The organism is Ruegeria sp. CDSC054, from assembly GCF_059610645.1.
Genome location: NZ_JBXWOA010000019.1, coordinates 1 through 55,128, shown reverse-complemented (window position 1 = coordinate 55,128; position 55,128 = coordinate 1). Strand labels below are relative to the sequence as shown.

The window sequence follows — 55,128 nt, the reverse complement described above, 5'->3', positions numbered from 1 at the left end:
ACAGGCATCTCCCAACCAGCAAAATCAACCAACTTACCGCCAAGTTCGACGTGCAAGTCATACAAGGGGGTGCGTTTGAGGGCGTCAGACATGGCAGAGACCTTTCCTAAGTCCTTGGCAATATTGCCGCATGAATTGCAACGTTATCTCGGTAGTGCCGCCAATTGACACCAAGGTTCCTAGGACTGTGCAGCGTGTCAACAGGCTTCGACTGCTGGTGGTCTTTTGGTCCCCCGAGGCTGGCGTTGCAGAGGCATGTATACAGCCGCATGCAGCAGCTTTGTATCCTATAGGAAACTTTTTTCCGTTAGGCAACATCGCATGCGACGTGCCATGGGCAAATTTCTACGGCGAGCAAAAGACAACCGAACCATCAAACTGATTTTTAGCCGCTTTCTGCCAAAGGGCTCTGGCACCGACCCTGAACCTGCCCTAAGACTTCGCGCAAGAGGGGACGTAATGGCACATATCACACTGGTTCGTCACGGGCAGGCCAACACCACCGCACGTGACGAAGTAAACTATGACAAGCTCAGCGATCTGGGCCATCAGCAAGCCCGTTGGCTGGGCGCGCATCTACAGAACACACAAGCGTTCTACCCGCGCGTCTATTGCGGAACCCTGTCGCGCCACGTGGAAACCGCCGCCAGCATGGGACTGCCCGAGCCTTCCCGTGATCCACGCCTCAATGAGGTTGAATACTTCACCATCTCGAAATTGTATGAAGAGCAACATGGCATCCCCGTGCCGACCGACCGGGAAGGGTTTGTCGAACATCTGCCCCGCACTTTTGCCGCCTGGGCCAGAGGTGAGATTGAGGAAACGCCCGAAACCTTTGAGGAGTTCGAAACACGCGTCTCGGACGCTTTGCGCGACATCGGCACCGAAGGCGGTCCGGCGATTGTTGTAACCTCGGGTGGGTTGATCTCGATGGTTGTCAGGCAGGCCATGGGACTGGACATACCTGCGATGGCGCGGGTGGCTCTTGCCATCATGAATACCTCCATGCATCGTCTGCACCCGATTGGCGCGCAGCTAAGCCCGGTTCTGTTCAACGCAGTCCCGCACCTGGAAGCGCCAGACAGGCAGTTTGCCCAAACGCATCTGTAACCCAAGCCCGGAGGTCCCCTGATGCAGCTCTATTATGCCCCCCGCACTATTTCGATCGCCGTTGCCATCGCGTTGGAGGAGGCCGGTCTGGACTATGAAGCGGTCCGTCTGGACTTCGCCGTAGGCGACCAGACCAAACCGGCTTACAAACAGATCAATCCAAAAGGCCGTGTGCCTGCATTGGCGGTTGATGGCGGCATCCTGACTGAAACCGGGGCGTTGCTGGAATATGTCGCTACGGCTGCGCCCGACGCAAATCTTGTCCCCGCCGATCCTGTCATGGCGGCCCGTATGCGCGAAGTGATGTATTATCTGGCCTCGACCATGCATGTAAACCACGCACACAAGCTGCGTGGGGCCCGTTGGGCCGACAAGAAATCCAGCTGGAAAGACATGACCGCCAAGGTCGCCCAGACCATGACCACGTCCTGTGAGTACATCGTATCAAACGGATTGCGCGGGCCCTTTGTGTTGGGCGATACGGTCTCGCTGGCGGACGCCTATCTGTACGTGGTGTGCAGCTGGCTGGAAGGCGACGGCGTGGACGTGTCGGCCTTTCCCAAAATCCTCGCTTTCCGCGAGGCGATGGAGGCGCGCGCCTCGGTTCAGGCGGTGCGCGCCGCAGGGATGATTTGAGTAAAGGACGACGCATGACACATCTCTGGGTCCGGGCAGAGCAACGCCAGAATGAAGAACGGGTCGGATTGACCCCAGAAGGCGCGGCGTCCCTGATTGCGGCAGGCATCCGGGTGACCATCGAGGAAAGCCATGTCCGCGCTATTCCGATAGACGGCTACAAAAACGCAGGCTGCGAGATTGCGCCCGAAAATTCCTGGCCCGATGCCCCCCTTGATGCCATCATCTTTGGTTTGAAGGAATTGCCAGAGGACGGCACCCCCCTGCCCCATCGCCACATCATGTTCGGTCACGCCTATAAGGGTCAGCATTCGGGGCGTTCACTGTTGGATCGGTTCAAGACCGGGGGCGGAACGCTTTATGATCTGGAATACCTTGTGGACGAGAACGGCCGCCGCGTCGCAGCTTTTGGCTACTGGGCTGGTTATGCCGGTGCGGCTGTCACCCTCAAGACGTGGGCGGCACAGCAGCGCGGAGAGGAGTGCGCTCCGGTTGGTGTTTACCCAAGCAAAGACGCCCTGAACCAAGAACTTCTTGCCGAACTGGATGCAACGGGTTCTGATCGACCCCGCGCCATCGTCATCGGTGCCTTGGGACGTGTTGGCGCGGGCGCGGTTGATCTGTGTGAGGCAATGGGTGTCACTGTCACTAAATGGGACATGGCCGAAACCGCCAGCGGTGGGCCTTTCCCCGAAATCCTAGATCACGACCTGTTCCTGAACTGCATCTTTGCGCGCCCCGGCACCCCGGTTTTTGTACCACGGGGTGCGTTGACCGCCCCGCGAAACCTGACAGCCATCGGTGATGTCGCTTGCGACCCGGACAGCGATTACAACCCGGTTCCGGTTTACGACCGTGCCACCACGTGGGACGCCCCTGCCTTGCGTGTTGCGAGTGATCCGGTGATGGATGTCATGGCGATCGACAACCTGCCCTCGATGCTGCCGGTCGAAAGCTCTGACGATTATGCAGCGCAATTGTTGCCATCCCTGTTGACCCTGACCGATTTGGACAGCGGCGTTTGGGGTCGGGCAGCGGCGACCTACAAATCTCATATCGAAGGGATCTGAACGATGACCATCCATTGGTGTGGCACCGGCCTGTCGGCCATCCCCGGCCTGCGTCGCCTGATTGAAGGCGGACACAAGGTCACTGTCTGGAACCGGACCGTTGAAAAGGCCAAGGCCGAAGTCGGAGACCTGACCGACGACATTCGTGCCTTTGACATCGACGCACTGGGCGCAGTGCTGAAAAAAGGCGACGTTATCGTCTCGATGCTGCCGGGCGATTGGCACGTACCGCTGGCGGAACTCGCAATTTCCAAAGAGGCCAATTTTGTCTCATCCTCTTACATCGCGCCCGAGATGCGCGCGCTGGACGACAAGGCGCGCGAGGCCGGTGTGGCGCTGGTGAATGAGGTCGGGCTTGATCCGGGTATTGACCATCTGATGGCGCATGCCCTGATCGCCGACTATCGCGCCTCGGACGCGTTTGATGCGAACAACCACCTGAGCTTTATCTCGTATTGCGGCGGCATTCCGAAAAACGCCAACCCGTTCCGGTACAAGTTCAGCTGGTCGCCTTTGGGTGTGCTCAAGGCCCTGCGTTCGCCGTCGAAATCGATCCGTGATTATGCACCGCTGGACGTCGCCCGCCCGTGGGACGCGATCAGCAGCTATATCGCCCCGCTGCCCACACCGGAAAGCTTCGAGGTCTATCCGAACCGCGACTCTCTGCCTTTCATGGAAGAATATCAGTTCGAGGATCACTGGACCGTCAAGGAATTCGTCCGCGGCACCTTGCGCCTGAATGGCTGGGCCGATGCGTGGTCGGACGTATTCAGCGAGATTGAAACCGTGTCCGGACCCGAGGGCGACGCGCGCCTGAAGGAAATGTCGGACCAGTTCTGGGACGAAAACGCCTATGACGAAGGGGAACCGGACCGCGTGGTTCTGTGCGTGGGACTGAAGGCCGAGAAAGACGGCGCACCCGTCTGGCACAAAACTTATGTCATGGACGCGTGGGGCGACGCGCGCGGGACGGCAATGGCGCGACTGGTATCTATCCCGGTCTCGCTGGCAGTTGAAGCGGTCCTAAACCGTGCGATCGCCGTCGGTGTCCATGCAGCACCCAGCGATCCAAAACTGGTGCAGGGCTGGATGGCCGAGATCGACAAGCTGGCGCAGCATTTGCAGGTCGTCGATCACACCGCCTAAATTCACATCAAAAAAGCCACTCCTGTATGTCGGAGTGGCTTTTATCTTCGTCTCTGTCGCCGGTATCAAACCTGGCTATCGCCACAGCTTCAGATGAACCGTTGGATCGTATCGTCAAGATCGCTGCGGTTTATGCCCAGCTCTGACAATTCCTGATCGGAAAAGCTGTTCAAATACTGTGCGGCCCGCACGATATCGGCGCTGATCGCACGTAGTTGCATGGCGCGGTCGAACAATTGCAGGGCACTGGTCGTGGGCGTCAATTGCTTGCTTGGCGGGATGACATCAAACATTGGTACTACCTCATAACTGGTTACGCGGGTGCTATCTCCGGCACCTGATTACTGCCGATAAGGCGCGCCGTGATAAACGCTTTGATAGGCGCGTTGCTTGATTTCAGCCCGAGGGACGCCGATGTCGCTCAATTGGCGATCGTTCAACGCCTCCAGGTCGTGGACTGTGTTGGCGAAAATCCTGCGGCGGAAATGCTCGGTTCGGGCCTCTGCATAATCCGCAAACAGCGTGGAAAAAACGTTGCCGTTCGGGGTTATTGTCTGTGTCGCTTCCATGGTCTTCTCCTCCTGAATTTGGATTGCGGTTGTGGTCACAATTCAAATAAAGGAACCGGTTCTTAAGGAGAGGACACCGAAGCATTAAGCTCTGTTAACAAAGCTTGCCTGGCGTGATCTTTGCTGGAGGTATTCGGCTTGGAGGATTTTGGCCCAAGATGATCAAAGGGCTGTAGGATGCCGGATACGCGGTATTCAGGCATCTCTTGGTAGTTTCGCGAGGCATGGTGCAAAGCACGGGCCGCTACCATCGCAGCGGCCCGTGGAAATTTTAGACTTCGTCCGGGTTTGGAACGATCAGCGTCGGGATTTTTGATCGACGCAAGACACGTTTTGCCACTGTCCCAAGGAAAGTGTGCGAAAAACCGTGGTCATGCGCGCCGAGCACGATCAGATCGCACCCCATCTCGACCGAGCGGCGCAGGATCACCTCGGCCGGGTGCCCGTCGGTGACCTCGATCGAGGACACCTGTTCACGGATCTTCGCGTCATCGCCTTCGAACTGTGCCCAGAACTTGGCTTGCCGTTCGGCCAGCACCTTGCGCACCATTTCATGGCGACGCTGGGCCGCGGTTTTACGCGTCTCTTCGTTCAGGATGAACATGTCCATCGTGATCTTCGCGTCGTCCGACAGGGGCTCGTTCACGTGCAGGACGTGAATTTCCGCCCCTGTTGCCATGGCAATGCTGGCCGCATTGCGCATGGCGTGACCCGAGTTCTCCGACAAGTCGGTCGCGAACAGGATATTTGTCACCATTTGTTTCATAACATTATCCTTTCAGGTCAGTAGCCCAACAGCCTGGGCAGCCATAGCGACAGCTCAGGGAAGAACGCAATGATGAAGATCGCGATGGTATTGGCCGCCGCAAAGGGCAATGCGCGCAACGAGATCTGCTCGATCGTGATATTCGAAATACCCGATGCGATGAACAGGTTCTCACCCAGTGGCGGTGTCTGGAAACCGATACCCAGCGTACAGACCATCACCACACCAAAGTGGATCGGGTCGATGCCAACCGAATAGGCCACCGGCAGCATCACCGGAACCAGGATCAGGATCGTGGCCAGCGTCTCCATGAACATGCCGACGAACAGCAGGAAGAAGATGATCAGCGCCCAAATCACATAGAGGTTGTCGGTAAAACTGAGCATCGAGTCCGCGATGATCGCAGGGATCTGGTTTTCCACCAGAAGGCGGCCGAACACGGTTGCGGTGAACAGGATCAGCAGAACACGCCCCGTCAGCCAGGTTGTGGCTTCAAGCGACTGGAACAGCGACTGCCAAGTAAGTTCACGGTAGATGACGACGCCAACGACCAGGGTATAGAAGATCGCGACAATCGCAGCTTCGGTCGGGGTGAAGAAGCCGGTATAGATACCGCCCAGGATCACCAGTGGGGCCATCAGCGACCAGAACCCACGGTACATTTCGCAAGCCACGTGACGCATCGACCAGCCTTCGGCAACGCCTTTGTAGCCGCGCTTTTTCGACATGAAGTAGTTCAGGATCAGCAAGCTGGTGGCGATCAGGAAGGCCGGAACGAAACCCGCGATGAACAGTTTCGAGATCGAAACCGACTGAAAGGTCCCGAATTTCTCGACCGCTTCAACAGGCGGCGCCATACCGAGCGCGGCAATGCCGAAGATCACCATCGGGATGGAGGGAGGAATAATAATCCCGAGGCCGCCAGAAGAAGCGGTAATAGCAGAGGCATAGCCGCGCTCATAGCCACGGTCGATCATTGCTGGGATCATCAGCATCCCCACGGCCGCGGTTGTTGCCGGGCCCGAGCCCGAAATGGCGCCAAAGAACAGACAGGCCATAACCGTTGCAGCCGAAATACCGCCGGTGAATGGACCAGCCAGACTTTCCGCAACATTGATTAGGCGTTTTGAGATACCGGCGGCCTCCATAAGAGCCCCCGCCAGAATAAATGCAGGCAGCGCCATCAGTGGGAACGCACCCACCGAGGTAAATGCAATCTGCACGAACTTGATTGGGTTTTCGCCCAGGTAAAGGAACGAGAACAGCGATGCCACACCCAGCGCAACCGTGATCGGAGCGCCGATGAGCAGCAGTAGAAGAAACGATCCAAATAGGATTGTGACGATTTCGGATTCCATGGTTTTTCCTCCCTGCCTCAGTCGTGCTTGGCTGCTTCGGTGGCAGCTTTGATTTCATCAAGGTCGATCTGGTCAGGATCATGGATGTCTTCACCTTTGATCAGGCGGCGATAGTTCACCTGAATGATGCGCACGGTCATCAACGCAAAGGCCAGAGGCAGAACCATGTAGACATACTTCATCTCGATACCCAGGGTCTGGGATTTCCAGAACTTGTTCATCTTGTTGAAGACAAAGTCCGTCGCCAGATACAGGAAGTAGACGTTGAAAAAGAGCCAGAAGAGATCGGCAAAAGCCTCAATATACTTGATGTAGCGTTCGGGCAGGAACTTGAACTGGAAGGTCACCCGGTTATGCGCGCCTTTCAATGCCGCATAGCTGGCGCCAAAGTAGACAAACCAGACGAACATGTAGACTGACAGTTCTTCGATCCAACTGACCGAAAAGCCGAAGACTTCACGCGCTATGATCTGTGCAAACAGCAGACAGACGAAGCCGGATAACAGGATCCGGCAGATGATACTTTCGATATTGTCCAGAAATTTCCAGAACATTTCGGAATTCCCTCCTCCCTGAGATGAAAAGAGCGCCGAAGCGCTCTTTTCCTTTTCGCTCTTTGGCGATTATTGCTGGACGGGCTCGCGACCGATGGCCTCAAGGACCGTGTTCAGTTTTTCGACACCACCGATGGATTCGTAGAACTGCGGCCATACGGCACCGGTTGCCAGTTCGATGAACTCGGCTTCATCGTTCTCAGGATCGATGATTGCCATGCCTTTTTCGGTCAGCTCTTCTTTGATCGCAGCTTCAGAGTCACGCAGGAACTGCGCGGAAATCTGAGTTGCTTCCTGACCGGCTTCCAGAATGATCTTCTGATCTTCTTCGCTCAGACCCTGGAAAACAGATTCCGAAACGATCAGCGGTTCGATCGAGAAGATGTAACGCAGGTTGGTCACGTGGTTCTGGACCTCGTAGAACTTCATTGCGTTGATCGTCAGGTAAGGGTTGTCCTGACCGTCGACGACTTTGGTTTGCAGACCGGTGAAGGTCTCGGACCATGCCATCGGAGTCGGGTTGATGCCCCAGGACTTGTACGTTTCGATCATGATCTCGTTCTTGGGAACGCGGATGATCAGGTCCTGCAGGTCAGCAACCGAGCTGACGGGCTTTTTCGAGTTGGTCAGGCGGCGGAAACCTGTGTAGGTCCAGCCGATGATGCGCACACCTGCGTCACGAATGGTGTTTTCCACCAGTTCCTGACCGATCGGGCCTTGGGTCAGCTTTTCAGCATCTTCCAGGGACAGGATCACATAAGGCAGAGTGAACACACCAACCGAAGGCGAGAACGGCGTGATGTTGTTGATCGCCAGCAGCGACATGTCCAGCGTGCCGATTGCGGCCTCGTTGACGGTGTCCTGCTCGGAACCCAGCTGACCGTTCAGAAACAGTGTAGCTGTGTGTTCGCCACCCGATTTTTCTTCGAGTGCCTTAACGAAAGCCAATCCGAGGGCTTCTTGTGCGCTGCCCGCACTATCGCCAACAGCGATCTTAAAGTTTTTCGCGTCGGCTGCGCCCGCTACCATCAGGGCTGCGACCGAAACGGCAGCAGTCATGGTGCCAAGCTTTTTGATGAATGACATAGATGTCCTCCCAGTTTTATCATGTTTCGAGGTGCGCGCTGACCTGGGGAGAGATGGCCAGTCCGATTCTGCCTCGGCTTTTTCAGAGTAGCTTGTGAAATGTGTTTCTATGTTGCCTTTCTTTGCGCGATAGGTTTCATATATATCAAACCTTACGAATTGGGAGCAAAATGGTTGCCTCACGCATCGGCGACAGCGACATCCGATTGCTGCGCGTTTTCAAGACGGTTGTGGAAAGTGGTGGACTGTCTGCAGCCGAAGTTGAGCTGAATATCGGCAAATCGACGATTTCCAAACATATTACCGACCTGGAACTGCGATTGGGCTTAAAACTGTGCACACGCGGGCCTGCGGGGTTTGCCTTAACAGAAGACGGCGCAAAAGTGCTGCAGGCAGCAGATCACCTGCTTGTGTCCGTGTCGCAATTTCGAAACGAGGTCAGCGAGATCAAGGAACAGTTGGGGGGAACGATCCGCATTTCGCTGTTTGATCAATGTGCATCAAACCCGGATTCCCGGCTTGCCCGCGCCATTCATCGGTTCAACGAAGCCGCCCCCTCGGTTCAGATCGAATTGTCTCTTGAGCCGCCAAACGTGATCGAAACCATGGTTATCAGCGGTCAGCTCGACATCGGAATTATTGCGCTGCATCGCCCTTCGACAAGTCTGAACTATGCGCCGTTATATGGCGAGAACATGTTCCTGTATTGCGGCCGGGAACACCCCCTGTTCGAAATACCGGACCGGGAACTCAGGACCAGTGACCTACTCAGGTACAATTATGTTGGGCTCAGCGTGAACTCTCCGAACCTCATTGTCGGTCAGCAACTGGGCTTTCAACGTTCAGCAAAAGTTCAAAGCGAGCAGGCGCTGGCCATACTTATCCTGTCGGGGCGATACATAGGTTATTTGCCTGATCATCTTGCGCAGGATTTTGTGGACCAGGAAAAAATGCGGATGGTGTTGCCAGGCGAAACGCAATATCGAACCCGGTTTGCTGCAGTGACCAGAAAGCAACCTGAACCGACGCGGGTGACCAAACTGTTTCTGGAAGTATTGCAGAGCGAACATTCGAAACCCTGACAACTTCTCGGTCGACACAATGCATGCCGGTTGTGGTCGAAGCGAAGCTTTTCACTTCCTATCAGCACTGAAACGCAAGGTTGGGGTCGCGTTTTTTGTACCGCCAAATACTTGTGACTTTCCGCCACATCACTAGCGTTCGCCTTCCTCTCACTTACATGTGCGGCATCAAAATGAGGCGGACACATGATAGACGACGACCCCCAACCCGCAGGGTATTATAACACGCACGACATATGGACCTTGGACCCCACGCCTGCGGACCAGTTGGTCTATGACGCCTTTGCCTCGGGCGTTGTCGATCTTTTGCAGGTGTTGGATGACAACAAGACGATGATGTCACGGGACGTTTACGCAAGATTTTTCGCCTCGCTATTGGATCTTTCCCGTACTTTGGGAGAATACGAAGACGGCTGGAAGCCGGACTAAGCGACGTTTTCCCAAAACCCAGTGTTCCAAAGCACCGTATGAGGCGGCGGATCAAGCACCGCCTCGTGCCTGAAGACCAATTAGCTTGCGGTTGCGTTCCCAAGTGTATTCAGCAGAGTGTTCAGATTGTGCTGGAACATCGCAAGGTAGCTGGTGGCAGGGCTACCCCGTTCCGACAAGGCGTCCGAGAACAGCCGTCCACCAATCACGATTCCGGTTTCATCCGAGATCTGCTGAATCAAAGTGGGGCTTGTGATGTTTTCAACAAACAACGCGGCAGCACCATCCGCCTTCAGTTGGTCAATCAGAACAGCAAGATCCTTGGCTGATGGCTCTGCTTCGGTGTCGATGCCAACCGGCGCAAGGAAAGTCAGGCCGTAGGCGTCTGCCAAATATCCAAATGCGTCATGTGCGGTCACAACCGTGCGGCGATTGGCGGGCAGACCTGCCAGCTTTGCCTTGGTTTCTACATCCAGCGCCTCAAGCTGCGCGATATAGACCGCGGCATTGGCAGCGATTTCTTCGGCGTGCTCGGGCATCGCCTCTGTCATCACGTCGGCGACATTGGTCACGTAAATCATGCCATTCGACAGCGAATTCCAGGCGTGGGGGTCGATTTTGCCCTCGACTGTGACAGGCGTGATGCCGTCGGTGGCAACGTGCACGGTTGCGTCAGTGCCCGATTCAGCGATTAGGGTATCGGACCATGTCTCAAAGCCCAGACCGTTGACAAAGATGATATCCGCCCGGGCAACGGCCTTCGCATCTGCAACCGAAGGCTGATACACATGCGCATCCGCATCCGGGCCCACGATTGTCGTAACCGTGGCCAGATCGCCCACGACCTCTTCGACCATGTCGCCGAGGATCGAAAAGCTAGCGACGATCTTGACGTTGTCTTCTGCCGCAACGGCCGGCAATGCAGCCAAAGCAAACGACACAGAGGCAATGCCGGCGTAGAGTGACTTTACAAGAGTCATTGTGCTCTCTCTTCTTGTTGAATTTGGGCAATGGGGATGTCTTTGGAAACAGACGGTTTGCGCATCCGTCTGCCAAAACCAAGGGGACCGAAAATAGCCGAGAACAGAAAGAACCCACCGGCAACCAAAACGATCGCCGGGCCGGACGGCGTGTCCGGGAACAAGTAGGACAGGGTCAGGCCGATCCAGCAACTGGACAAGGCAAACACAAAGCCCAGGACCAGTTGCCCGGTGATCGTACTGGCCCAATAGCGCGCCGCAGTTGCGGGCAGGATCATCAAGCCAACGGCCATCAACGTTCCCAGTGTTTTGAACGCGGCCAGCAGGTTCAGAACCAACAGCAGCATAAAACCCTGATCTACCAACCACGGTCGGCGCGTCTGCGTTTCGAAGAAAACCGGATCACAGGTGCTGACAATCAGCGGACGAAGCAGAACGGCGAATGCCAACAATGTTACCGTCGCCACCCCTCCGACAAGGATCATCGACGCGTCGTCGATCCCAAGGATTGATCCGAACAGGAAGCTTTTTAATGGGACTGCGGACCCTGCTGCAGACAGAATAAAGATACCCACCGCCAGTGCGATCAGATACAGCGAGGCAAGGCTGGCATCGCTGCGCAGGATCGTCCGGCGTGCGAGAAAGGCGGTCAAAATGGCGACGCCAACACCCGCGATAAGCCCTCCGACCAGCAGTGACATGACTGACAAGCCCGCCGTGACAAAGCCGATGACGATGCCCGGGGTAATCGCGTGGGCCATGGCCTCACCAGCCAGCGATAGGCGACGCAGAACAAGAAATGCCCCCACCGGCGCGACCGAAGCCGACAAAACCGTGGTTGCCACAAAAGCGCGACGCATGAAGGCAAAGCTCCACATTTCGACGATCAGGTCATACATTGGCGTGCTCCGCTGTTGAATGGGTGCCACGGAACATCCAGGACGCCTGACTTTCCGAGAGGTATCCTTGTGCAACCAGCCGGTCTGGTGTCAGAACGTCATTCACCGGTCCATGGGTCGCCTCTTGCCCGCCCAAAAGCAGCGCGTGGCTGCAATAGTCCAGTACCGAGGAAAGATCGTGCACCACCAAAACCACCGCGCGCCCCTCATCGCGCCATCGGCGTATAATCGACAGCAGATGCGCCTCAGTACTTTGGTCGACGGCGGCAAACGGTTCATCCAGCAGGATCAGCGGCGCGTCCTGCATGATAACCCGTGCGAACAGCGCGCGCTGCAGTTGCCCGCCCGATAGCATATGCAGAGGCCGGTCAGCGATATCCAGTACCCCGGCCTCATCCAGCGCGGCGGCCATCCGGTCACGTGCCGCGGCGTCCAGCCCGGTACGATAACCAAACCCGCGCCAAGCACCCATCGCGGCAAGATCCCTCACACGGATGGGAAATCGGCGGTCGAACTCGGTCATCTGCGCCAGGTACCCGATGTCACCAGGACGGCCCTGCGGCCAAGTCAAACTGCCCGAAAGCGGATCCATCAAGCCCAGCAGCATCTTTACAAATGTGCTCTTGCCCGACCCGTTCGCACCAAGAACGGCCAGGGTTGTCCCGGACGCGATATCCATGGAGAGGCGGTGAAACAATGTCAGGTCGCGGTAGCCCAACGTCAGATCTCGGATTTGTAAAACGGCCGACATCAAATCACCGCGTAAATCGCGAGCCACAAGATCGCCGACAGCGCCAGAGCCCCCGTGACCAGCACCGGAACACTAAATTCCGTCAAGCACTTACCCCTTTGGGTGTCAGCTTTTTGCAATGACAACGGCAACGCCTCCTGTGTTCGGACAGGGGCAAAGCGAGCGCAAGTTCGTGCACGGTACGGACCGCTTGAAACATTGTCATCTCCCTCTGGGACACCCCGCCCAGGTTCATAAATTTCGGATGGCAGGTCTCCTGACTTGCGGGTCAAAGCTATCCCGATCCTTCCCAGGCTATTGCCCAGTGGACGATCTCGGGTCGCTCGCCGCCTACAGTTGCGGGGGCAGTCACGGAATTGGTCTTTTCACAGAACCGCACCGTATTCCCTTTTATCCCTGACCGCAGAATACAGTCGGGAACCATCACGTGGACCAAATACGAATTGATTTGATTCGACAAGAGCGCGAACCAATCGGTGATGGCAATTTGTACCAGGCTCCAATCAGCCAAAAAAATTCTACGATAAGGGTGCTAGCAATGGCAGTGACTTCGCGGGGCTCACTCAGAAGTTTTCAGCCTGGGTCTTGCAACGACCGGAACGCATAAACCTGCCAATACTTTGTTCGATTGGCTGCGGCGGCTCAAAGTTCCTCGACACACTCTTGACGACAGATGCGCTTCGAAAGCTCACAGGCCCGAGCACAAAATACAAGAGTGGGTTTTGATTAAATGCTGTAACGGAAAGAAATTGATGGCCTTCGCAGCATTGCAGTTTTACCAGTGGTTCTTTTTCATTCCGGCATAAGCCTGTTCAGTGGAGGTTTTTTAGGCGTAGACGTTTTCTTCGTTATCAGCGGATATCTAATAACCTCTATTATCCTTGATGATCTTGGAAAAAATAGCTTCTTTCTTTTGAAGTTCTACGAGCGTCGGGCCCGACGGATCTTGCCTGCCCTGAGTGTCGTCGTACTGGTGTGTATTCCTATCGCTTGGTTTACCATGCTGCCCGATCCACTGGAAAACTTCGGCCAGAGTGTCGTGGCCACGATGTTCTCTCTGAATAATGTTCTTCTCACGCTAACAAGTGGATACTGGGACCTCGCGTCCGAGTTCAAACCTCTGGTTCACGCATGGAGCCTGGCAGTTGAAGAACAGTTTTACATAGTTTTTCCGCTTTTGCTTATGGCCCTGTACCCGGTACTTAAACACAGAACGGATCTGCTGGTTTGGGCTATCATCGGGTCCAGTTTCCTGGCGAGCGTACTGTTGGTTCAAACCCACCCGGAGAGCACATTTTATCTTCTGCATACACGCGCCTGGGAACTCGGATTCGGTGCATTGGGGGCCTGTTGGGAAAATAGGCGCAAGGTTAGAGCGAGCAACAGTCTTTCGCTACTTGGCCTTATTGCGGTGATTGCATCTATGGTGATCTTTGACGGGACCATGCAACACCCGTCATACCTGACAGCCGTTCCGGTCGTCGGGTCTTTGCTCGTTCTCCTCTATGCAAAGGAAGGCACTTTTGTCGCCAAACTGCCGAGCATCAGAATTCTGGTTGGCATTGGCCTGATCAGCTACAGCCTGTATCTCTGGCACCAACCAATTTTCGCATTTGCGCGCATTGCTAGCTTTGAAGAACCCAGCCCGTATTTTCTTGCCAGCTTGATACCATTTGCATTCCTTTTGCCCTATCTGACCTGGCGTTTTGTCGAACAACCGTTCCGCAACAAAAACGCGATCTCTCTTTCACGCCTTGTTGTTTCGTGCACCGCAGTGACCGCAACGCTGTGTGCTGTTGGGCTTTCGCTGTATCTCGGACAAGGCTTCCCTACACGCGTTTTCGACACGGATCGAGAGGTCGCAGCGGGGATGCACATTGGGTATAATCACCGCATCAGCCAGTACGACGCAGAAAAGTTTGATACGAACAGCGGCATCAACATTTTGATTGTCGGGAACAGTCAGGCCCGTGATTTTGCGAATATTCTCATTGAGATGGGCATAATGAAGGATGCAAATCTAATTTATCGCGACGCACTCAATGTTTGCGAGCCCAGGCTTTGGGACGATGACACAAAATCTTTGATACAAAATGCTGACGCGACTTTCTTGCCAATCGTCAACCTTTCCGGCGCTTGCAAACTCTTTCTTGAAAACGGGCATGCCGCGCAACACAATATCGTCTTCGTCGGCCCCAAACACTTTGGTTATAGTCTCAATGCATTCACCTTACTGCCCAGGTATGGTCGGCCAAACTATACGACTAAGGTATTCGAAGAAATAGTTGAGGCAAACAGGCAGAATGCGTCGGTCATACCGGCTGGTTTGTATGTCGATATCATCAGCTACGCGACCACAAATGGGAATCAGATCCATGTTTTCGATCAAAATGGAGACATTATTTCTGCGGACCGAGTGCATATTACCCAAGCCGGAGCCCAATTCTTTGCTTTATTGATGAAAGACCATCCAGCGTTTGAGATCTTTTTCTAACGCTGGGTCTGCGCATGTTCTGTCCTGATCAAAAGAAACAGATATGTGCGGCTTTAAAGTCTAAAAGGAGAGCGATGGCCTTCTTCCAAATCGAGTTGCCGGGCGGTGCCATTTCCCCAGCCTCCCGACAATAGTCTCGATCCGAGTACCCCCGGCGTTTGCGGTCATCCGAAGTTTAGATCAGGGAAATGCGCACCGGATGTAACAGTACTTCCGTCACGACGGCGGCCCGGCCCCAAAGCAAATGCTGCCCCACCGGAGGCACTTAGGGAGCAAAAGCCCCCACATTCTTCTCCCAAACATCGCCAAACAACCCAGCGGCAGGGCATTGCGTCCTTGAATTTGGCTCTGTGTCCCTAAACGTCACCAGCAAAACCGCCCCTTGACCTGACCGACCGGGTAGCAAGTCAAATCTGGCGATTTGAGATGCGATTGGGCTCTAAGCAACTCCGCAACCGCTTCGAGATGTGAAACTGGCAGGACATGCACGACATCATCGGAGTCGCGTTTACAGACGCGTTGGGCCGCATTCGTTACTTTATACCTACATCCCGCTTTGGGTTTGAGCGGTTCAAGGACAGCCATGCACTGTGAAAAATTCTGGACAATTCGCGTTTCAAATCCCTTTCGGAGGTATACCCACACTCACAACTGTATCCTGTTGCTTCCACAATGCTTCCAGTCAGTTTGGACCTAACGCAAAAAGCCTCGCGTTATGCGAGGCTAAGTATTTGATATCCGACCTTAAAGTTTGGTTGCGGGAGCAGGATACCAACGATGTTTGCAGTCTCTGCTCTTCAGTACCGCATAGGCGCAATTCACATTCTTGCTCAGGTTCTTCTTAGTCGCGTGATATGTGTCGAGACTGTTGCACTTATGCACTATCGTCCGCTTCGCGCTGGCAAACGGACATCCGACAGAAACAGTCAGATGACCGCTTCGAGCCCGAATCGGACGTATTTTCGTGCCTCCAAAAATGTTATTTTGGAACAAAGGGACAAACTGTCTAAGTCACAAGACAGTGTTGATCGAAGTTAAAGCCTAAACTCGACTAAAGGCTTCCTCGATACTCAGGAGTCGCACGGTCAAAAACAAAGCCGCCCACAAAGTGAACGGCCTTGAAGCATTGGCACAGGTCAATTGGTCAGAGAAGCATTGCACTCACGCGCCGCTTCAATCGCCTTCTTGGTACCAGCAAGGCTTATGTCGAAAGCAAAATTGGACTCCGGCATTACAATCATCGTTTCGCGTTCCATCACGTCTGTGACGAAGTCAGGATTGTTAGCAAGGAGATAACCGCCCTTGTACCCGTCTGCCAAGTTGGGTGGAGCTGCTTTCGTATCGCCATAGTACAATTTGTTGTCCATGAGCAGCTCAACTTTATCATCCTTAAATTCGATGTCCGCCTTTGTAAAAACACCCATGTAGCCGAAGTCTTTGTCTGGGGTCAGACCCATTTGAACAACGTTGGTATTCTCATCTACCCGTTCGATCAGGCAAGTATTTCTGCTCTTATCCACAAAAATATTCCAGCCGGATTCCTCGCCGTAGTTTACGAACTCTGCGTTGTCTTTTGGCAGAATGTTTTTGTCCTTGGCGTGTCCTACGGTTGCTCCGCATGCAAGAACAGCAGCGGCAACAAGCATCATGGCTGTCATTTTCATAGGAACACTCCCATTAAAATATCGCATAGTGAAGATATGAGAATAAACCGTTAACGCGAGTCTTCAAACCAAAAAAATGGCTGCGTCTTTTCCAAAGGCTTGAAAAGCGTTTGATAGAGCGACCACCTTATGCAACAGGACCGAACCAGATCTAGAAGGTCCGGTCGGTCGCTCTGCCAACGGAAACTCATTACAACCCAATCCCCAAGAAAACCTGCATCGTTCGGAGGGAAACCGAGTGAACAACGCGGGCAGTAGTTTAGGGGTGTTGTTTTTACGGTACTGACCGAAAGATGGATCAATGTGCCCCGCGTCACCTTTATCTGGGATGATAGGCGACGCGGGGATTTAGTCTGGTCATGGGACTGGCCAGACTATCTCGAATGTGTGGTTCATCGTGGGTCTAAGCTGAGTTGGCATGAACACTAGATCTGTACACTATTGTTCAAATTCGAAACCCTACGATTGCAAGGCGCGACTACAATTCTGACGCGTACCTGTATGCATATATGTACATGCACGTTTAAATCACGCGAGAGCAAACTTCTTGGCGCGCGTAAAATTATTTGAATTGTTGCTTTTTAGATTCAAGTATTCGAATGCGTAGCAAATTTGTATTACCTCTGTTGCTCGCGCATTCGCCAGACTTGTCTGGTTGCCTCCTGGAGACGCAAGTGAGTGGTGTCGCCAGGAGGCCATTATTTTCGGTTTAATGGGTCTAATAGACAAAGCCTTAAATTCGACGTGCACAGCAAATCTATGACCCCTCCACGCAAACTTTAGTTTCGTTCGCAAAACCGTGGTTCCTCCATTTTGAGAGGTTCTCTATATCGACAGCGGCCCAAAGATCTGTGGTGTTCGTCACAGTGAAATATTCAAATATAAACATAATTCTGGATTTGTTGCGTCTGAGTGTGCTCTCTTCGACCGTTAAAGAAGTAGGGGACAGATAGATGAGACGAGCACTGAGAACGTTGACGATCTGGTCATTCATTTGGTTCACGGCATTAGCGAGCGCTTTTCCTGCCGGCGCGCAAGAGACTGAGGCGGACCAAGAGGCTGTGGAAGTCGAGAATGACAATCTTATAAATGCAGTCGTAGATGAGATGATTGTTGCCGACGATCTCGAGATCCTACTTGTTCCCTTAACCGCGGAAGAGCTTTCCCAGATCGCTGGTACTTGGCAGAGTTATGTGCGCTCGCGGCTCGAAGAAGTCGCGCAGGTAAACTTGCAACTTCGGTCGGCGAGCGGAACTCGGGAAGACAGCTTGCGATCTCAGTTGTCCTCCTTGAACGACACTGGATCAGACATTCTCAACAACTATCGCCTGGTGCTCGACGCATGGACCCTGAAAGGCGCAAAGGCGGAAGAACTAGAACCCCATACTGACTATATTCTCGCATTGAAAACAGGAGCCCTAAAAACAACCGATCTTCAAACACTTTTTCAGAACGCTTGGGCGTGGTTGTTCTCGTGGGATGGGGGCGTTGGCCTGCTGATGGCTGGTTTGGGCGTTTTATTGGCAGTTTGGGCCATGATGTTCATTGCTCGAATGGTGCGTCGGGTCACTGAACGGGGTCTGAATAAAATTCCAACTATCTCCAGAATGCTGAAACGCTTCATTGCCACCGCCGTGTACTGGGCCGTTTTCGTCCTTGGTATACTCGTCGTTTTAGCTTTGTTCGGAGTTAACGTTACACCGCTTTTTGCCGTGCTCGGCGGTTTGTCGTTCATCCTAGGTTTTGCATTGCAGGAAACGCTGGGAAACCTCGCAAGCGGTCTGATGATCATGGTTCTCAAGCCATTCGACACTGGCGACTATATCCAAGTAGGCGGCTCTTCTGGGTTTGTGGATGAGATGTCGGTGGTTTCAACCAAGATCAGAACATTCGACAACCAGATTATTATAGTTCCCAACAGCAAGATTTGGGGGGATGTCATTACCAACGTAAGCGCATCCGAAGAACGTCGGGTCGATCTGGTCTTTGGTATCGCCTATTCGGACAACGCTGCCCAAGCAATTGAAGTGCTCAAAGACTTAGTTGCGCGTCACCAGCTTTGTCTGAAGACACCAGAACCAGAAATTTTCGTGGGTGAGTTGGGAGACAACTCCGTCAACATCTTTTGCCGTCCATGGTCCAAGTCAGATGACTATTGGACCGTCTATTGGGACCTAACCGGTCAAGCAAAAGAGAGGTTTGATGAAGAAGGTATATCTATACCATTCCCGCAACGCGATGTGCACATAATCCCCGCAGAAGGAGCAAAATAATGAGGGCTCTTACACTTTGGTTACTGCCACTTCTATTCGTCTGCGGTGTCGCGTTTGCTCAGTCTGAAGAAATCCTCGCACCAACTGAAGAGAGAGATGATCCCGAGTTTATTGCGCCGGTAATAGTGGATGGTGAAGAATTGTTCTTGGTACGCGGGTCGAGTGCGTTGCCCGCAACCGAACGAGCGAGAAAGATTGAGGAGCGGATCGCTCAAGTCGCCGATGCATCCACGAAAGCTTCAGTTCAGCTTGAGATTTCGGACGCCGAATTTGGGAAAATGATACGCGTTGACGGGCAGATGGTTACGATAACCACCCAAGCTGATGCTGAGCACGAACAAATGGCTATTGAAGTTCTGGCTGGGCTTCAAGCTGAGGCGATTGAGCTTGCAATTCTTCAATACCGAGATGCTAGGTCCAATGAAGGCAGAGTAGATAGTGCGATGGCTGCATTTGCTTGGACGGCAGTCTTTGCCCTCGTTTCGTATGCGTTTTTTGCGAAGCGACGGAAGCTATTGGACTACATCAGAAACAACTTGGAAAAGAGAGCTGAAGGCGTCGAGGAAGCCACCAAATCAATCTTGAGAAGCCGGGCAATCGCGTCGATTATAGTCTATTCGATCCACATATTGATGTGGGTCCTGTTTCTGTTCTTTTTCTACTACTACCTTTCATTGGTGCTACTCTCCTTTGCTGAAACACAGGGCATAGCCCAGATCCTCTTGAAGTACGTCAGCGAGCCGCTCGTAACTGTCGTTTTGGCAATTGTTGGATACGTCCCGAACCTGATCATGCTCGCAATCATCGCAGCTGTGACACGGTTGGCAATTCGCGGCCTCGACTTGTTCTTTGAAAACCTTGAAAATGGTGCTTTCGAACTCAAAGACTTTGAAGATCATTGGATCGCTCCAACCAAGATGTTGTTCAGAGCTTTGGTCATCGTCATCGCGCTGGTGTTTGCCTACCCGTATATCCCTGGTTCCAATTCCCGAGCCTTTCAGGGCTTGACGATTTTGGCGGGTATCATGGTTTCGCTCGGTTCGAACACGGTTGTTTCAAACATGATGGCCGGCCTTTTTGTCATCTACAGGCGCAGTACCAACGTCGGTGATCGCATTCAGGTTGGCGACAAGATTGGGGATGTAACCGAGATCAAGTTAATGGAAACACTCATTAAATCGATAAAGAACGAGATGATAAGCATTCCAAATGCACAGCTGCTCAATTCCGAGGTCGTAAATTATTCGCGCAAAGTGGATGGCCGAGGGCTGTTGGTCCACACGACAGTAGGTATCGGATACGAGGAGCCACCAAAGAAGATAAAAGCGATGCTGATAGAGGCAGCTCATCGAACTCGAGGGTTAAGAAAGGCTCCTGAACCTTTTGTGCTTTGGACGCAGCTGGCTGATTATGCAATAAATTATGAGATCAGCGCATACACTTCGCGCGGATCGAGCCTGCCCAAGATTTTGTCCGATTTGCGCGAAAACATTGTCGATGTGTTTAATGAAAACGGAACACAGATCATGACACCGTCTTACATTGCAGACCCGCTGGAACCCAAAGTTTCGACAGAAGAATGGGACGGCAAGCTTGCTCATCACGTTGAATAAACCGCATTCAGCCCTAAGCGGACGTTCGCATGAACGCATTAGCCTACTGTTGCTGCGACAGGAACTGCCGGGCTTTTACCGCAACGACGTCGGATTAGGTATTTTTCAGTTCTCGGGCGTATACCAAATTGGCGAAGTGTACGCGCGTTCCTGCGTTGACGTGGGAACCTCCGCGGGAAGTTCGTCTCCGAACCGAACAGCATCGTAAATTGTCCACCTCGGTGTGGGAATTTCCAAGACTCGGGCATAGAAGAAAGCCCGTACTGAAGGATCGAACTCAGGGTCTGTCCAAACAGTGATCAGCTCTGGAGACCCTATGGAATTGGTAAACGTGCCCGTTGCAACATCCACGGTGTTCCCCACCGCTGGCAGGTTGCCGTCCGCATCGGGTTCTCGGTCTCCCGACCAAGCCACGTCATAGACCCGCTCTACAGTTTCGCCGCTGGAATTTAGCCAACCTTTCACAATCTGAACACGGTCGAGATTGCCGGAGAACGGATCTTTCAGCGCAGCAACCAAGAAGGTTGGGGCGTCCGCGCCTTCTGTCGCGTCTGCGAGGTCCCCACCCATCGGAACGCCTTTTTCATATCCTATTTCTGCGGGCAAACGAGACCTTGCATCAGCTTCCGTAAAGTCCCAACCACCAAAGAAACGGACCGCGATGCGACTACCGGTTGTCCCGTAAACCTCTTTCCGTTCCATGGCGTCGAATATGGCTTCGCGTGTGTTGTCTTCAGCCCAAACTGCTGCGTAGCCAGAGGCCGCCATTTCCCACCCGAGAATCCTCAAGGCATCGAACTCGCCAACGACATGTTGCCAACGGCCGGGTTCTGGTTCGACGCCAGAGTGTTTGCCAAAGAAATTGTCTTCTTCCGCTGTTGCCAAAGCCGTATGGCTGTCGGTAGAGCCCACCACGCCAAATTTATACGGATTAGTACCCAGCTGAGCCTCTAGTTTAAGACCGTTCTTCAAGGCCTCACGGGCATACTCGTATTGGAGCATCCAGTCTTCCTTGGGCGTTGGGCCGAGGTTGGATTTATCCCAAGTTTCATAGTCTGCGAATTCATCGTTTGGGCTTAAAAACGGGTGCGTTTCTCCGTCACCTTTGATTTGGGTGATCTCATACATCGGCTCCCACTTGGCACGCCGCTCTGCGTAATCCGCCGTCAACGGTTCACCCGTTTCAGGGTTTGTCTCAACCGGAAACATCAGGCCGTTGGAAACGTTGCCGTTGTGGGCAAGGGCCAGTACACGACCGCCAGTCTCTTGCTCATATGTTTCCATCCAGTCCCATAGCCGTTCTGGATTGAAGGTTTCCGCGGTTGTGAAGGGCAGCATTTGCCGAGCGCGAATGGCATCATCCCGGTAGATCACGTTACGATGGAGGTTGTTTCCAGCTTCGGTGGACGTCCACTCGTATCCGATGAACGCAGTGAATGTGCCGGGCGCGTTGTGATGATCCGCAGTTTGCGTGAACTCGTCCCACACGGATTGTACAAACCTGCGATCTGAAACAGCCTCGGGAAGTGCCTCGCCGGTGATGCCAGCAAAGGTTTCAATGACTTCCATAGTCGCTCCAAGTGCAACGTCTCCGCCCGCATTAAGCCGTTCGCTCCAGTCTCTGAGCGTTGCATCGCGCATCAGCGTAGAGTTTCCCGCGATGATTTCATTCATTGCACCCATGGCATCAGAATGATCGGATACAACAAGCCAGTCGAGCGGACGCGATAACTTCACACGGAGGCCATGCGATGTGGTGACTTCCTCACCACGTGCAAACCTATAGGCATCGTCGGGGTTCAGAATGACGCCAAATCCGCGCGCATCGAGCGAATTTGACGTGTGCAGGTGAGTGTCACCCCACAGAGGTCGTGTAGGAAAGTCTCGACCTGCATAAGGTGAGAAATCAGCAGGCGCGGGTTCGCGCATATCATCAACCGATATGGTCATCTCTCCGACTTGCCCGCCTTGTGCGGCCTCTTGAGCATTTGAAGAACTTGATATGAATGCTGCAGAAACTATTGCTGTCGATGTCGTCAGAAAAAACTTCATTTGAACCTCCCAGCCGCGCTGAATGCCAGCCTATGCCAACATCTGATCTGACTGTTCGTCAAGGAAAACAACGGTTTTTCTTAGATGAGCTCAGAAGATCTCAGGAGAGGCTCGACTAGCCCGGGGCCGCAGCTTCACCCTTACCTCTGGCGCTCAGCCACGGTGAAAAAGCACCGCAATGAGACGACGTTATTGACGACTGGTGACTTGGTTCGTCAGTCTTGAGCTCGTGATCTTGATTGGAGGCGATATCATGAAGTGGTTATTGCGAACATTCCTACTGTCCTTATCTCTTCTATTTTCCTCAGCTGCTTCAGCACAGGACAAACCCAACATCGTATTCATATTTCTTGATAATTTTGGCTGGGGTGAACCCGGATTCAACGGTGGGGGCATTATCCGCGGTACAGCGACTCCCGAGATGGACGCCCTGGCAGCGGAAGGATTACGACTCACGAACTTCAACGTGGAAAGCCAGTGCACGCCGTCCCGTGCAGCGACCATGACAGGACGGTACGGCGTTCGCAGTGGCAACCATACAGTCCCTCTTGGAGGTGGCGTCTACGGTCTGACTCAGTGGGAAATCACGATGGCCGAGATGCTGAAGGAGGTAGGATACAACACGACCATGTACGGCAAGTGGCATCTTGGATGAACCGAAGGGCGCTATCCAACGAATCAAGGATTCGACGAGTTTTACGGCGTTGAGACCACTGACGTTACAGTCTGGCGCACGCTTCCGGGTTTTGCCGATGCCAACATGGAAGAGCCTGTAGTGATGCAGGGTGTTGCAGGCGAGCCAGCAACCATCGCTCAAGACTACGATCTGGACTATCGCGGCGAAATAGATGGCGACCTGACGAAAAAGGCCATCGAGTTTATCGAAGCGAAGAGTGCCGAAGACGCGCCGTTTTTCATCTATCTTGCTTATACTCAGACCCACTATCCAAACATCGCGTCCGAGGAGTTCGAAGGCGCCACTGGAAACGGCGTCTGGGCCGACATTCTGCTTCAAACAGATAGCTATATCGGACGTATTGTTGATGCGATTGAGGCGGCAGGCGTTTCCGACGACACCGTGGTGATATTTACTGCTGACAACGGCCCCGAAGCTCTTCCGGTTGGGAACGCCAACGTCTCGCCAGTTCCTGCGGTACATGGTACGGCCGGGCCTTGGCGCGGTACTCTGTTCACCAGCCTCGAAGGAAGCATGCGTGTACCCTTTGCAATCAAGTGGCCGGGGAAGATCCCTGCCGGTTCTGAAAGCAACGATGTTGTCCACTCAATGGATCTCTATCCGACACTTGCGACTTTCGCAGGAGGCAAGGTGCCTGATGACAGGGCTTTTGATGGTGTCGACCAGTCAAAGTTCTTTCTTGGTGACCAACCAAACTCAAACCGAGAAGGCGTGATCGTCTACATGGGTAAGCAGATATTCGGCGTAAAATGGAAGGATTGGAAAGTTCTTTTCAAAGAGAATACGACGGCTTTTGGTGCAACGGAGTCTTACGACACACCAAGGATCTACAACCTTTTGAATGACCCACACGAGCGTGAAAGCGTACTCTTCCCGCACACATGGGCGGCCGAAAAGGCGCTGCCGCAGTTGCAGGAGCACATTGCAACCTTCGAGGAATACCCGCCAATCCCACCAGGAACGCCTGATCCGTACGAACCAACCAAAAACTGAACGGCGGCTTTGTCCGCAACTCGGCCGTAGGTCCTGTTCAAACCGATGGCCGGTTCCAGTCGCATTCTGGGCATTCGACAATGGCGCTCTGATGGCCGCGTCGACCCGGCGCGCCTCTGGGTTTGAAATCGGAACTCTGCTAAGTCGCTGAGAGAAGCGCATCGAAGGAGCACATCATGGAGATTCACCGCGCCGGGGACCGGCCCTCTCAATTTCCCGGCAATGAGTATTTCACCGGTACGGTTCGCTTTGATCCCGTTGTGACAGGGAATGATCCCTCGCCGGTCAAGATTCTTACGGTGACTTTTGAACCCGGCGCACGGACAGCTTGGCACACGCACCCTGCCGGTCAAACGCTGCATGTTTTGTCGGGCTTGGGCCTGGCTGGGTCTGAGGGGCAGCCAGTGCAGGTGTTGCGCCCTGGCGATACGGTGTGGTTCGCGCCAGGAGAGCGACATTGGCACGGCGCGTCGCCAGACTGTGCGATGACCCATCTGGCTGTGCAGACGTCTGTCGAGGGCAAGACTGCGGATTGGATGGAGCATGTCTCGGACGAGGATTACAGCACAGCCCGCGCAGAATGAAGCGTTTGAGCCCTACCGAGCAAGTCGCAGCATAGTAACCCTTTCTACGCCCATTCAAAAAGGGGTTAACGAATTTTTTCATCTCGTGACAGGCGCGGCCCTCGTTTCGTCCCTGAGGGGTCCGCACAGCGCGTTTTCACTCTTCTGGATTTCTGGCCCCCTCAGCCACCCATTTACCCTGCAAAATCCCCTCGCTGCAGAACGTCTCTCGCCCGTGCCATTTTCTGCGCGTTGGCCACAACCTCATGCGCTCCGTCGCGCACCGCCTCATCGAACAGAGAAGGCTCCTCGTACCCACATGCATTGCAGGCAGCCTTCTCACCCGTAACCACCGCATCCAGCGATCCGCATTCCGGGCATCGTGCCTGGACGTCATCGTTGAACATATCGCGACCTCTCCTTCCTTTACCTATTGCCAGAACCGGGTCCCCCCGCCATCATCGCTGATTGGCGCATCCGCTTGAACTCGTCTGGGGTGACAGTTCCGCTGCTGACATCGATACCTTTTGGGATCCGCGCTCTCTTGTGTCCGATCGCGCGAACGCTGCCTCTTGTGATCTCCAGACAGGTCGACCCGTAGCATGTCAGCCCGCTTGTGTTGATTTGGATGGCAGTCTGACCGTTCGCGTCAGTGACCAATGGAGCCTGTGTAGGTGGGCTGCACGCTGAAACCAGCAACGCAAACCCAAAATAGATCCATCCGTTCATACGAAATTCCCTTTTTCTCTAAAATAGGCTGGCAGCTGTTCAGTCAAATCTGTCGGGTATCAGCTTCGAGCGCATCGAAGACGCTCTTGAAATATCATCGCATGATCGCATCGAGTCCAAAGCGGACCAGCACCGAAACCCGTAATGTTCTCGCACGGACGAAAATCTCAAACGTCGGTCAATTTTACCATAGTAGCAGGCTTGCTTTTTGCGCCTCGAAACCTTTTGGCGTCGGAAAAAGCGAGCGCATCCTGGCAACAAGTTCGATCTCACCATCCAGCATCTTTCGGACAGTGTTCAACCAGTTATTGAAGGTTTCAGATTCCCAATGATCTTGGACCGCGGCTTCGTTTCTGAACACTTCGTAGAAATAGAAACGATTTGGGTTTGTCTCATCCACCATAATATGAAACTGGAAAACATCGGGTTCTTCACTGACAACATTTTGCGCTTGGAAGATGCTGGCGTCCAAAAATGGCTGCCGATACTCAGGTTTTACGTTGATCACGAAGAACCCACCAAACATTGCATCGTCCATATTTGTCTCCCTCATTGACCTAAAAGCGGCGAAGGTCGCAAAACACACCTGTCCTGCTGGATAGCGTTAACCTACAGCACTGCGATACCCACGAACCTAAGCGGGTATCCTTTCTTTATCTGCTTCACCCCATCCTAGCGCGCGTGCAAGTTCGTGTGACATTGTGGTAAGTGTATGGCCAATCTTTTCTCGCTTCGAAGGTGTAAACACCCGAAGAGACGCCGTAGCGCCGATTGAAAGCGTCGCACCAACACCTGTCTTGGTCAGCGTTGTTGCGACAGAACTGATCCCGTGCTCGAGCTCTTCAACACATACGGCATACCCTTTGGCTCGAATGACATCGAGTTCCGCGGCCAGATCCTTAGGGTCTGTAATCGTCCGATCTGTGTACCGCTTAAGCTGCCCATCCAATCGGTCTTGAGACAGCAGCTCAGGCGACACGGCGGCGATTGCCTTGGCGCAAGAGCAAGCGTGCATTGGTCGTTTGCCCATACCTGGATGAAGAAAAGACACGCCCGTCTGCGGTGTCTCCACATGAATAATCTCAACCCAATGGCCCCGTAGCCGAGACAAGAAAAACGCAGCGCCATAGTCATTAGCGGCGCCAGAGAGGACAGGCGCAATCACCTGCAAAAGAGCGGGATCAGAGTGATCGCTCAACGTGATACGCTTTAGCCTAATCCCAATCGCGAACTCACCGCGGGTTGGTGATTCAAGTAGGCCGGACAAAACAAGGTCTTGAACCAGCCTGTAGGCCGTCGGTTTAGGTATATCGGACTGGGCACAGATATCCGCTACGGACGCACGTCCTTTTTGACCCACGATTTCCAAAATCAGCGCTAATCGTTCGAGATGCATTTTTCTCACTTTATGATAACTAAGTTTTCGATATACGATACAATTTAGGGAATCAAGGGAGGAGCATACGATGGATGGACAATGCTGTGGACCGGGCTTCAAGAGTCCGCAAGAAGCCATCAAAGCCCCCCGAGAAAAGCTACTCTACACGATCGCCATCTACACCGGGACAGGGATTCAGAAACCTGATTACCTTGCTACAGTGGATGTCGACCCTGACAGCTCGACCTATTCTCAGGTAATCCATAGGCTGGAAATGCCGGGGATTGGGGACGAGCTTCACCACATGGGGTGGAACGCCTGTTCGTCCTGTCACGACGACGGCTCGATGTCCCGCAAATACCTGATCCTGCCGGGCGTACGCTCTAACAACCTTCATATCGTTGATACAGCCACTGACCCGCGTGCGCCGCGGTTGCATAAGGTCATCGACGGGGCCGAAATCAAGGCCAAGACAGATTTATCGGGCCCGCATACGGTGCATTGTTTGGGCTCGGAAATCATCATTTCCTTCCTTGGAAATGCCAAGGGTGAAGCTCCTGGAGGCTATCTGCATCTCGATAAAGAGTTCAACATCGTCGGTCGCTGGGAAACCTCGATGGGCGAGATCAAATTCGGCTATGACTTCTGGTACCAACCACGCCACAACGTGATGGTCAGTTCCGAATGGGCTGCGCCCAATACCTTCATGCCGGGCTTCGATCTGGAAGAAGTGGGCCATCTGAAATATGGGCGCGAGCTGCATTTTTGGGATTTCGAAAAGCGCGAACCGGTCGAAAGCTTCTATCTGGGTGAAGACGGGCTGTTGCCACTGGAAGTCAAGTTCCACCATGACCCCGACAGCACGCATGGGTTCTGTGGCGCAGCTCTTTCGACCAATGTGATCCATTGGTGGCAAGACGATGCAAAAAAGTGGCAGTGGGAAAAGATCATCGACGTGGGAAACGAGATGCACCCCGAATGGCCGATCCCGTTGCCGGGGGTTATGTCGGCGATCCTGATTTCGATGGACGACAAATACTTGTACCTGAACAATTGGCTGCATGGAGATATGCGCCAGTATGACATCACCGACCCGCATAATCCCAAGCTGACCGGCCAAGTGTTTATGGGGGGCCTTTTGGGTAAAGCTCCGATCGTTAACGGGGTCGAGGTCGCGGGTGGTCCGCAAATGTTCCAACTCTCTCTCGACGGGCGAAGGCTTTATGTCACGACCTCGCTGTTCTCGACTTGGGATAACCAGTTCTATCCCGAGATCCGCGAAAAGGGCGGGGTTATGGTGATGATCGATTGCGACCCTGAAAACGGTGGTATGAAGATCAACGAGGATTTCATTGTGGACTTTGGCAAAGAACCGAATGGTCCATCGCGCTGTCACGAGAGCCGGTATCCGGGCGGTGATTGCACAAGCGACATCTGGCTATGACTATGTATACCGTGACGATCGCGAACAGAGATGGCGCGCAATACTGTGTGGATGCGCGGCGTCCACTTCTTGAAACGCTGAGAGAACAGGGCGTCGACTTGCCTTTTGGGTGCAAGTATGGCGGCTGCATTACCTGCGCGGCAAAACTAAAGACTGGCGCGATCGATCAACGCCGACAGGTTGCGCTGAATAATCGGCAAATCGCGAACGGCTATGTGATCCTTTGCGTGGCACGTCCGACATCCGACATCACGCTTGAGATCGGGGTCGAGAGCCATGACAAGCTGTACCGCAATCCGTTTCTCGACCCTCTCAAACCCCACGAACTCAAGGCTGACATTGCGACGCCGAAGGAAGGTTAACCGATGCCCGAAGCAGATATCGACCACATCTACGACTACGACCCCAAATACCTCGCCGACATCCTGCAGTCGGTTAAAACCATTGCAATGGTGGGGGCTAGCGCGGACAAAACGAAATTCAGCTATGGCGTTCTGCGACAGCTGAGTGAAATCGGCTATGATATTCTACCGGTGAATCCTAACCCGAATGTTTCGGAAATTAGAGGGCTCAAAGTCTACCACTCACTGGAAGAGATCGACAAACATGTTGATATGGTAGACGTTTTCCGCCCGAAGGAAGAATTATATGCCTTTGCCGAGAAGGCTATCGCAATCGGGGCAAAAGTTCTTTGGGGTCAAATCGGTGTGTACGACGACAAAGCAGCGCAACTCGCCGAAGCGGCGGGCCTTAAAGTCGTGATGAACCGATGCCCCAAGATTGAACTCTTCCGCCCATTTTGGAAGCCGCGCTTGGACCTAAAGATATGATGGAAATTCGATTGGTAGCGGCCTCCTCAGCATCCAATGAGGGTGCCAATTGAGATATTGTGCTTACGGAAGAGAAGACAAGTAATCCTGTCACTCTACACAACCGCCTAGTCAAAAACCAAAAATGTCCGATTTGTTTGGAGAACTAAAGGCCGCTTTGTCCGCAGAGTGGTCATTCGTCGCAACTCTCTCCAATATCTGCTTCGCGGACAAAGCTGCCTTTCGTGTCGATGTTGTCAATCACAGCAAACAGACCCATTCCAGACGTTGACCGCAACCCGGGGTGCTGAAACGAAGACTGCAAGGGCGTCAAAATGCGCTTGAATTGCGACTTTTTAATCCCTTGGCGGTGGATGTTTGCTAGCAACCAAAGGACAATTCTCTCTTACGCTGCGCGTCTCTGATCAAAGCTGCAAGTCGATAGAAGCCATGAGCCATCTTGGTGTATGGTACGAGCAGGAAGAACGTCAGAACCGAGCCAAGGTGGATGGCAAGCAGCGCGGGCATCAGAGCAGTTGAACCGAGGACGTAAAGGACCAGCCCGCTCAGCCCGACAAAGCCGAGCAATTGGACGAAGCCGATTTCGCCGCCCCATGCAGACGGGTCGCCAAGCTCGCGATCCGACTTTTGCTTGAGCAGAACCATGGCTGCACAACCTAATGTCAGCAAAACACCACCGGAAACGCCGAAGAGTTTTGGCAGAGACCAGAACCCGTAGGGCGCGTGCAACCCGAACCCGTAGTGCATAACCGTCGCCACCGAGGTCGACGCAAAGCACAGCAGGAAGCCGTACATGATGGCGTGGTGAATGTGGCGTCGGGCCTGACTGAAGCGGTCTTCGTCCTCGAAATTGCAACCCTCGCCGTGGCCTGCGGCCAAGTCTTGCATATTGCCAGCGCGTTTGAACGCAGCTGTCAGATCAGACATTTGGATGGGTTTGCCACCGACCTCCGCCCAATAGCGCCTCAGGCTGATAGCCAAGCTAAAGAGTGGCAACAAGAATGCCGGCGCAAAGATTGCAACCATCACATTGTGGGACAGGACTGCATAGAACCCCTCTCCTCCGCTGGAACCGATAACGCGAATTGCCCCGAACAGCAGGGCAAAACCGATGACCAGGGCCAGCGCGATCGCGCCACCATGCGTATGGAACCGCCGCGCCAAAGGCTGCGGCCAAGCAAAGCTCTCCCAACTGTCCCGCCGCACTTCAGCCAGAACTTTCGGCAGGTTTAGGTCAAACTCGTGCGGTGCCGTATACTGACAAGCGTAGTAACACCCTCTGCAGTTGTGGCACAGGTTGGCCAGTTGCGTGATGTCTCCATCCGAGAACGCGCGTTCCGCGTGCAGCGACGGGAAGACCGAACAATAGCCCTCGCAATAGCGGCAAGCGTTACAAATCTCGGCCTGACGGCGGGCTTCTTGGATAAGTTCAGTTTGCATAAGCAGCGGCCTCACGTCCTGCGATGCGTCCAAAAACGGTTCCGATGGTCATACCGAAACCGGCCAGATACCCCTGCCCCAGGATCGACCCGGCCATGGTCTCGCCGGCGGCCCAAAGGTTTTTGATCTTTCCGTTGGCGGTCGAACATTGCGCTGTGTCGTCGACCTTCAGGCCCAGATAGGTGAAGGTCACACCCGTGCGCAGCGAGTAGCCATAAAACGGAGGCTCGGTGATCGGACGCGCCCAGTTCGTCTTGGGCGGCGTCAGACCCGAGGTCGTGACCCCGTCCAACTCAGTTGGATGAAATCCACTGGTATCGCCGCATGCATCGTTGAATTCAGCAACGGTCGCCTTTAGCTTGTCGGCGGGCAGATCCATCATTCCAGCCAGTTCTTCCAGGGTGTCCGCCTTCAGCGGTGGAAAGACCGAGGGCATAAACAGGTTCAGTGACTTGGCATCGATGATCACGTAGCCAACTTGACTCGGCTGCGCCGCCACCAAACGTCCCCAGATCGCATAGCGCTTGGGCCAAACGTCTTCGCCCTCGTCATAAAACCGCTCGGCATCCTTGTTCACGACGATTGAAAACGGCACGCAGTCCAGTCGGGTAACGATGCCGCCGTCGAACTTCGGCGCGCGCCCGTCAATGGCGACGGCGTGGCACTGGGTCGGATCGCCGACGCTGTCCACACCTTGCTCCAGCAGATCGGACAGAACCACGCCACGGTTATAGGGTGTGCCCCGGATCAGGAAATTCTTGGCAGGCTCACCCCATGCACGGGTCAGCCAATCGGTATCAGCCTGAAATCCACCTGAGGCAACGATGACAGCTTTGGGCGTGATGCGATGTGATTGGCCTTCATAGGTGTAATCGACCCACTCGATCCGATCATCGTTCAACTCCAGATGCGTGACAGCAGCTTCGTACAGAACATCGACACCCAGACCCGCCGCAGTTCGGTAATAGGCGTTCACCAGAGACTTCCCGCCCCCCATGAAGAAGGCGTTGGTCCGCGCCAGTGACAGTGTCCCGGACAGGGATGGTTGGAACCTGACGCCGTGTTCTTCCATCCACGGAAGGCATTCCTCGGAGGTTCGGATCGCGAGGCGAGCAAGATGTTCGTCGGTTTTGCCGCCAGTGACCTTGAGCAGATCTTCAAGATACTCATCTTCACTGTATTCTTCGATCAGCGGGCCCAGAGGAGCGCTATGCATACAACGAAAATTGCGTGTATGGCGCGAGTTTCCACCACGATAGGGTTTTGGCGCTGTCTCGAGAATCAGAACACGGGCGCCTGCCTCGGCAGCAGTCATCGCGGCGCAGAGGGCAGCATTCCCACCGCCGATCACAGCGATATCATAAGCTTCCTTTTGGGTGGCCATATCCTGTCTACCTATTGATTTTTGTCGGTTGTCCGGTCGCGTTCTTGCAACGCCCGAATACGCATCCGTTGTGCAGCCTGAATATGCGCGCGCATTTCTGTTTCAGCCGCTGCGCCATCACGGGCCTTCAAGGCCGCCATGACGCGCTTATGCTCTGCCACTGCTGTCTCGGCCCGATCACCGTCCAGCAATTGCGATGGCCCAAGGATCAATAGCGCTTTTTGCAAAGACAACATAGACTTGGCAAGAAACCGGTTCTTTGCTGCGTCCAAAAGTGTGGCGTGGAAAATCCGGTTTATCCGAGCCGCTTCCGAGCCTGTGCCAGCCTCAGCCAAGCGATCATTCAAGACGCCCAGCTCGTCCAACTCGACATCCGACGCTGCACGTGCCGCTAGTCGTGCCGCCGTTCCCTCGAGCACCGCGCGCATCTCATAGAGCTCCATTACTTCGGCATAATCGAGACTGCGTACAGTTGCGCCCTGCCGTGGCACATGAGTTACTAGCCCGTCGGACTCCAACTGCCGGATAGCTTCGCGCACAGGGGTGCGACTGACGCCCAATCGTTCTGACAACTCAATCTCGCGTAGGCGTTCGCCAGGCTGAAGTGTGCCATCCCGAATCTCATCCAGCAGGTGTTGATACGCTGAATTGCCTTGTGGGCCAGGCTGATAGGGGTCGTCTTGAATGGTCATCGAGCGCTCACTTGTCTTCTTGCGTCCAGTTGTATACATTTGGATACGTTGTGAGTCAATATTATCGAAGGCCGCGCCTTGCCCACCCAAAACAAAACACCCTCTTTCCTGACAAAGCGGGCCGTAACACTGGTCCTTGCGCTTCTGGGCACCGGAGTATTTTGGGCGTTGAACCTGCCGCTGCCCTTTCTATTCGGCCCAATGAGCGCGTGTCTGATCGCCGCCCTAGCACATGCCCCTATGGAAGGTTTTGGTCAGATATCGGTTGCAGCGCGCACCATACTCGGCGTTGCAGTTGGGGCTTCGATTACCCCTGCCCTTTTTGTCGAATTGCCGAAGATGGCCGCGTCTATAGCACTGGTCCCGTTCTTTATCCTGCTGATCGCGCTGGTAGGCGTGCCATTCTTTCGCAAGATTTGGGGCTTTGACTCCACGACCGCGTTTTATGCTGCCATGCCAGGCGGATTGCAGGACATGATCATCTTTGGCGCCGAAGCAGGCGCCAACCCGCGTACGCTATCCCTGATCCACGGTACGCGCGTGCTGATCATCGTGACACTGGCCCCACTGTTTCTGACAGTGTTCTACGATGCCCAGCTCACCAACCCAATCGGAGAGCCTGCGCGCGACCTGCCAATACATGAGTTGGCGCTGATGGTACTGGCCGCCCTTATAGGCTGGAAAGGCGGTGAGAGGATCGGCCTGTTCGGGGCATCCATCCTCGGCCCAATGATCCTGACAGCGGCTCTGTCACTGGGTGATTTCATTCATACCCGACCGCCTCGCGAGGCCATACTTGCAGCGCAATTCTTTATTGGCTGCGGGATCGGTGTGAAATTCGAGGGCGTCACTTGGGTCGAACTCCGCCGGGTGGTTGCTGCGGGCTTCGCCTATGTCATCGTCCTTGCCATCTTGGCCGCCGCTTTCACTGCTGTTGTCACCACGTTGGGGCTCGGTCAACCTGTCGAGGCATTTTTGGCGTTTGCCCCTGGCGGGCAGGCAGAGATGACGGTTTTGGCCATCGTATCTGGCGCGGATCTGGGCTTTGTCATAACGCACCACCTGACAAGGATTGTGCTGGTGATCATCGGCGCGCCCATAGCAGCCAACCTCATCCTGCGCTGGTCCAAACCTCGGGATTGATCATGTGAATGGGAGTGCCTTCAGCATAGGCGTTCACCTGATCGAAAATGTCGGAGAATTGCAGATCGAACTCGTCCTCGGTCACAAAACCTATATGTGGTGTCGCAATCAGGTTTGGGTGCGATAGCAACGGATCATTCGGGTCAATGAGCGGCTCGGAATCGAAGACATCAATTGCGGCCTTCCCCGGGCGACCGGCTTTCAGCGCGTCCAACAAAGCACCCGGAGCGATCAGCCCGGCCCGGGAGGTGTTCACAAACATCGCGCCCGGTTGCATCTGCGAGAAATCTGACGCTGTGATGATACCTTGCGTGTTGGGCTTCAGGCGGACGTGGACCGAGACAACATCGCTGTTGGCAAAGAACGCTTCACGGCTTGTGGCAATCTGCACGCCGTCGGCCTGCGCGCGTGCCCGGCCATCGTCCGAGGACCACCAGACCACATTCATCCCGAACGCCTCGGCGTAGTCAGCAACAGCGCGGGCGATACGGCCATATCCATACAGCCCCAGTTTCCTCCCCCTCAGGGTCTTGCCAACTCCGGCCTGCCAATGTCCGGTTTTGACCGAGGCCATCTGCGCAGGCAAATCGCGCATCCCCGCCATGATCAGCGCCCATGTCAGTTCGGCTGCGGCATATGAAGGCATGCCGCCATGCATGTTCGAACACAGCAGCACTCCGTTGTCCGAGCACGCCTGCACATCGACGTGTGGATATACACTGCGCTGACTGATCAACTTCAGGTTTGGGAGTTTTTCAACCAAATCGCGGGTGATCTTGGTGCGTTCGCGAAACAACACCAGCGCCTCAGCCTCCTGCAAGCGTTCAGCCAATTCGCTGGTATCCTCAACATGATCTGTCCAGACCTTCACCTTATGGCCAGATAGCTTTTCAAAACAGGGCAGGCCCTGCAGTGTGTCAAACCAGTCATCCAGAATGTGTACTTTCATCGACTTTCTATACCCTACTCGGTGCTCAGATTTCTTGGCGTCGGCACAAAATGAAGTGTGTCGAGTGCTTCAAGCGCATTGCGAACCCGTTCACGTTGATCCAGCAAATGGTTGAATTGCTCGTCACACCCGGCAATCGGAGTCGGGTAGTCCGAGATATCCCTCCGCAGAGCCGCCTGCGCCAGCCTGAGTTCCTGACGCGCGATATCAAGGCATTCGGAATAGTCGTCCATCGTGATATCCTCATGATGTATACCATAGTATACCTAATGAGAATTGTCATTTCAACTGCCGTTCCACTCAGATTCCGGCACATAAACATGCCCGTCCGCCAATTTACGCGCAGTCCTCACCAGACCGGCAGAAATTACGTTGAACTCCCCGTCGTTCGAGAAGTCCACCAGAACGTCGATCTTGCCCGAGGCGTGCTCCAACACAACTTCAGCCGGGCTTGAACCCGGGCGATCAAGCAACCCGTCTGCGACGGTTCCGGGCGTCAAAGCGCAAGATGCCATGCATTGCGCACCCGTAACGGCCATTGTTGGGTGGGTTTTCCATGGCATGAAATACCGAACCGCAAGGGTTCCACCCTCTCTGGCGGGTGCCATCAGGCCGAATTTGGGAGTTACAGATTTCGATACGTCCCCCATACCCATCAGTTTCCCGGCTTCGATCCGTACTGCCTCCATCCGGTCAAAGAAAGCCCGGTTGGTATTAAGCTCTTCAACGCTTTCATACCCTGTCAGTCCGAAATCCGCTGCCCGGGCTATGGCCATTGGCATAGCGACATCCATGCAAGTCAGCTCGATCCCCTGCACTGTATCGCGCAAATTTCCTGTGGGTAGAAATGAACCTGTCGCCGAGCCCACAACGCCCATAAAGCTCAGTTGCACGGGTGCAGAATGACCGGGAACCCCCGCGATTTCCGCATTGCCCTCGTAGACCAACTCACCGCCCGGGGTCTGTACTTTTGCAACGACACGGGCACCCGTATTTACAGCGCGAATGCGGATTTCGGTCTCATCGCCGTTGGGCTGAAGCAATCCCATTTCGATCGCAGCTGGACCAACTCCGGAGAGGATGTTCCCGCAAGTTGGTTTAAAATCGACCAGCTTCTCATCAACAGAAACCTGCGCGAAGAAATAGTCGATATCCGCCCATTCGTCCTCGCTGACGGATAGCATCGCCACTTTGGTCGTCACTGCGTTACCACCACCGATCCCGTCGATGTTGAGCGCTTGTCCGGCCCCGAGGGCAGCAACCAGCACATCAGCCAGCTTGTCCCTATCTTCAGGCAGATCAGAGCGTCGAAAATAAGGCCCTCGGGAAGTGCCGCCGCGCATGAAGACATATGGGATTGCTGTCTGGGTCATTGCGAACCCTCCTTTACAAACCTTTGAAATTTCTGATTTCAGCGCTGCCCGACCCGCCAGATTGGCAGGCCGGGCATCCGTGGAGCGCCTACTTGAGTGGCCATGGCAGGTTCACCATGTCTTGCAGCAGACCCGGCGGGAAATCCCGGTTCAGGGCACCAGCCATGAAGCACATGAAACCGATGCCGCAGGCCGTCAGGAGCAGCGTCATCTGCCAGCTGGACCCGGCGCGAATGCGGAAGAATGCGATCAGGAACCCGATCAGGGCGAGGATGAACCCCACAACCCAGGTGGCCGCGATCAGACTTGCGAACCACGCGAGCGTTGACCAAAGTCCATGTGGCGCGCTTGCATCCTCGCCGGCAATTTCCTTGTCGGCAAAGATTGCATCCCCCTCGGGTCGCCGCATCATCTGGATCAACAGAATGACGCAGCAGAACAGCGACACGCTGCCGATCACCAGCGGGATGATCTTGTCGGTCATGTTGTAGTCAGGGATCATGTTGGCATTGACCAAAGCCACGATCAGATAGGCCATGATCACCAACAGGAAGATCAGCGGCGCGCGCTTGCTGCCGGATTTGACCTCACCTTCGGCCATGATCATCTTGGCTTGACGAATGCCCAGAATGACCGAAACCACGGTGACCACGATCAGTATGATAACGATCGGGCTGAAGACATACTCCATGCCTTCGCCAAAGCTCTTGCGGAAGCGGAAAGAGGCAATCTGGAACGCCTGGTTGGTGAACTTCTCAACCGGGTTCGACAGCACGAACCCAATCAGAAAGGCCGGGCGCGACCAGTCGAAACGGCGCAGGAAAATACCAATCAGGCCGATGACGAACAGGGCCAGCAGGTCTTCGAAGTTCTGACCGGACTGGAATGCCGCGAAGCTGATCAGCATGAACAGAAACGGCGCCAGATAGGTGAAACGGATTGTCGTAAGCTTGGCTATCCCACCCGAGGCCGCGATACATAAGATGGTGCCCACCACGTTGGCGAGAGCCAGCAGCCAGACAATTGAATAGGTGATGTCGAGATTATCCTTGAGCATGCTAGGACCGACCTCGATATCGCCGGATCCCAACAGTGCGACGGCGCCGATAAAGATCGCCATCGAACCCGATCCGGGGATACCAAACAGCAGCGTTGGGACGAGCCCCCCGCCCTCCTTGGCATTGTTCGAGCTTTCCGGCCCGATGACGCCACGCACTTCGCCTTTGCCGAAGTTGCTTTTGTCTTTGGTCGATTGAACCGAATGGCCATAAGCGATCCAGTCAACAACGGAGCCACCAAGACCAGGAATGACACCGACAACCACGCCAATGATCGAACAGCGGACCGACAACCAGATGTTCGCAGCCCAGTCTTTGACCCCATCAAACCAACCAGCTCCTAGCAAAGCGCCCTTGGCAATGGATCGGTCTTGACGCAGCAGCGAGACGATTTCCGGCACCGCAAAGATACCCAAGCCAACGATGACCAATTTCAGACCGTCGGTCAGGTAAGGAATGTCATAAGTGGCCATACGAAGTGAGCCGCCTGCATCCGCCTCGCCGATCGTGCCAACCATCAGGCCCAGCCCAGCAGCGGCAACGCCTTTTAGCGGGATACGTCCGGCGAGAATGGCGACCATCGACAAACCAAGAATGGTGATCATCAGCATCTCGGGCAGACCGAATGCCAGAACGATGGGCCGCGCGACCAAAATGAACATGGTCAGAAAAGTTGCGCCGACCAAGCCGCCAAACAGCGATGAAGCAAAGGCCGCTGACAAGGCCCGCGCGGCTTCGCCTTTCTTCGCCATCGGGAAACCATCCAACACCGTAGCCTGCGAGGCAGAGCTACCTGGGATGCCCATAAGAACTGACGCGAAGGTGTCAGAGGTCGGCACAACGGCGACCATCCCGATCATCAACGCCAATCCAAGGATCGGGTCCATACCGAACATGAAAGGCAGCAATAGGGACAGACCAGCAATACCGCCAAGCCCAGGGAAAACACCTACGGCCAGTCCCATGACGACACCGAGAACAAGATATCCCAGAACGATAGGTTGCAGGATCAGACCCCACGCGTCACTAAGCGCAGGAACAGCTGTGGCGAAAACCTCCATAGCGGCCGCCTTTCATAAATTGTCTTGTGTTTGGAAAAGCGCGCGCCCGACATTGGGGCACGCGCGGTGGTGTTTGGGCTTAGTTCAGCTCGACACCATAGGCTTCTTTGAGCCAGTTCAGAACGTAGGCTTTTGCGTTGTCGTCGACGTTTGTCGCGGTTTGCAATGCCGCTTTAGAGCCGTCACCTACGAACACTGGGTATTTGCCCACGCGCTTCGAGGAGATGTCGGCAAAGTCGCCGCGCTCCGTCACAGCCTGGAACGCTGCTGTGTATGCGTCGACCACTTCCTGAGGTGTATCACCCGGCAGGAAAGCCAGCTTCTGAACCGGGAACCCGGCTACAAAGAACGCTTTCCACGCATCCCATGCCTCACCGCTGGTTTCACAGCCATCGGTGGCTTCGCACACTTCTTTGAAAGTCGGGATATCCGGGAAAGTCGGGTCGCGAACGATGTTGCCGTCTGCATCCAGAGCACCCCAGGTCATCATCGGAACAGCCTGACCGGATTCAACCAACGGGGCCGAACCACCCAAGTAGCCGGACGAGGTCTGATAATCGATATTGGCTTCGCCACGTTCGAACATCAGACGACCGTCTCCGCGTCCCTTGATGCCGAAGACCGGCTCGACATTCATGCCAAGCATTTGCCAGGCCAACAGCGGGACAAGGTCAAGACGCGTCGCACCCTGCGAACCGTAGATGAAGTTGGTGTCCTTCAGAGCATTCGCCGAGCCATCAAACTTCGCGCCATCCTCTGCGTTCAGGTAAGCAACGCCACCGGTTCCTGATGCCATGACAGGAATCCAGTCATTGTATTCATAGCGCACCCGCGGATCACTAAGCAGATATGGGAATTGAGTTGAACCGGAGGTGCCAAACAGCAGCGTACCGTCGTCATGGCTCTGCTCCTGGAACCAGTTCGCGCCCTTGGTCGAACCAGCGCCCGGCATGAATTTCACCACTACGGTCGGTTGACCCGGCAGCGCTTCGGACAGAAGCGGCGCAAAGAAGTTGGCCCATTTGGCAGACCCGCCGGTTTCCGAGAACGGGATGACCCATTCCACAGTCTTACCCGAGAAATCAACCTCGGCTGCGGCAGGTGCGGCGATACCGGCGGCGGCGATCAGCCCCACGACGGCGCGACGGGTGAAGTTGGAAATGGTCATTGGTTCCTCCCTGTTGACCAGACAACCACGTCAACGCCCTCGGCGCTACCGTGATCGCAAATAGAACTGTGGGGTTGATTCCCCCTCCCATCTGGCAATCATGGAGTGCCAACCTTGCGCGAAACTTGCAGGAGACCCGATGCGGATCGTCATCGTCGAAGACAACGAGACCCTCGCCAAAGCTATTGCCTATCGCTTACGTGACCGAGGTCATGCAGCAGAAGTGCTTTTGGATGGCTATGAAGCTGACTTGTATCTTGCGCAAGAGGGCGCAGACTTAGTTGTTCTGGACATCAATTTGCCTGGACAGTCGGGACTGGAGATCCTGAAATCTCTTCGCAATCGTGGTGACGGCGTACCGGTGATCTTGCTTACGGCACGTGCCGAAACAAGCGACCGGGTTTCGGGGTTGGATATGGGCGCTGATGACTATCTGGTTAAGCCATTCGAAATGGACGAGTTGGAAGCACGTATCCGGGCGCTTTCTCGACGCAAGGAACTCGACTACGGAGCAAAAGAGAGCATCGGCGCCCTGGAATTCGACCGCGCTGCCCGTCAGGTAAGTGTACAGGGCGAGGTTATGGATATTCCGCGGCGGGAAATCGCGGTACTTGAGTGTCTGCTGGAACGCAGGGGCAGAATTGTTCCCAAAAGCCAACTAACGGATTACGTCTACGGCGTGGGTGCCGAAGTCGAGGCCTCCGCCGTCGAGCCTCATGTGTCGCGGCTGAGAAAACGTCTTCAAGATCTGGGTATTAGAATAAAGACAGCCCGTGGTCTGGGGTATCTGCTTGAGGTGCAGAAGTGATCAATCACGGCTCGCTCAGGTTAAGACTTTTCATTCTTATCCTAACCCCCTTGGTGTTAATTGCCGCTCTGCTTGGTCTTTGGCGCTTTATGATTGCGCAGAATACGGCTCAGGAATTGTTCGACGACAGCCTGTTATCTGCAGGTCTCGCAATATCGCGAGATGTTGCGATTTCGGGAGGTGATGCGCTGTCACCAACGACACGCAGCATGATCCGTGACGCATCAGGCGGAGAGATTTTTTACCACGTAACGGGCCCCGGCGGCATCTATGTGACAGGCTATGCCTACCCCCCGGCCGCCACCAACCCGTCTGCTGAAGAGGCGTACAAACCGCAATTTTTCGAAGCGCTCTACCGCCAAGAACCAGTGCGCGTTCTTAAGATGACGGAACGCGTGACCATAGAAAATCTAATCGGAGATGCGACGGTTACAGTCTGGCAACGTATGGCGGATCGCAACGCTTTCGCGAATGAATTGTCAATCCGCGCAGGAATTCTAATGGGAATTCTGCTGGCCACCCTCGCCATAGTGGTGTGGTTCGGCGTCGCGCGCGGCCTTAGGCCCTTGTTGGATTTGCAGGACGCAATTGACCTGCGTTCACCGGATGACCTCAGTGAGATCAAGCGCCCTGTTCCAGCCGAAGTTCAAGGAGTTGTCAGAACCCTGAACCGGCTGTTTGGGCAGGTGGAAAAAAGTATCAACGCCCATCAAGTGTTTATATCCGAAGCTGCACATCAACTGCGGAATCCAGCGGCGGCCGTGCAGTCAATGGCCGAAGCGCTGCAGGATGCGAAAACGTATGACGACCGGGAAAAACGTATCTCAGAACTTGTTGCGGCGGCAAAAAACTCAGCAACAGTTGCCGAACAGCTGTTGTCACTTGAGAGGCTCAGGCAGCCGACGCACCAAGACCAAATGGATAAAATTGACTTTCGTTCGGTCGTGGAAGAGGCCTGCGCTGAGATGGGAGTTCACATCCTCGCAAAAGGTATCGAGTTTGATGTCACGATGCCTGAGACGGCAGTCACAGTATCCGGCGATCGGGTCTTTCTGATTGAGGCTTTAAAGAACCTGCTGGACAACGCAGTCAAACACGGTGGCCCAGAGTTGAGCCAAATCTCAGTTGTGCTGCGGTGTGATAATAAATTCCTCAACCTAACCGTGGCGGATGACGGAGCTGGCCTTTCGCCAGACCAAAGCGAAGTCGCATTCAATCGGTTTTCTCAGTTGGAGTATTCCGAGGGCAGCGGATTGGGGTTATCAATCGTCTCTGCAGTGGCGCAGCGCCACGGAGGAATTGTCGAAATCAACCGAGTCGAAAGAGGAGCTAGCATTACGCTTGAGCTTCCCATAGTCCTGTAAGCTGTTTCTAATTTCACTCGGAACCCAAAACCAGTCAAAGTCAACGCGAGTTTTTGCGATTGCTGCGAAAGTCAGGTTTTCGCCCTGAGCGAAGAACGCAGCTCTCAAAATCTGTATCTATGTCGTCTTTGGGCTCAACCTGTGCTGCACCCCAACATGTCGAGGCTCTATCACTCCAAAGTCAGCGATCTTGCCAACGCCCTCAATGAGCCCGGCGTACGCAGCGAAGCTGCTGAGGCGCTGCGCGCTCTGATCGACAAAGTGCTGCTGACACCTTCTGAAGATGGATATGACATTGATCTGCATGGAGATCTTGCCGGCATCCTCGCCTTAGCGTCTGACAAAAAAGCAAAAACCGCCCAAGCCGACATGGCTGAGGCGGTTTCGCAATTATCGTTGGTTGCGGGAGTAGGATTTGACCTTTGTCGAACAATTACGGTTCTGAGAAAATCGATTAACAACAAAGAAAAATACTAAGTTGAGCCTATGTTCGTTCAAAGCCATCCAAAGTAAAAATTGGATCGGTTGTCGATCAACAGCTAACTTACGGGACTTTGCGGCCATCCGCACAATTGGTTAGGAGGACAGAAGTCAGCCCACAGCAGACCTTCCGTAGACATCCGAGATTGGCGGAATCGGACTTCCTCCCTGTATTAGTTGGCTAAAGCAAGTAGGCCACCAAGCTGCCGTTCGCCGCGTGTGGAACACCGATCACCACGAATGGCAGCTTCGTGCAAAAACCTAGCTTTGCAAGTGTAGCGCTCGAACCAGCACTGTTATTCGAAGTAAGCGGTGGACGCAGTTGTACAGCGGTATGAACTAGGCCTCCATTTTCGTCACGCAACTACCGCAAACTCGCTACACTCATTTGTGTCGAACCGTCTTTGTAGAACGACTAGTATCACGTGTTACTTATCCATTCCCTCGCGGAGTTGAGAGCAAGAGGCTCTATCAATTGTGAGTAAACCTATGAAAATATGTTCTGTTTCCGCCAAAACAGAGCTCCTCGTCTCCAAGGTCTTCATTTTGACTTTGTGGGCGATAGAACCTCTTTTTGATCCAAAAGCGTGCAGCGCCGCAGATACAGCTAGATCAACCTCTTCGGGGTCTACTCCGATTTGTAGAAGCAGTTTTCGTTGGTCGGCCGTTGTGACGCCGTGGTTCGCTTGAACATCGAGTGTTAAATTTGAGACCGCACTTGAAGCAAAGCAATGAAGGTTAGATGCAACCGATGCTCTTATTTTTCGCCTAGCAACATCGTCGTCAACTTGCAGCATCGCCTCAGACGCAACAAGACTGAGCATCGCCCGACATACTCGATCATTCTTTTTGAGCTGCTGATGCGCTTCACGGGAAATTAGTGTAACGATTTCCTCTATGTACTGTTCGAACGCTGCGTGAGCTAGAAGCACGTAGGATTGTACTTTCAGGTGGTCCAGCGCAGATACACATTCTGCTTTCAGGAACTCGCGCGAGAATCTTCTGAATATTCTTTAGAGACGCTTTCAACGCCTTGTAAGGATCAGTTGGGGATTTCATTCGCAAACGCCGGCTGCTTCAGTTGAATTCCTGTCATTTCAGCAACCTTGGTATAGAAGCTATCAAATCTTGTTCGCGTTGAGGCAACCGATTTGGTTGTAGTCTCTACAGCTCTTCTGAAGTTATCGGTCGCCGAGACTTGTTCGAATCCCGCAACAAAATCCGACGAGTTTTCAAGCGCCCACGTGCGAACCCCCTGATTTGCCAATACTCCAACAAGGACATCAAAAAGCGCTCTATTGAACCTGCTTTCATATTCACCATCGACGAACTTTCGACAAAATTTCTTTTCGGGGAAAATCTGAATTCCCGCGGCGATGGCATCGTTCATTATAGACAAACGAGAGCTAACTACTTCAACTTCGCTTTCGTCATCGGCGAACGAGCTGTTGTATCGAGTGCATAACTCATCGAGAAATTTTTTAGATCACCGGCGTAGACCAGATCCGGATCAGAAAAAGCCAGAAACCGAGCAGCTAGCTCGACATCGTTCATGCGTGGGTCAGGACTTTTCTTAGAAATTAGTTGATGCAAGGGACCGACTTGGTCTGTCCATTGAATGATGAACTTCAGAAAATCCCCTGGGTACAGCGACATCCGCAGCTCCATAGGAGACAACTTCACGGAGCCTGAATTCAGGCGATGAAATATCTCGTAGAGTATTCTGTCATCTTCCCAACCTCGTATTACCGCTGTTCTTTGAGTTGGTTGAGGAGTTCAAATCGCCAATCGTCGTTTTGTTCGACTTCTTCCCAAGTCTGACCCTCAAGATCAGACAGGACTCGTAGGTTTTTTAGCCGGAACTTTTGCCCACTAGGAAATTTCCCATCTATGAACTCTTTTATGGTCAGCAGTCTTTGTTTGCCGTCCAATACCAAAAAAGGACTTACTGCTGCCACCACTGGCCGAAAGCAAAATCTGTGGAATGGGAATTCCGAAAAAAAGAGACTCGATAAAGCTAATTTTAGCCTTGGGGGACCATACATTACGCCGTTGAAACTCGGGGGATAAATTAATTTGACTGCCTATTTGTCGGTACAGCGTCTCGATGGTCCAGTCGGTCGGCGAGATTAGAAGTGATGCGAACTCCGCAGCCGTAACATTGGAACTCTCCCCTTCTTCGGTTGGTTCCAAATCCTCAAACGGTTCGTCTCTGTCTTGGTAAGCCAAACTGATCTCCTGCATACTTTTGGCCACCCTACTTCCAATTTGTTGGCAGTCAATCAATCGACTCTGGTTGCGGTTTCGTCGAGACCAATCGAATGTCAGCTTAGGGGCCCTAGCGGCCGGCTGCACGAGCGGCATCCAAGCGACGTTGCAACGACGGCTTAGGGCTCAAAATCCTTGTTCAGTCTCACTGCAGAGAAAGTCGGCAGCGAGCCCTTAGTAACGAATGCTGCACTCGGAACCAATGTCAGTTACCGGGTCAGTGTGCTTTACGTCGGGTGGGATTGGGCGGCAGTGATATGTAAGCGCTACATTACGTATAGAAAGTCGTCGACCCGTGCTAAGGTCAAGCCTCCACAAGGAACTAATCTATGTACCGTGTCCGACTTTTTGCCACTCGCCACGCACGCACATTTGAATGGATCTACAAGCGTGTCGAGCAGGTCATGGTGGCGCTGGACCCCCTTATCGCAAAAATTGGCTACAACCGTGTCGAGCGCCCGATTGCCCTTATCGAGAAGGGAGTGAAGACACTTCTTTTCGATTGCAAAATGTGCGGCCAATGCGTGTTGTCCTCAACCGGCATGTCCTGTCCGATGAACTGCCCCAAACAGCTGCGCAATGGCCCCTGTGGCGGGGTGCGGCAGGGAGGGTATTGCGAGGTGAAGCCTGAAATGAAGTGCGTTTGGGCGCTGGGCTGGGACGGGGCCAGCCACATGAAAGACGGGGCCGCGAAGATCAGGGAGGTTTTGCCACCTGTCGATCGTAGTCTGCAAGGCTCTTCCTCGTGGTTGCGCGTAAGCCGCGAAATGGCGACACTGAACCGCGAAAAACGGGATGCGGCCCGCATGGCCCTTGCTGACGCCTTTCCAGAGGCACGATTGCAGGAACCAAGCTCGGCTCCTCTGGCAGACGAGCCACCCAAGGCCACGACCTCGGGGCGCGGCACATGAGCGATACCTCACCCATCGAAAACACCCTGCTGCCCTATGCCAAGCCGCCTGAGGGTCATGTCTCTCACAGTCGGCTTGAGCGTGTTTTGCGCTCGGGCCGCTTTGCCGTGACGGCTGAATTGAACCCGCCCGACAGCGCCAATGCGGCGGATGTTTTTGATGCGGCCCAGCCCTTGGGAGAGGTCGCGGATGCGATCAATGCCACCGACGCATCGGGGGCCAATTGCCATATGTCCTCCATCGGCATTTGCGCTCTGCTGACCCGCGCGGGCTATTCTCCGGTTTACCAGATTTCCTGCCGCGACCGGAACCGCATCGCCATTCAGGGCGATGTTTTGGGGGCTGCCGCGCTGGGTGTCAGTAACGTGCTTTGCTTGACGGGCGATGGCGTGGGCGTGGGCGATCAGCCCGGCGCGAAACCGGTGTTCGATTTTGATAGCCTCAACCTGCTGCGCACCCTGCGCACAATGCGCGACGAAGGTGTGTTTCTGTCGGGACGAAAACTGTCCAGCCCACCGCAGCTGTTCCTCGGGGCGGCAGAAAACCCGTGCATCCCACCTTATGAGTGGCGTGCGGACCGCCTGACCAAAAAGGTCGAGGCCGGGGCCGATTTCATCCAGACCAACTATATTTTTGACATTCCCCTCTTTGAGGCATTCATGGAGCGGGTGCGTGATGCCGGCATGGACAAGCGCGTGTTTGTCATCGCCGGGGTCGGCCCTCTCGCCTCGGCCAAGGCGGCGCGGTGGATGCGCAGCAACGTGCCGGGCATTCACATCCCCGATGCCATCATCGACCGGTTGGAGGTGGCGCAAAACCCTTCGGATGAGGGCAAGAAAATATGCATCGAGCTGATCCAGCAACTGCGCGAGATTGTGGGCGTCTCAGGCGTGCATATTATGGCCTATCGGCGCGAACACCTTGTCTCCAGCATCATCCTTGAATCGGGTGTTCTGGCAGGACGGCGCAGGCGGAAGAAAGGTTAACCTGTCTGGTCGAATAACCATTGCGTGTCGTCATTGAACTTTCGGAACAGCCGACCACTTGCAGCGATTGGCAGACTTCTAACCGTGCTGCTTTTCGCTGCAGACGCAATGTGCGGATTGCTGCCGTTGGGGCGGGCGCGGCGAATTCACACTTTGTTTGCGTCCTGTGAATTCGCCAACTAAACCTCGAAGGTCTGCAATGGTCGACAAACCCGACGAATGCAAACGCAGCAGTCAAATAGACCGGGAACGGCAGCTTTGGGCTCGGAGCGGACATTCGAAGTCAACAATAAGGAGCCAAGGTCTGCTATGCGGACGAAGCCGCCGGATTGGGTCGCCTGCTTAACTTTGCTTTCTCAGATTGGAAGGCCTGCTTTTAGCCATCCATCCCGCCATTGCTCCGAGCATTCGGGAACGCTGAATATGGGGAGCTTCGTTTGTTCTTTAATGTCGAGATCCGGACGAAGTTCCTTCAGTTCAGATACCGCAGCCCTTGCTGACTCAAGGTCTCCGTTTTGAGCCAAGGATGCGATGAGCATGAGATGAGTAATCACGAATTTCGCCCTAATGGCCAAGGCGTTTCGATTGGCCTCTACAGCTTCAGCATAGCGGCCAAGTTGGAAAAATGCGGAGGCTTGCCCTACATAGGCTGCGTGCCGCATCGGATCTTTCGGGCTGAGATTGATCGAGTGTGTCGCGTGTTCGAGGGCTTCTTCGGGTCTGTCGAGAAAATTCAGATTGATGCCGGCGAGCATGTGAACGGTCGCAGCATTTGGATTTTCGGCTAGTGCTTGTTTGAAAACTGCGCGAGCTCGCGGCAAGTCTTGTGCAAGCATAGAGATTGAGTGTGCGGCGTAAGCCAACGCGATTCCATCCGCGCGGTCACTTAACAACACACGTTCTGCTGCGGTTACGGCTGCTTTAGGCCCTTCATCAATCGGCTTAAGTCCCTGTACCATCCTTTGGATATGCAGCCACGCAAGCAATCCAGCTGCCGACGAATAATCAGGATCGCGCTCCAACGCCAGACGTGTAAGGCGAATAGCCTCACGGTTGTCTTCGTCGGTCAGCAGGTGAAAATGTGACTGAGCCTGGAGATAAAGTTCATACGCGTCGAGGTTTTCTGTCGGTTTCGCCCGAGCGCGGACCGTCTCGGCATGGCGAACGGACGGTTCGATTGCCGTGACAACTTCCTGTGTGACCTGATCTTGAAGGTCAAAAACATCGTCCAGCATCCCATCGAAACGATCGGCCCAAATATGGCTGCCATTCTCTGCATCAATTAACTGTCCTGTTATCCGCAGACGCTGACCCGCGCGCCTTACAGACCCTTCAAGCACATATCTCACGCCGAGCACCTGCCCGACTTCGCGAATGTCAGTGCTCTTTCCTTTGAATGTAAAAGACGAGTTTCGCGCCACGACCATCAGCCAACGAAACCGAGACAACTCAGTTATGATGTCCTCGGTAATCCCATCGGCGAAAAACTCTTGTTCAGTGTCGCCAGACATATTGTCAAACGGCAGCACAGCAATACCGGGTTTCTCCGATTTGACAGATGGACTTGTAGCCGCCGAACCGACAGGCCACTGCCACACGCCAACGGGGCGGGCAATGTTCTTCAATTCGGCCTGCTGGCCGCCAGAGAACGAGGCGGCGGCATTCCTGTCTAGGCTGTTATGTGCGGTGTCTGAAATCAATATTTGCCCCGGTTCCGCTAATGCCTCGAGACGGGCAGCTATGTTGATACCGTCACCGAATATGTCATCACCTTCCGAAACGACTTCCCCGGTATGTATGCCGATGCGGATTTGGATTTCCTGTGGTCGGTCAGCAATCTGAACAGCAATCGCGCATTCTGTCGCGGCTGATGCGGAGCGAAACTCAACAATCCATCCGTCGCCCATGCTTTTGACCAGTCGCCCATCATGGGCTGCTAAAGCGGGTATTAGATGATCCTCACGGAAAGCCTTGAGCGCTTTGAGTGTTCCGTCCCTATCCTGATCCATCAACGCCGAGTATCCGGCGACATCAGCCGCCAGCACCGCAGCAAGCCTCTTTTCCATGTTTCTCTCCCCGCTTGTTGGAAGCTAGCTTGTAGAAAGAGCAATGTCAGCCCGGTAGTTAGAGCAAAGGGGTTCCATCAAGAAAGCGCGACCGCTTTGGGCTCTTACCGTTGGTAGATACTAGCGGCAGAGAATGGCAGCAGGGAACCCAAAGCTACGTGCAGATGTGCTTGATCTTACGGAAGTATCACAACTACCTTTCCAGTATGTTTGTCCGTTTTGTCAGCAATAGACCTCATCCCAATATCAACGCAGAACTCGGTATGTTTGCGGCCCGCGACCATGTTGATTTTTCTAAGCAGAAAGGGAGCATTCAGAGAGCACATGAAGAAGCATTCTACTGGTTCAGCGCAGATGGCGGTGGCGGGTTAACCTATCCTCGGCTCAAGGGAAAGGTTCGCACACCCGACGTTAGAAGGTCGCTGTTTTGGTTTCGGGAAGATGCCAAATTTTTCCGTCGTGAGGCTGGTAGCGTTGTTGTACGGGCGCGCGAACTGGCAGCCGTTCTAACTCTTGCGGGGTGTGAGATTCGCGAAATAAGAACGAGAACTCCGGGTAAAATAATCTGGGAAGACAGCCGCCAAGTGCTCGCGCTGCCAAACTTTGAAAGAGTTCCTAGAGCGTTTTGAGCTGGGTTGTCGAACGGCAACTTCGTCCGCGCAGCAGACGCTCAGGAAAACTTGCCGACTGACCGCTTCGAGCCCATAGTGACGGATGCTGCGATTTGGTCGAACGACCGCTTAAGAAAAACATCACTGCTTAAACATCATTTTTTAGAATATATCACATGCCTATACATTATTTTTATTTATGTTTTGATTTCGGCATATCTGTCTCAGCCAAACCAGTTCTGTTTGTAGCAATAAAAATGGAGACAGATCATGAAAGTCATCGTTGTGGGAGCCACCGGAACACTTGGCAGCGCAATAACATCAGACCTGAAGAACGACCACGAGGTCGTGGAAGTTGGCTTCTCGGAAGGTGATGTCCAAGTCGATATCACCGATTTCGGGTCGATTAAGGCCATGTATCAGAAAGTTGGCGCTTTCGATGCGCTGGTGTCGGCGACAGGGGCCGTGCATTTTGGCCCTCTGGCAGACATCACACAAGAACAGTGGCAGCTTGGCCTGAACAACAAGCTGATGGGACAGGTCAATCTGGTGATGGAAGGAGCCAAGCACATCAACGATGGTGGGTCCTTTACCCTGACCGCTGGCATCATCAGCAGGGACCCGATCCGCTATGGGTCCGCTGCCACCACCGTGTGCAGTGCGCTAGAGGGATTTGCAGCATCGGCGGCGTTGGAATTGCCGCGCGGCATTCGCGTCAATGCAGTCAGTCCAACCATTTTGGAAGAATCCGTCGACCTCTTCGGTTCTGCCTTTGCGGGTTCCGAGCCTGTACCTGCAGCGGTCGCTGCCAAGGCGTTTCGCAAAAGTGTTGAGGGTGCCCGGAGCGGCCAAACTTTCACCGTCCAAGGCCGCACCTAAGCCGCGTTCCTTCAATCGGGTCCTTCAGACCGGAGGACCCGAAACATCCTGGCCGACTGGACGCTGGAAAAATAACAACCAATCCGCCGGCCGCCTCCAAGGAGACCACACAACATGCACGTCATTCCAAAACAATACACGCAGTACGTTTTCTACTTCTTCATGGCACTTTTGATGTCTGGCCTGATGTCGTTGGTCGTCACGACGATCAACATCGGCATCGTCCCAAACCTGATCTCGGCGTGGCTGAGCGCCTGGATTGTCGGTTTTTTGGCTGCTTTGCCTGCCATCATGATTGTGACGCCCGCTGTACGAAGCATCGTCGGTCTTTTTATCGTGGAATGCGAGTGAGGCCAAACTAGCCAAATCTATGCCGGCCGCAACAACTCCTTGAAAAGTCCACGAAGCCAAATATTGCCCGGTTCCCGGTCGGAGCGCTTGTGCCAGAACAAGCTTAGCTTAGGACCCGGAACCGGGATTGGAAGCGGGCGCGACAAAAGTGTGCCGGAGTCGATAAGAGGCCTCACGGTGACAGAGGGCAAAACACAGACAAGCGTGCTTTCCCTCAGAACTTTGGCGGCGCTTGCGAAATTGTTTATTGTCATTGCCACACGGCGTTGCAGCCCATGTTCGGCAAGCACCATGTCGGTGTAACCGCGAACATCACCGGATAGAGAAACCAAGAGATGATCCGCCGCAACAAAGCGCTCCAGCGTCAGATTACCTGTTGCAAGTTCATGTTCGGGATTCATCACGCAGACATACTCAAGATCAACCAATAATTCGCTTGTTTTCATTGGAGGCATCAGGTCGTTTGCGCCAATGAGAATATCGACGGATGCGCGATTGAGGACCGTTTCCCCGTTTGAGATTGTGTAAGGCACCGTTTGGATGGACACATTCGGCGCGTCTTGTTCGAGGCGATGGCGAAGGTCTGCCCACACCAAATCTACCATCAGGTCCGTCGCCGCGATCCGAAAGGTTCGGCGCGACGTGGAAGGATCGAACCCTTTGGGATTGATGGCTTCGTCAATCTCTTCCAATGGTTCTTTTACCTTCACCCAGAGATTCTGGGCAAACAGGGTGGGCGCGATGTTTCTTCCATCCTTGATGAAAAGATCATCCTTCCAGATCTCGCGCATCCGCCCAACTGCATTCGAGACTGCCGGTTGAGTGATGTTCAATCTTTCGGCCGCCCGAGTGATCGACCCCTCGGTCATAATAGCATCGAAAATGACAAGAAGGTTTAGGTCCTGACTGCGCAACTGAAAGCCCCGATTTTTGAGACTAGGCTATCAGAATTGCTTACTGAGACCACCGGCAAAACACCAATAATCTTGGCATCTAAGCCGAGAGCAACTTGCGCGATGCCGACATTGGCGCAGCCGCAGCGAAAGCTAACTTCGTCCTGCTACCCTGCCATCTGAGAAGCGCGTGGGAATGTCCGGTTTGCGCGGTTCGCAACCTGCCGCACTTGCAAAAGACCAAAGTGTAGTCAGCGGCGGCTTAGGGTTCTCTGCCGCCATTCTCTGCGACGTGCCCCGACCGGAGGTATGAGCCCAAAGCAGACATGTTAGTCCCGCGTAAGGTTTGTTTTGGTGACCCCCAAAGAGGTGATAGTGCCATCCAACTAGTGGATCAGTTTCAATCCAACGGGAGACCGGTACTGTCGAAATAGCGTCTAAATCTTTGCCTTCGGGCCTCTAACTTTACGTTCAGCCGTTACTTGCAAATTCGTCTTCCGCCTCTCCACCCGGGGTTTGATCAACTTCCTCCGGTTCTCCATCAACATCATCGTCCTCCTGGCCGTCGGCATAAACGCTTCCGTCATCCGAAATGCCAAGTGTGGATTTTACCGATTCTTCATCGGGATTGGAGGCACGGACCGCGCCGAGGACGCGGTCTTGCTGTTCCTCCGCGACGATTTTGTCCTCAGAAAAATCGCCTTTGTAATGTCCCAACAAACTGGCCTCCGCGTCATGCACCGCCTCCGCAGCCGCCAACTGATCGTCCGTCGGTTGCGCTATCGTATTTCCGTCCTCATCTGTTGTTACGTCGTGCGCATCTTTCACCGCTTGTGCGGTTTCCAAATCTTCAGGCGCAATCGTACCGGGAGTGGACGCCTCATCGGCAAGAACCTGTTCAGCTTCCTCCAGCGTCATTGGAGCCGTGTCCAAATAATCATACGCCGCAGCAATTTCCTTCACTTCTTCAGGGCTCAAGTCGTAATCTTCACCCATGACATGATTGAAATTTGCGTCGGCTACGGCAAGGCCAGCGGCCAGGCTCACCGGCCCTGTACCTTTCGCATACTGTCCGTTCGCGATATGCGCGAGTTTTGCATTTACACTGGAGTTAATGGCACCATTCAGTTTGCCGAGGTTACGCGGGGCAAGCGTGCCATCATCAAGGAGTTTTGCTTTTCTGCTTGGTGGTCTCGGGGATTGCGCGACACTCGCTTTGCTTGTTCGTGTTGTGGTGGTCCGTGCCTTGTTCCCTTTGAATAGACCTTTGACACCGTTTTGCTTCAGGTTACGGCCCAAGGCCTGAAAGTCTTCCTTCACAGCCCGACCCAAACGACTGCCGCTCTTTGACTTACGACTTTTGCTGGCAGACTTCGTATTTGCCCCGTTCAGCGTTTTGTCGGAACCCCATCCCCTTTTGGCACCCTTTTCACCGTTGTTGCCGCCCTTTCCGCCACCGTTGCCACCTCCATTATCCCCTTTTCCGCCGCCGTTACCTCCACCTTTTCCGTTACCATTTTTTGCGTATGCGTAATCGGAAGCGAGAACGGTCACGACTGGCGCGACTACAAATGTAGACAGTACGATTGCGGAGACGCTCACTTTAAGGAAGTTCAACACGGTAGAAATCCTTTTCGTTTAGAGAAATACTGGTCAGCGGTGGCGAACGAATGCCATCCTTAAAAATGTTGCTCAAACACGGCCAGAATGAGGCAGCTATTCGACTTTCAGGAGTTGTTATCTTTAATGGAATATTAACAACTTGGCTTTTATTTCCAAAAGAATCACTTGGGAAAATAAAACTGTTAACAATAGCAGTGGTTTTCAAGTTTGTGTTTCCAGCGGCGATCAAAAAAAACTGCTAAATCGGAAATAATAGGTGCGTTAACACTCGGTTAATGTAAGGTCTGGAAAATAGCAAATAGTTTATTTTTACGAGTTGACTATGGTTAAGCAAAGCAAAAGGGAGCTATTCCCGCCTTTGAACGACGCCGAGGCCGAAACATTTGGCCCGGACAAGAATAGCTCCCTAAAACCTACGATAAGAAGGGCTATATTTGCTGCCCCAATATTGTTGTATTTTCTTCTAATGGCCTTTTTCCTAAATAGAGCGTCTGCCGAAAGCTATATATCGATCCCGTGGTAGATGAAGGCTTTTGCCCTGAGATAGACAATGAGGGTCCGCGCTATCAGACGAGACAGCGAAAGATAGTTCTGTTCGTCCACTCCACCTGCTGAGCAATCATTCAATTGGTTCCGGAGTTCTGCGCCGCAGCAAACGGCAGAAATGTCCGCAAGGCAGAAATCGGGCTGAAATTACTGAACGTCCGCTGCGAGCCCAAATTGACCGATGCTGCACGATGCCCCAACGACAGGAATGCGCAGAAAGCGGAATTTGAAAAGTTTTACGAACGATCATCGCGAACGTTTGCCGAGACCTTTTGGAGAAGCAGCTATGAGGAACTGGCTGGACAGGCTATTGATCATAACTTGCTGTTCTGTCGAGGTCTCGCGCCAGTTGCAGGTCGCTTTGATTGCAAAGTCAAGCTGTGGTCACTGTCCCGAATTGGTTTTCGCGATACTGCAAAGCAGATCGACATGTTTGTCCAACCACTCTTCGTCCAGTGCCTCGTGACGTATGAGCTTGCGGAAATAAGGTGCCGCGACTGCTAGTTCTATGAGTTGGTCGACCGGAACGTCGGCGGTGATCTCATCGCGGTCTATTGCGGCTGCAAATACTGCTTCAACACTCGCGAACCTGTCTTTCATGAATTCTGTTATCACTAACCTTGCTTCTTCGTCGGTGGACGCAGCAGCGACCACCTGAGGCGCGATTTGGCCCCATGGTGTGTCATTCAAGGCCCCCATCAGTACACCGAGTAACCAGCGCAGGTCAGATCGCAGCGGGCCATCGGTTTTGGGCGGTATGTTCGGCGGTGTAGCGATGCGCCTGAACGCTGCATCACGCAGACTACGCGCATCTGGCCAATGCCTGTAAAGTGTGCTGCGCGAAATGCTCGTTGCCTTTGAAACTGCGCCATGAGTTACGTGCAGCACGCCCTCATCCATCAGTATCGTTTGTGCCGCATCAAGCGCCGTCTGTCGCGTGGCGATCAGCCTGGGATCTTCTTTCAATCACCCCTCCTATAGAACATTTTGTTGCATAGTAGAACATTTTGTTCTAAAAGTATGGTCGGTCAAAACCTAAATCCCACAAACACGTCTTGTCAAAACGGGAGCGTATCAATGTTCAAAGTGGCAGCAACCCCGCTGGCGGTACTTTTATCGATGGGCGCGACAGCCGCATTGTCCGAGAGTGGAACTTATGAGTTGGATCCTGGACACAGTCAGGTACTGTTCAGCTACGACCACATCGGGTTCTCAGAAACGTTTGGAATGTTCTCAGGTTTTAGCGGCGAGATCGAATTCAACGAAGATGATCCGTCTGCCTCATCCGTCACAGTGTCTATGCCTGTAAAATCCATGATCACGGGCTGGGATGCCCGTCTTCAACACTTCATGTCCGATGACTTTTTCAGCGCGAGTGACGGTGATGTGGTCACATTCGCCTCAACCAGCATAGAAGTCACCGGGGACAATTCCGCGAATATTTCTGGCGACCTGACCATGAATGGCATCACCAAGCCTGTTGTTCTGGAAACAACGCTCAACAAGTCAGCGCCATATCCGTTCGGTGCAAAGGAGGGCACCTCGACCTTGGGGCTGGTGGCCACGGCGACCATCGTGCGGTCTGAATTCGGACTTGGGGCGTTTGCGCCAGCAGTGAGCGACGAGATAGAGCTCTTGATCAATATCGAAGCGTTAAAGGTTGAATGATGCGTGCAAGGGTGCCGATACCGCGCGGAGCACTTATTCTTAAATTTTGGCGGATGGTCAACGCGATGAATGTGTTCCTGAGAACATTGGCGGTTGCTGTAACGGCGGTGGCATTGATGTGCTCAATGGCGTCCGCGCAAGAGCGCTCCTTGCCGGAGCGCACCTCGCCCCGTCCTGAAACGACAAGCGGCGTGCCGCACACTCAGATTGGTGTCGAAATTAATGCCGATTTGGCCCAGC

54 protein-coding genes, 1 pseudogene and 1 riboswitch are annotated in these 55,128 nt (G+C 53.9%); of the genes and pseudogenes, 24 read left to right on the top strand and 31 right to left on the bottom strand.

Annotated features, from left to right (window positions below; translation table 11 throughout):
• The first annotated feature begins 459 nt into the window (after positions 1–459).
• From AC2FGC_RS22515 to AC2FGC_RS22500, 4 genes are read left to right on the top strand one after another with little or no spacing between them, the layout of a single operon-like run.
• Positions 460–1,110, top strand: a complete 651-nt coding sequence (locus AC2FGC_RS22515; RefSeq protein ID WP_496727347.1) for a histidine phosphatase family protein — start codon at positions 460–462, stop codon at positions 1,108–1,110.
• A 21-nt stretch (positions 1,111–1,131) separates the two neighbouring features.
• A complete protein-coding gene (locus AC2FGC_RS22510) occupies positions 1,132–1,746 on the top strand; it encodes a glutathione S-transferase family protein (RefSeq protein WP_496727348.1) in 615 nt (204 codons plus the stop codon).
• A gap of 14 nt (positions 1,747–1,760) precedes the next feature.
• On the top strand, positions 1,761–2,816 hold the full coding sequence (locus AC2FGC_RS22505) for a saccharopine dehydrogenase (protein WP_496727349.1): 1,056 nt from the start codon (positions 1,761–1,763) through the stop codon (positions 2,814–2,816).
• Between the two features lie 3 nt (positions 2,817–2,819).
• On the top strand, positions 2,820–3,962 hold the full coding sequence (locus AC2FGC_RS22500) for a saccharopine dehydrogenase family protein (protein ID WP_496727350.1): 1,143 nt from the start codon (positions 2,820–2,822) through the stop codon (positions 3,960–3,962).
• Between the two features lie 89 nt (positions 3,963–4,051).
• On the opposite strand, the gene AC2FGC_RS22495 is transcribed toward AC2FGC_RS22500, so the two are convergent.
• The 6 genes from AC2FGC_RS22495 to AC2FGC_RS22470 all read right to left on the bottom strand — a co-directional run bounded on the left by AC2FGC_RS22495 (position 4,052) and on the right by AC2FGC_RS22470 (position 8,295).
• Positions 4,052–4,255 (bottom strand): hypothetical protein, encoded by a 204-nt coding sequence (locus AC2FGC_RS22495; protein ID WP_496727351.1) that lies wholly within the window; start codon positions 4,253–4,255, stop codon positions 4,052–4,054.
• 48 nt (positions 4,256–4,303) lie between these two features.
• Positions 4,304–4,531 carry a DUF1127 domain-containing protein gene (locus AC2FGC_RS22490; RefSeq protein WP_496727352.1) on the bottom strand — a complete coding sequence of 76 codons (228 nt, stop codon included), beginning with the start codon at positions 4,529–4,531 and terminating at the stop codon, positions 4,304–4,306.
• A 271-nt stretch (positions 4,532–4,802) separates the two neighbouring features.
• Positions 4,803–5,297 (bottom strand): universal stress protein, encoded by a 495-nt coding sequence (locus AC2FGC_RS22485; protein WP_058277392.1) that lies wholly within the window; start codon positions 5,295–5,297, stop codon positions 4,803–4,805.
• Between the two features lie 17 nt (positions 5,298–5,314).
• A complete protein-coding gene (locus tag AC2FGC_RS22480; RefSeq protein ID WP_170566409.1) occupies positions 5,315–6,655 on the bottom strand; it encodes a TRAP transporter large permease in 1,341 nt (446 codons plus the stop codon).
• A 17-nt stretch (positions 6,656–6,672) separates the two neighbouring features.
• Complete coding sequence (locus AC2FGC_RS22475; RefSeq protein WP_496727353.1) at positions 6,673–7,209, bottom strand: TRAP transporter small permease; 537 nt, start codon at positions 7,207–7,209, stop codon at positions 6,673–6,675.
• A 69-nt stretch (positions 7,210–7,278) separates the two neighbouring features.
• Positions 7,279–8,295, bottom strand: coding sequence for a TRAP transporter substrate-binding protein (locus AC2FGC_RS22470; RefSeq protein WP_496727354.1), 1,017 nt, complete (start codon positions 8,293–8,295; stop codon positions 7,279–7,281).
• A 170-nt stretch (positions 8,296–8,465) separates the two neighbouring features.
• On the opposite strand from AC2FGC_RS22470, the gene AC2FGC_RS22465 reads away from it, so the two are divergent.
• Complete coding sequence (locus tag AC2FGC_RS22465) at positions 8,466–9,377, top strand: LysR family transcriptional regulator (protein ID WP_496727355.1); 912 nt, start codon at positions 8,466–8,468, stop codon at positions 9,375–9,377.
• Between the two features lie 186 nt (positions 9,378–9,563).
• On the top strand, positions 9,564–9,806 hold the full coding sequence (locus tag AC2FGC_RS22460) for a hypothetical protein (protein WP_496727356.1): 243 nt from the start codon (positions 9,564–9,566) through the stop codon (positions 9,804–9,806).
• Between the two features lie 80 nt (positions 9,807–9,886).
• Here AC2FGC_RS22460 and AC2FGC_RS22455 read toward each other — a convergent pair whose 3' ends face one another.
• The 3 genes from AC2FGC_RS22455 to AC2FGC_RS22445 are packed head-to-tail and all read right to left on the bottom strand — an operon-like array spanning position 9,887 to position 12,436.
• On the bottom strand, positions 9,887–10,786 hold the full coding sequence (locus AC2FGC_RS22455; protein WP_496727357.1) for a metal ABC transporter solute-binding protein, Zn/Mn family: 900 nt from the start codon (positions 10,784–10,786) through the stop codon (positions 9,887–9,889).
• Positions 10,783–11,685, bottom strand: coding sequence for a metal ABC transporter permease (locus AC2FGC_RS22450; protein WP_234416713.1), 903 nt, complete (start codon positions 11,683–11,685; stop codon positions 10,783–10,785). Before AC2FGC_RS22450 ends, AC2FGC_RS22455 begins: the two co-directional genes overlap by 4 nt.
• Complete coding sequence (locus tag AC2FGC_RS22445; RefSeq protein ID WP_496727358.1) at positions 11,678–12,436, bottom strand: metal ABC transporter ATP-binding protein; 759 nt, start codon at positions 12,434–12,436, stop codon at positions 11,678–11,680. The genes AC2FGC_RS22450 and AC2FGC_RS22445 overlap by 8 nt, the downstream gene beginning before the upstream one ends.
• A 229-nt stretch (positions 12,437–12,665) precedes the next feature.
• A riboswitch (cobalamin riboswitch) is annotated at positions 12,666–12,876 on the bottom strand.
• Positions 12,877–13,184: 308 nt separating this feature from the next.
• Here AC2FGC_RS22445 and AC2FGC_RS22440 point away from each other — a divergent pair.
• Positions 13,185–14,930: an acyltransferase family protein gene (locus AC2FGC_RS22440; RefSeq protein ID WP_496783512.1), complete on the top strand. Its 1,746-nt coding sequence runs from the start codon at positions 13,185–13,187 to the stop codon at positions 14,928–14,930.
• 1,136 nt (positions 14,931–16,066) lie between these two features.
• Here the strand turns inward: AC2FGC_RS22440 and AC2FGC_RS22435 are convergent.
• Positions 16,067–16,594 (bottom strand): hypothetical protein, encoded by a 528-nt coding sequence (locus tag AC2FGC_RS22435; protein ID WP_496727359.1) that lies wholly within the window; start codon positions 16,592–16,594, stop codon positions 16,067–16,069.
• Between the two features lie 953 nt (positions 16,595–17,547).
• Here AC2FGC_RS22435 and AC2FGC_RS22430 point away from each other — a divergent pair.
• Together AC2FGC_RS22430 and AC2FGC_RS22425 are read left to right on the top strand one after the other, a co-directional pair.
• Positions 17,548–18,867: a mechanosensitive ion channel family protein gene (locus AC2FGC_RS22430; protein ID WP_496727360.1), complete on the top strand. Its 1,320-nt coding sequence runs from the start codon at positions 17,548–17,550 to the stop codon at positions 18,865–18,867.
• Positions 18,867–20,480 (top strand): mechanosensitive ion channel family protein, encoded by a 1,614-nt coding sequence (locus AC2FGC_RS22425; protein ID WP_496783510.1) that lies wholly within the window; start codon positions 18,867–18,869, stop codon positions 20,478–20,480. Before AC2FGC_RS22430 ends, AC2FGC_RS22425 begins: the two co-directional genes overlap by 1 nt.
• Positions 20,481–20,585: 105 nt before the next feature.
• Here the strand turns inward: AC2FGC_RS22425 and AC2FGC_RS22420 are convergent, their stop codons facing one another.
• Positions 20,586–22,532 (bottom strand): DUF3604 domain-containing protein, encoded by a 1,947-nt coding sequence (locus tag AC2FGC_RS22420; protein ID WP_496727362.1) that lies wholly within the window; start codon positions 22,530–22,532, stop codon positions 20,586–20,588.
• Between the two features lie 253 nt (positions 22,533–22,785).
• On the opposite strand from AC2FGC_RS22420, the pseudogene AC2FGC_RS22415 reads away from it, so the two are divergent.
• Both AC2FGC_RS22415 and AC2FGC_RS22410 read left to right on the top strand, forming a co-directional pair.
• Positions 22,786–24,222 (top strand): annotated as a pseudogene (locus AC2FGC_RS22415) (arylsulfatase).
• A gap of 176 nt (positions 24,223–24,398) precedes the next feature.
• A complete protein-coding gene (locus tag AC2FGC_RS22410) occupies positions 24,399–24,806 on the top strand; it encodes a (R)-mandelonitrile lyase (RefSeq protein WP_496727363.1) in 408 nt (135 codons plus the stop codon).
• 173 nt (positions 24,807–24,979) lie between these two features.
• Here the strand turns inward: AC2FGC_RS22410 and AC2FGC_RS22405 are convergent, their stop codons facing one another.
• From AC2FGC_RS22405 to AC2FGC_RS22395, 3 genes are all read right to left on the bottom strand, one after another.
• Positions 24,980–25,192: a hypothetical protein gene (locus tag AC2FGC_RS22405; RefSeq protein ID WP_496727364.1), complete on the bottom strand. Its 213-nt coding sequence runs from the start codon at positions 25,190–25,192 to the stop codon at positions 24,980–24,982.
• 506 nt (positions 25,193–25,698) lie between these two features.
• Positions 25,699–26,052, bottom strand: a complete 354-nt coding sequence (locus tag AC2FGC_RS22400; RefSeq protein ID WP_058284100.1) for a putative quinol monooxygenase — start codon at positions 26,050–26,052, stop codon at positions 25,699–25,701.
• A 96-nt stretch (positions 26,053–26,148) separates the two neighbouring features.
• The gene (locus tag AC2FGC_RS22395) at positions 26,149–26,910 is read right to left on the bottom strand and encodes an IclR family transcriptional regulator (RefSeq protein WP_496727365.1); all 762 of its coding nucleotides are present in this window, start codon (positions 26,908–26,910) and stop codon (positions 26,149–26,151) included.
• A gap of 70 nt (positions 26,911–26,980) precedes the next feature.
• On the opposite strand from AC2FGC_RS22395, the gene AC2FGC_RS22390 reads away from it, so the two are divergent.
• The 3 genes from AC2FGC_RS22390 to AC2FGC_RS22380 are packed head-to-tail and all read left to right on the top strand — an operon-like array spanning position 26,981 to position 29,166.
• Positions 26,981–28,336, top strand: coding sequence for a selenium-binding family protein (locus tag AC2FGC_RS22390; protein WP_496727366.1), 1,356 nt, complete (start codon positions 26,981–26,983; stop codon positions 28,334–28,336).
• Positions 28,333–28,698, top strand: a complete 366-nt coding sequence (locus tag AC2FGC_RS22385; RefSeq protein WP_170377340.1) for a 2Fe-2S iron-sulfur cluster-binding protein — start codon at positions 28,333–28,335, stop codon at positions 28,696–28,698. Before AC2FGC_RS22390 ends, AC2FGC_RS22385 begins: the two co-directional genes overlap by 4 nt.
• Positions 28,699–28,701: 3 nt before the next feature.
• On the top strand, positions 28,702–29,166 hold the full coding sequence (locus AC2FGC_RS22380; protein ID WP_496727367.1) for a CoA-binding protein: 465 nt from the start codon (positions 28,702–28,704) through the stop codon (positions 29,164–29,166).
• Positions 29,167–29,526: 360 nt separating this feature from the next.
• Here the strand turns inward: AC2FGC_RS22380 and tcuB are convergent, their stop codons facing one another.
• From tcuB to AC2FGC_RS22365, 3 genes are read right to left on the bottom strand one after another with little or no spacing between them, the layout of a single operon-like run.
• A complete protein-coding gene (gene tcuB, locus AC2FGC_RS22375; RefSeq protein WP_496727368.1) occupies positions 29,527–30,606 on the bottom strand; it encodes a tricarballylate utilization 4Fe-4S protein TcuB in 1,080 nt (359 codons plus the stop codon).
• The gene (tcuA, locus tag AC2FGC_RS22370; protein WP_496727369.1) at positions 30,596–31,990 is read right to left on the bottom strand and encodes an FAD-dependent tricarballylate dehydrogenase TcuA; all 1,395 of its coding nucleotides are present in this window, start codon (positions 31,988–31,990) and stop codon (positions 30,596–30,598) included. Before tcuA ends, tcuB begins: the two co-directional genes overlap by 11 nt.
• A gap of 11 nt (positions 31,991–32,001) precedes the next feature.
• On the bottom strand, positions 32,002–32,682 hold the full coding sequence (locus AC2FGC_RS22365) for a GntR family transcriptional regulator (protein ID WP_496727370.1): 681 nt from the start codon (positions 32,680–32,682) through the stop codon (positions 32,002–32,004).
• Positions 32,683–32,760: 78 nt separating this feature from the next.
• On the opposite strand from AC2FGC_RS22365, the gene AC2FGC_RS22360 reads away from it, so the two are divergent.
• On the top strand, positions 32,761–33,825 hold the full coding sequence (locus AC2FGC_RS22360; protein WP_496727371.1) for an AbrB family transcriptional regulator: 1,065 nt from the start codon (positions 32,761–32,763) through the stop codon (positions 33,823–33,825).
• On the opposite strand, the gene AC2FGC_RS22355 is transcribed toward AC2FGC_RS22360, so the two are convergent.
• The 5 genes from AC2FGC_RS22355 to AC2FGC_RS22335 all read right to left on the bottom strand — a co-directional run bounded on the left by AC2FGC_RS22355 (position 33,794) and on the right by AC2FGC_RS22335 (position 39,434).
• Entirely contained in the window at positions 33,794–34,774 is a 981-nt protein-coding gene (locus tag AC2FGC_RS22355; RefSeq protein ID WP_496783508.1) for a D-2-hydroxyacid dehydrogenase family protein, read from the bottom strand. The two genes, AC2FGC_RS22360 and AC2FGC_RS22355, sit on opposite strands and share 32 nt — an antisense overlap.
• 14 nt (positions 34,775–34,788) lie before the next feature.
• A complete protein-coding gene (locus AC2FGC_RS22350) occupies positions 34,789–35,007 on the bottom strand; it encodes a hypothetical protein (RefSeq protein WP_496727373.1) in 219 nt (72 codons plus the stop codon).
• A gap of 51 nt (positions 35,008–35,058) precedes the next feature.
• Positions 35,059–36,147: a 4-oxalomesaconate tautomerase gene (locus AC2FGC_RS22345; RefSeq protein WP_496783506.1), complete on the bottom strand. Its 1,089-nt coding sequence runs from the start codon at positions 36,145–36,147 to the stop codon at positions 35,059–35,061.
• 88 nt (positions 36,148–36,235) lie between these two features.
• Positions 36,236–38,266 (bottom strand): tripartite tricarboxylate transporter permease, encoded by a 2,031-nt coding sequence (locus tag AC2FGC_RS22340; RefSeq protein ID WP_496727375.1) that lies wholly within the window; start codon positions 38,264–38,266, stop codon positions 36,236–36,238.
• Positions 38,267–38,345: 79 nt separating this feature from the next.
• Complete coding sequence (locus AC2FGC_RS22335) at positions 38,346–39,434, bottom strand: tricarboxylate transporter (RefSeq protein ID WP_496727376.1); 1,089 nt, start codon at positions 39,432–39,434, stop codon at positions 38,346–38,348.
• A 139-nt stretch (positions 39,435–39,573) separates the two neighbouring features.
• Here AC2FGC_RS22335 and AC2FGC_RS22330 point away from each other — a divergent pair, with 139 nt between their 5' ends.
• From AC2FGC_RS22330 to AC2FGC_RS22320, 3 genes are all read left to right on the top strand, one after another.
• The gene (locus AC2FGC_RS22330) at positions 39,574–40,242 is read left to right on the top strand and encodes a response regulator transcription factor (RefSeq protein ID WP_496727377.1); all 669 of its coding nucleotides are present in this window, start codon (positions 39,574–39,576) and stop codon (positions 40,240–40,242) included.
• Positions 40,239–41,606, top strand: a complete 1,368-nt coding sequence (locus AC2FGC_RS22325) for a sensor histidine kinase (protein ID WP_496783504.1) — start codon at positions 40,239–40,241, stop codon at positions 41,604–41,606. The genes AC2FGC_RS22330 and AC2FGC_RS22325 overlap by 4 nt, the downstream gene beginning before the upstream one ends.
• Positions 41,607–41,747: 141 nt before the next feature.
• Positions 41,748–42,083, top strand: coding sequence for a hypothetical protein (locus AC2FGC_RS22320; protein ID WP_496783500.1), 336 nt, complete (start codon positions 41,748–41,750; stop codon positions 42,081–42,083).
• 431 nt (positions 42,084–42,514) lie between these two features.
• Here the strand turns inward: AC2FGC_RS22320 and AC2FGC_RS22315 are convergent, their stop codons facing one another.
• From AC2FGC_RS22315 to AC2FGC_RS22300, 4 genes are all read right to left on the bottom strand, one after another.
• Complete coding sequence (locus tag AC2FGC_RS22315; RefSeq protein WP_496727379.1) at positions 42,515–43,018, bottom strand: HEPN domain-containing protein; 504 nt, start codon at positions 43,016–43,018, stop codon at positions 42,515–42,517.
• Positions 43,019–43,128: 110 nt separating this feature from the next.
• On the bottom strand, positions 43,129–43,476 hold the full coding sequence (locus AC2FGC_RS22310) for a hypothetical protein (RefSeq protein ID WP_496727380.1): 348 nt from the start codon (positions 43,474–43,476) through the stop codon (positions 43,129–43,131).
• A 20-nt stretch (positions 43,477–43,496) separates the two neighbouring features.
• Positions 43,497–43,742 carry a hypothetical protein gene (locus tag AC2FGC_RS22305; RefSeq protein ID WP_496727381.1) on the bottom strand — a complete coding sequence of 82 codons (246 nt, stop codon included), beginning with the start codon at positions 43,740–43,742 and terminating at the stop codon, positions 43,497–43,499.
• A 216-nt stretch (positions 43,743–43,958) separates the two neighbouring features.
• Positions 43,959–44,315 (bottom strand): DUF262 domain-containing protein, encoded by a 357-nt coding sequence (locus AC2FGC_RS22300; protein WP_496783497.1) that lies wholly within the window; start codon positions 44,313–44,315, stop codon positions 43,959–43,961.
• Positions 44,316–44,683: 368 nt separating this feature from the next.
• Here AC2FGC_RS22300 and AC2FGC_RS22295 point away from each other — a divergent pair, with 368 nt between their 5' ends.
• Both AC2FGC_RS22295 and AC2FGC_RS22290 read left to right on the top strand, forming a co-directional pair.
• Entirely contained in the window at positions 44,684–45,265 is a 582-nt protein-coding gene (locus AC2FGC_RS22295; RefSeq protein WP_496727383.1) for a methylenetetrahydrofolate reductase C-terminal domain-containing protein, read from the top strand.
• A complete protein-coding gene (locus tag AC2FGC_RS22290) occupies positions 45,262–46,251 on the top strand; it encodes a methylenetetrahydrofolate reductase (protein WP_496727384.1) in 990 nt (329 codons plus the stop codon). Before AC2FGC_RS22295 ends, AC2FGC_RS22290 begins: the two co-directional genes overlap by 4 nt.
• Before the next feature lie 356 nt (positions 46,252–46,607).
• Here the strand turns inward: AC2FGC_RS22290 and AC2FGC_RS22285 are convergent, their stop codons facing one another.
• Complete coding sequence (locus AC2FGC_RS22285; protein ID WP_496727385.1) at positions 46,608–48,317, bottom strand: adenylate/guanylate cyclase domain-containing protein; 1,710 nt, start codon at positions 48,315–48,317, stop codon at positions 46,608–46,610.
• A gap of 110 nt (positions 48,318–48,427) precedes the next feature.
• Between AC2FGC_RS22285 and AC2FGC_RS22280 the strand changes: the two genes are divergently transcribed.
• From AC2FGC_RS22280 to AC2FGC_RS22270, 3 genes are all read left to right on the top strand, one after another.
• The gene (locus tag AC2FGC_RS22280) at positions 48,428–48,946 is read left to right on the top strand and encodes a hypothetical protein (protein ID WP_496783495.1); all 519 of its coding nucleotides are present in this window, start codon (positions 48,428–48,430) and stop codon (positions 48,944–48,946) included.
• A gap of 252 nt (positions 48,947–49,198) precedes the next feature.
• On the top strand, positions 49,199–49,807 hold the full coding sequence (locus tag AC2FGC_RS22275) for a short chain dehydrogenase (RefSeq protein WP_496727534.1): 609 nt from the start codon (positions 49,199–49,201) through the stop codon (positions 49,805–49,807).
• 114 nt (positions 49,808–49,921) lie between these two features.
• The gene (locus AC2FGC_RS22270; protein WP_496727535.1) at positions 49,922–50,158 is read left to right on the top strand and encodes a DUF2798 domain-containing protein; all 237 of its coding nucleotides are present in this window, start codon (positions 49,922–49,924) and stop codon (positions 50,156–50,158) included.
• Positions 50,159–50,175: 17 nt separating this feature from the next.
• Here the strand turns inward: AC2FGC_RS22270 and AC2FGC_RS22265 are convergent, their stop codons facing one another.
• The 4 genes from AC2FGC_RS22265 to AC2FGC_RS22250 all read right to left on the bottom strand — a co-directional run bounded on the left by AC2FGC_RS22265 (position 50,176) and on the right by AC2FGC_RS22250 (position 54,186).
• The gene (locus tag AC2FGC_RS22265; protein WP_496727536.1) at positions 50,176–51,072 is read right to left on the bottom strand and encodes a LysR family transcriptional regulator; all 897 of its coding nucleotides are present in this window, start codon (positions 51,070–51,072) and stop codon (positions 50,176–50,178) included.
• A gap of 450 nt (positions 51,073–51,522) precedes the next feature.
• Positions 51,523–52,671 (bottom strand): hypothetical protein, encoded by a 1,149-nt coding sequence (locus AC2FGC_RS22260; RefSeq protein ID WP_496783493.1) that lies wholly within the window; start codon positions 52,669–52,671, stop codon positions 51,523–51,525.
• Positions 52,655–52,879 carry a hypothetical protein gene (locus tag AC2FGC_RS22255; RefSeq protein ID WP_496727538.1) on the bottom strand — a complete coding sequence of 75 codons (225 nt, stop codon included), beginning with the start codon at positions 52,877–52,879 and terminating at the stop codon, positions 52,655–52,657. The genes AC2FGC_RS22260 and AC2FGC_RS22255 overlap by 17 nt, the downstream gene beginning before the upstream one ends.
• Positions 52,880–53,604: 725 nt before the next feature.
• Positions 53,605–54,186 carry a TetR-like C-terminal domain-containing protein gene (locus AC2FGC_RS22250; protein WP_496727539.1) on the bottom strand — a complete coding sequence of 194 codons (582 nt, stop codon included), beginning with the start codon at positions 54,184–54,186 and terminating at the stop codon, positions 53,605–53,607.
• Positions 54,187–54,297: 111 nt separating this feature from the next.
• On the opposite strand from AC2FGC_RS22250, the gene AC2FGC_RS22245 reads away from it, so the two are divergent.
• A complete protein-coding gene (locus AC2FGC_RS22245; protein ID WP_496727540.1) occupies positions 54,298–54,888 on the top strand; it encodes a YceI family protein in 591 nt (196 codons plus the stop codon).
• The last annotated feature ends 240 nt before the right edge of the window (positions 54,889–55,128 follow it).

Excerpts from the sequence above, each read along its gene's own strand:
- AC2FGC_RS22305 (WP_496727381.1), bottom strand. The coding sequence starts at position 43,742 with ATGTCGCTGTACCCAGGGGATTTTCTGAAGTTCATCATTCAATGGACA.
- AC2FGC_RS22470 (WP_496727354.1), bottom strand. The coding sequence starts at position 8,295 with ATGTCATTCATCAAAAAGCTTGGCACCATGACTGCTGCCGTTTCGGTC.
- AC2FGC_RS22275 (WP_496727534.1), top strand. The coding sequence starts at position 49,199 with ATGAAAGTCATCGTTGTGGGAGCCACCGGAACACTTGGCAGCGCAATA.
- AC2FGC_RS22345 (WP_496783506.1), bottom strand. The coding sequence starts at position 36,147 with ATGACCCAGACAGCAATCCCATATGTCTTCATGCGCGGCGGCACTTCC.
- AC2FGC_RS22480 (WP_170566409.1), bottom strand. The coding sequence starts at position 6,655 with ATGGAATCCGAAATCGTCACAATCCTATTTGGATCGTTTCTTCTACTG.
- AC2FGC_RS22490 (WP_496727352.1), bottom strand. The coding sequence starts at position 4,531 with ATGGAAGCGACACAGACAATAACCCCGAACGGCAACGTTTTTTCCACG.
- AC2FGC_RS22465 (WP_496727355.1), top strand. The coding sequence starts at position 8,466 with ATGGTTGCCTCACGCATCGGCGACAGCGACATCCGATTGCTGCGCGTT.
- AC2FGC_RS22380 (WP_496727367.1), top strand. The coding sequence starts at position 28,702 with ATGCCCGAAGCAGATATCGACCACATCTACGACTACGACCCCAAATAC.
- AC2FGC_RS22355 (WP_496783508.1), bottom strand. The coding sequence starts at position 34,774 with ATGAAAGTACACATTCTGGATGACTGGTTTGACACACTGCAGGGCCTG.
- tcuB (WP_496727368.1), bottom strand. The coding sequence starts at position 30,606 with ATGCAAACTGAACTTATCCAAGAAGCCCGCCGTCAGGCCGAGATTTGT.
- AC2FGC_RS22505 (WP_496727349.1), top strand. The coding sequence starts at position 1,761 with ATGACACATCTCTGGGTCCGGGCAGAGCAACGCCAGAATGAAGAACGG.
- AC2FGC_RS22245 (WP_496727540.1), top strand. The coding sequence starts at position 54,298 with ATGTTCAAAGTGGCAGCAACCCCGCTGGCGGTACTTTTATCGATGGGC.
- AC2FGC_RS22460 (WP_496727356.1), top strand. The coding sequence starts at position 9,564 with ATGATAGACGACGACCCCCAACCCGCAGGGTATTATAACACGCACGAC.
- AC2FGC_RS22310 (WP_496727380.1), bottom strand. The coding sequence starts at position 43,476 with ATGAACGATGCCATCGCCGCGGGAATTCAGATTTTCCCCGAAAAGAAA.
- AC2FGC_RS22340 (WP_496727375.1), bottom strand. The coding sequence starts at position 38,266 with ATGGAGGTTTTCGCCACAGCTGTTCCTGCGCTTAGTGACGCGTGGGGT.
- AC2FGC_RS22350 (WP_496727373.1), bottom strand. The coding sequence starts at position 35,007 with ATGGACGACTATTCCGAATGCCTTGATATCGCGCGTCAGGAACTCAGG.
- AC2FGC_RS22500 (WP_496727350.1), top strand. The coding sequence starts at position 2,820 with ATGACCATCCATTGGTGTGGCACCGGCCTGTCGGCCATCCCCGGCCTG.
- AC2FGC_RS22425 (WP_496783510.1), top strand. The coding sequence starts at position 18,867 with ATGAGGGCTCTTACACTTTGGTTACTGCCACTTCTATTCGTCTGCGGT.
- AC2FGC_RS22510 (WP_496727348.1), top strand. The coding sequence starts at position 1,132 with ATGCAGCTCTATTATGCCCCCCGCACTATTTCGATCGCCGTTGCCATC.
- tcuA (WP_496727369.1), bottom strand. The coding sequence starts at position 31,990 with ATGGCCACCCAAAAGGAAGCTTATGATATCGCTGTGATCGGCGGTGGG.
- AC2FGC_RS22290 (WP_496727384.1), top strand. The coding sequence starts at position 45,262 with ATGAGCGATACCTCACCCATCGAAAACACCCTGCTGCCCTATGCCAAG.
- AC2FGC_RS22485 (WP_058277392.1), bottom strand. The coding sequence starts at position 5,297 with ATGAAACAAATGGTGACAAATATCCTGTTCGCGACCGACTTGTCGGAG.
- AC2FGC_RS22495 (WP_496727351.1), bottom strand. The coding sequence starts at position 4,255 with ATGTTTGATGTCATCCCGCCAAGCAAGCAATTGACGCCCACGACCAGT.
- AC2FGC_RS22270 (WP_496727535.1), top strand. The coding sequence starts at position 49,922 with ATGCACGTCATTCCAAAACAATACACGCAGTACGTTTTCTACTTCTTC.
- AC2FGC_RS22390 (WP_496727366.1), top strand. The coding sequence starts at position 26,981 with ATGGATGGACAATGCTGTGGACCGGGCTTCAAGAGTCCGCAAGAAGCC.
- AC2FGC_RS22475 (WP_496727353.1), bottom strand. The coding sequence starts at position 7,209 with ATGTTCTGGAAATTTCTGGACAATATCGAAAGTATCATCTGCCGGATC.
- AC2FGC_RS22515 (WP_496727347.1), top strand. The coding sequence starts at position 460 with ATGGCACATATCACACTGGTTCGTCACGGGCAGGCCAACACCACCGCA.
- AC2FGC_RS22330 (WP_496727377.1), top strand. The coding sequence starts at position 39,574 with ATGCGGATCGTCATCGTCGAAGACAACGAGACCCTCGCCAAAGCTATT.
- AC2FGC_RS22455 (WP_496727357.1), bottom strand. The coding sequence starts at position 10,786 with ATGACTCTTGTAAAGTCACTCTACGCCGGCATTGCCTCTGTGTCGTTT.
- AC2FGC_RS22410 (WP_496727363.1), top strand. The coding sequence starts at position 24,399 with ATGGAGATTCACCGCGCCGGGGACCGGCCCTCTCAATTTCCCGGCAAT.
- AC2FGC_RS22405 (WP_496727364.1), bottom strand. The coding sequence starts at position 25,192 with ATGTTCAACGATGACGTCCAGGCACGATGCCCGGAATGCGGATCGCTG.
- AC2FGC_RS22445 (WP_496727358.1), bottom strand. The coding sequence starts at position 12,436 with ATGTCGGCCGTTTTACAAATCCGAGATCTGACGTTGGGCTACCGCGAC.
- AC2FGC_RS22295 (WP_496727383.1), top strand. The coding sequence starts at position 44,684 with ATGTACCGTGTCCGACTTTTTGCCACTCGCCACGCACGCACATTTGAA.
- AC2FGC_RS22365 (WP_496727370.1), bottom strand. The coding sequence starts at position 32,682 with ATGACCATTCAAGACGACCCCTATCAGCCTGGCCCACAAGGCAATTCA.
- AC2FGC_RS22435 (WP_496727359.1), bottom strand. The coding sequence starts at position 16,594 with ATGAAAATGACAGCCATGATGCTTGTTGCCGCTGCTGTTCTTGCATGC.
- AC2FGC_RS22395 (WP_496727365.1), bottom strand. The coding sequence starts at position 26,910 with ATGCATCTCGAACGATTAGCGCTGATTTTGGAAATCGTGGGTCAAAAA.
- AC2FGC_RS22285 (WP_496727385.1), bottom strand. The coding sequence starts at position 48,317 with ATGGAAAAGAGGCTTGCTGCGGTGCTGGCGGCTGATGTCGCCGGATAC.
- AC2FGC_RS22430 (WP_496727360.1), top strand. The coding sequence starts at position 17,548 with ATGAGACGAGCACTGAGAACGTTGACGATCTGGTCATTCATTTGGTTC.
- AC2FGC_RS22385 (WP_170377340.1), top strand. The coding sequence starts at position 28,333 with ATGACTATGTATACCGTGACGATCGCGAACAGAGATGGCGCGCAATAC.
- AC2FGC_RS22335 (WP_496727376.1), bottom strand. The coding sequence starts at position 39,434 with ATGACCATTTCCAACTTCACCCGTCGCGCCGTCGTGGGGCTGATCGCC.
- AC2FGC_RS22450 (WP_234416713.1), bottom strand. The coding sequence starts at position 11,685 with ATGTATGACCTGATCGTCGAAATGTGGAGCTTTGCCTTCATGCGTCGC.
- AC2FGC_RS22420 (WP_496727362.1), bottom strand. The coding sequence starts at position 22,532 with ATGAAGTTTTTTCTGACGACATCGACAGCAATAGTTTCTGCAGCATTC.
- AC2FGC_RS22400 (WP_058284100.1), bottom strand. The coding sequence starts at position 26,052 with ATGGACGATGCAATGTTTGGTGGGTTCTTCGTGATCAACGTAAAACCT.